The organism is Erwinia sp. S38 (genome assembly GCF_016624545.1).
GTDB classification, from domain to species: Bacteria; Pseudomonadota; Gammaproteobacteria; order Enterobacterales; family Enterobacteriaceae; genus Erwinia; species Erwinia coffeiphila.
The window spans coordinates 1-57,671 of sequence record NZ_JACVTS010000019.1; the positions used below are offsets into that span (position 1 = coordinate 1).

A 57,671-nucleotide genomic window follows, 5' to 3' on the forward strand; every position below is an offset into this window, starting at 1 on the left:
CGACCGCTCGGTTCGTAGCCGAGTACTCTATCCAGCTGAGCTATGGATGCAAAATGGCGGTGAGGCGGGGATTCGAACCCCGGATGCAGCTTTTGACCGCATACTCCCTTAGCAGGGGAGCGCCTTCAGCCTCTCGGCCACCTCACCACTAGCACTCTTTCGAGTTGTGCTTCAGAACTTTCTAACTGCTCATCGGCACTGCGTGGCGCACATATTACTTTCTGGGCGTAGTAAGTCAAACAATTTCTCCCCCTTTTTTCACCCTCTGCGTTCAATTGCACAAAAGCCATGCAATCCGGCGGTTTTAAAGGCAAAAAGAGTGAATTATCAACAGTGAAAACGGCGTTCTGCGATGAAAAGCACAATAGATAAAAACCAACAGGCCGGCAGTTTTGTTAAAAAAAGAGAGACGAAAAGAAGAATTGTGAGGACGGAGAGAATGAATGAGGGGAAATCAGGATAAACAACAGTGGCCTCGCTACAGAGAGCGAGGCGCTGAATACGTTAGTAGCTGGTTTGCTGAGTTTTTTCAGCCTGAATACGCTGATAAATCTCTTCGCGATGCACCGATACTTCTTTAGGGGCGTTCACGCCAATACGGACCTGGTTACCTTTAACACCCAGCACAGTTACAGTAACCTCATCACCGATCATGAGGGTTTCACCAACTCGACGAGTTAGAATAAGCATTCTTTGCTCCTTGAAAGATTAAAAGAGTCGGGTTAACTGTTCCCGGCATTATCCATCATACAACGTGCAATGTAGATTATGACAAATACACCAAGAGTGCATCCTCATACTAATACATTCTGCTGATACTTAGTTTAGCCGAAAACCTGCTCATCAACCTGACTTTATGATTACAGTGCGCACCGCATATGAAGAGCGCCAGGTTTTTGCTTCCTGGCGCTCATCAGCGATACATTTTTATCGGTGTTACAGTTTTGCAGCCACCCATGACTCAACGCCAGCCAGCGCAGCAGGGAGTGCCTGTGCATCTGTGCCGCCCGCCTGAGCCATGTCCGGCCGCCCGCCACCTTTCCCGCCAACCTGCTGTGCAAGCTCGCCAACCAGCTCACCCGCCTTCACACGATCGGTCAGGTCTTTAGTCACCCCGCTAATCAGGGAGACTTTTCCCTCTGCGACCGTTGCCAGAACGATAACCGCGGAGCCGAGCTGATTTTTCAGATCGTCTACCATCGTACGCAGCATTTTCGGCTCAACGTTTTTCAATTCGCTAACCAGCAGCTTTGTCCCCTTAACGGTAATCGCTTTGCTGCTCAGGAGGTTACTCTCCTGCGCGGCCTGCTGATCTTTCAGCTGCTGCAGTTCTTTTTCCAGCCCGCGTGCGTGGTCGATCAGTGCACGGACTTTATCATTCAGGTTGCTGCTATTGGCTTTCACCAACTGAGCAATATCCTGCAGCTGCTCGCTCTGGCTATAAACCTGAGACAGCGCGCCCTCGCCCGTTACGGCTTCAATACGACGCACGCCCGCAGCCGTGCCTGACTCAGACAGAATGCGGAACAGGCCGATATCGCCAGTACGGCTGGCGTGAACACCACCGCACAGCTCGGTAGAGAAATCACCCATACCAACGACGCGAACATGATCGTCATACTTCTCGCCAAACAGCGCCATGGCACCTTTGGCTCTTGCCGCTTCCAGCTCCATGATATTGGTATCAATCGCCAGGTTACGACGGATCTGTGCGTTGACGATTTCTTCAACCTGACGGATCTCCTGCGGCTTCATCGCTTCAAAATGCGAGAAGTCAAAACGCAGGTACTTATCGTTTACCAGAGAGCCTTTCTGAGCAACGTGGTCGCCCAGAACCTGGCGCAGTGCAGCATGCAGCAGGTGCGTTGCAGAGTGGTTAAGACGAATACGCGCACGGCGCGCCTCATCCACCTGTGCCGCCAGGCGGTCACCAACGCGTAATGTTCCCACTGCCAGCTTGCCGCTGTGTCCAATAGCCTGACCGTATTTTTGGGTATCGGTTACGGTGAAGCTGGTGTTCTCGCCCTTCAGTTCGCCCGTATCACCAACCTGACCGCCTGATTCGCCGTAGAATGGCGTTTCATCCAGAACGATCACCCCTTCCTGCCCGGCGGTGATTTCACTGGCCGCCTGGCCATTAACGAAGATGGCGGTAACAGTCGCATTCAGCGCCAGCTGGTCATAGCCTTTAAACGCAGAGGCTTTATCAATGCTGATCACGCTGCTGTAGTCAGCACCGAAACCGCTGGCATCACGCGCACGCTGGCGCTGTTGCTCCATTGCCCGCTCGAAGCCTTCTTCATCGATTTTCAGGTTACGTTCACGACACACATCGGCGGTCAAATCGACCGGGAAGCCAAAGGTATCATACAGACGGAAGACGGTTTCACCGTCCAGGGTATCGCCCTGAAGTTTTTCCAGCTCGTAATCCAGCAGCGCCAGACCACGTTCCAGCGTTTTTGCAAACTGCTCTTCTTCTGACTTCAGAACCTGCTCAACCTGAGCCTGCTGACGCTGTAGTTCTTCTCCCGCCGCGCCCATCACTTCAATCAGCGGCGCAACCAGTTTATAGAAGAAGGTGCCCTTCGCGCCCAGCATATTGCCGTGGCGAACCGCGCGACGAATGATTCGACGCAGAACGTAGCCACGGTTTTCATTCGAAGGAATAACACCATCGGCGATCAGGAAAGCACAGGAACGGATATGGTCCGCAATCACACGCAGTGATTTATTGCCGAGATCGCTGGCACCGGTCACTTCTGCAACAGAGGCAATCAGCTTAGCGAACAGATCGATCTCATAGTTCGAGTTCACATGCTGAAGAACCGCTGAGATACGCTCCAGGCCCATACCGGTATCCACGGACGGCTTAGGCAGCGGCAGCATCGTACCGTCAGGCTGGCGGTTGAACTGCATAAAGACGATGTTCCAGATCTCAATGTAGCGGTCGCCGTCCTCTTCCGGGCTACCCGGAGGTCCGCCCCAGATGTGATCGCCGTGATCGAAGAAAATTTCAGAACACGGACCGCAAGGACCGGTATCGCCCATCTGCCAGAAGTTATCTGAAGCGTAAGCGCCACCTTTATTGTCGCCGATGCGAATAATACGCTCGCGCGGTACGCCGATCTCATTCGCCCAGATATCAAAGGCTTCATCATCGGTTTCGTACACGGTCACCCACAGCTTCTCTTTCGGCAGTGCAAACCACTCAGGTCCGGTCAACAGTTCCCAGGCAAAGGCAATCGCCTCTTTCTTGAAATAGTCACCAAAACTGAAGTTGCCCAGCATCTCGAAGAAGGTATGGTGGCGGGCAGTGTAGCCAACGTTTTCAAGATCGTTGTGTTTACCACCGGCGCGCACGCAGCGCTGTGAGGTCGTCGCACGGGAATAGCTACGCTTATCCTGGCCAAGGAAGACATCCTTGAACTGGTTCATCCCGGCATTGGTAAACAGCAAAGTCGGATCGTTGTTGGGGACGAGGGAGCTACTGGCTACAACCTGATGTCCCTTGCTCTGGAAAAAGTCGAGAAACGCTTGACGAATCTCCGCAGTGCTCTTGCTCATATTTGTCCTGGAATCACGCTAACGAACGTTTCGTGGGTCTTGCTGCGCCGGTATTACATTTTCCTGCGGCGACACACGAACAAAAAGTGGTGAATAAGATAAATTTTCTTCGGAGGGAAGTAAAATCCCATTGGCGCTCAATCATCAAAATTTGTGAAAACCGACCGGATATCTTCCATAAAGAAGCCTTTTGTCATCAGATAACGCTGCACTTTGGCTTTTTCCTTCCATTCAGTCGGTAACGGTAAGCCAAACTTCCGCTCGGCCAGACTAAAAGCCAGACTTTGCCAGTCAGTTTCCGTGTTAAACATTGCCTCATCGATTAAGGCCTTGTCCACCCCCTTCTGCCCCAGCTCCAGTCTGATACGCTGTGGGCCATAACCTTTTCGACTACGCCCTGCCAGGTAGCGTTCAGCAAAACGGGCATCATCCAGCCAGTTGTGCTGGTAACACCACGCCACCACCCGATCGATCTCTTCTGGAGTTAACGGCTCCGGCGGGGTTTCACTGCGGGAGAACTGCGCCGCACGTTCTGTGGCGACCACCAGCTTCCGGCGGAACTCCGCCTCACTGTGATCGCGCATGGCGAGAATGCGTGTTGCTCGCTCCAGCAGGCGAGTATGTCGGGTCCGTTCTGAATGCTCTGTCATAGAGGCGGCACCATGTTTATGCAAAAAATACATCCATAAGGGTAACGTCTGACGGCAAGACTGGCGAGGAAAATACACACGGATGAAGGGAGGTTTGGCCGGATTATGATGCCCTGTACGAACATAAAGCGCCCATAAAAAAAGGAACGGGGTTACCGTTCCTTTTCTTCAGGAAAAAACATCAGATGAATCAGAAGTCTTCGTGAGTTTCCTCATCCGCTTCTTCTGCCGTTGGCACAAAATCAGCTTTCTGATCCTGGTTATTCAGCAGCAGCTCACGCAGCTTTGCATCGATTTCGTTAGCTTTTTCCGGGTTCTCTTTCAGGAAGTTAGACGCATTCGCTTTACCCTGACCGATTTTGTCACCGTTATAGCTGTACCATGCACCCGCTTTTTCAATCAGCTTGTGCTTCACGCCCAGATCCACCAGCTCACCGAAGATGTTGATGCCTTCGCCGTACATGATCTGGAATTCCGCCTGGCGGAAAGGCGCAGCGATTTTATTCTTCACCACTTTAACGCGGGTTTCGCTACCCACAACTTCGTCGCCTTCTTTGATGGCGCCGATGCGGCGGATATCCAGACGCACGGAAGCATAGAACTTCAGCGCGTTACCACCGGTAGTGGTTTCCGGGTTACCAAACATCACACCAATCTTCATACGGATCTGGTTGATAAAGATCAGCAGCGTATTGGAGTTTTTCAGGTTACCAGCCAGCTTACGCATCGCCTGGCTCATCATACGTGCCGCAAGGCCCATATGAGAGTCACCAATTTCACCCTCGATTTCCGCTTTTGGCGTCAGGGCAGCAACGGAGTCAACGATGATGACATCAACTGCGCCTGAACGCGCCAGTGCATCACAGATTTCCAGCGCCTGCTCACCGGTATCCGGCTGAGAACACAGCAGGTTATCGATATCCACGCCCAGCTTCTTGGCATAAACAGGGTCCAGCGCGTGCTCGGCGTCAATAAAGGCGCAGGTTTTACCTTTGCGCTGCGCGGCGGCAATCACCTGCAGAGTCAGCGTGGTTTTACCTGAGGATTCTGGTCCGTAGATCTCGACGATACGGCCCATCGGCAGGCCGCCCGCGCCAAGCGCGATATCAAGCGATAAAGAACCGGTAGAGATGGTTTCAACATCCATAGTACGGTCTTCACCCAGGCGCATGATGGAGCCTTTACCAAATTGTTTTTCAATCTGGCCCAGCGCTGCTGCCAGTGCTTTTTGCTTGTTTTCGTCAATAGCCATTTTTACTCCTAGTCATGCGGGTAAAGCACACGCGGACGCTGCTTTGTCTCTAAAATATGCAGTGATTATACTGTATGGTCATACAGTATCAAGTTTAATTTTTCAGAAAGCGATCGAGTAAGGTCTGTAGTGCCCGGGCTGTTGCCTGACGGCGAACGGACTCACGGTCTCCGCTGAAACAGTAGCGCTCTGCCAGCACTTCACCGCCAGCACGGGCAAAACCGAACCATACCGTACCCACGGGTTTTTCCTCGCTGCCGCCATCCGGCCCGGCAATACCACTTACCGAGATCGCAAAATCAGCAGCGGCTTCGCGCAGCGCACCCTGCGCCATCTCACGCACGACGGGCTCACTGACCGCACCATGCGCCGCCAGCGAACGCTCACTGACGCCGATCATTTGCTGCTTGGCATCATTACTGTAAGTCACAAAGCCACGATGAAACCAGGCAGAGCTGCCCGCAATATCGGTCAGTACTTTAGCTATCCATCCCCCGGTGCAGGATTCGGCGGTAGTCACTGTTTCGCCACGGGCTAACAGCTGCTGACCGACACGGATACTTAACTGCGTTAATTGCTCATCCGTCATGGTACGTACCTTTTTCAATGTTTATTGCCGCAAAGCCTAACATTTTTCCAGGGGACGGGAAGCAGAGGACGCCATTTTTGCGGCCCCTCTTCCAGCCGCGTGTTAAATTTTCTGTGCCACCATAAACAGACGGGGGAAAGCCATCAGCAGGTTACCATCGGCACGGGCAGGGTAAGCCTGTGCAATTTCCGATTGATAAGCTGCCAGAAACGCCCCCTGCTGCTGCTCATCCAGTGCGGCAAGAAACGGCCGTAACCCGGTCGCTCGCAGCCAGTCAACAATCGCCTGTGGCGAAGGCATCACGTGATAGTAGGTGGTACGCCAGATATCCACACGACAGCCGGCCGCGCACAGCAGATCGTAATACTGCTCGGTGGACAGCAACCTCTTTCTGTCGGCTGCCTGCGGATCGATGATATCCACCCACGGCGCACGCTGCGCCACTTCGCGCATCAGACGATGAGTCGGCTGTTCAAGGTTATCCGGCATTTGTACCGCCAGCACACCCGACGAGGAGAGCTGAGCGAGCAGATGGGGTAATAGAGTCTGATGGTCCGTCAGCCACTGCAACGAAGCATTGGCATAGATGACATCCTGCGGCTGATCAGCCCGCCACTGGCGAATATCTTCACGGGCAAAAGCGCAGCCGGGCAGCCGCTGTTGCGCTTTGTCGAGCATCGCCTGCGAACTGTCCAGCCCGGTAATATGCGCATCAGGCCAGGCGCGACAAAGAAGTTCGGTACTGTTGCCCGGCCCACAGCCGAGATCGGTAGCAAAGGTAACGTGGGTCAGTGGGATTCGGCTCAGCAACTCCTGTGCCGGACGGGTGCGTTCTGCTTCAAACTGCCGGTAAAGATCGGGGTTCCAGTCTTTCATTATTCCTCGCTCAGTAAGTAGTGCGACCGGACACAGTGTAGGCCCGGCCGCGCTGGCGATAAATAACGAAATCGCAACAATTTATCCTGCAGGCGCTACATCCCCTGACGCGCGCGCCCTACCGCTTCCCCCAGCTGCCATACGGCCATTGCGTAATGGTTGCTGTGGTTATAGCGGGTGATCGCATAGAAGTTCGGCAGGCCGTACCAGTATTGATAGCTGGTCCCCATATCGAACTTGAGCAGACTGACCTGCTGGTTATTATCCAGCGGGATCTGTGGCGACAGTCCGGCGGCGGCAAGAGTCGCTACCGAATAGCGCGTTTTGAATCCGCTTTCCATCCCCGGAGCCTGGCCATTAGCCTGCACGGCAACCGTACCGTTAGTCAGCCAGCCGTGAGCCTGAAAATAGTGCGCGACACTGCCGATCGCATCCACCGGGTCCCAGAGGTTAATATGCCCGTCACCGTTGAAGTCCACCGCATACTGTTTAAATGCCGATGGCATAAACTGGCCGTAGCCCATCGCACCGGCAAAAGAACCGCGCAGATTCAGCGGGTCATCACCTTCTTCACGCGCCATCAGCAGGAAGGTTTCCAGCTCGCCGCTGAAGTAGGCGGCACGGCGCGGATAGTTAAAGGACAGCGTCGCCAGCGCATCAAGGATACGCGTTTTGCCCATCACCCTGCCCCAGCGCGTCTCAACGCCGATAATCCCGACAATGATTTCCGGCGGCACGCCGTAAACCTGCTGCGCGCGCTGCAATGCATCCTGATACTGATTCCAGAAGGCAACGCCGTTCTGCACGTTGTCCGGCGTAATAAACTTGCTGCGGTAGCGTATCCAGGCGCCGTTAGGCCCGGTTGGCCCCTGAGCCGTCGTCGGTGCCTGGCGATCCATCAGGCGGATTACCCAGTCCAGATTCTTCGCCTGTCCAAGCACATCATGGAGCTGCTGACGCTCGAAACCGTGCTCGCGCACCATTTTGTCGATAAAGGCATTGGCCGCCTGGTTATCGGAAAAGTCACCGCCGAACGGAGCGGCCGAGTGATCGGGGCTTAACAGAAAACCGCCGTTTCCCTTAAACGGATTACCGTGCGGTTCAGCCGGAGCCTGCTGCGGCTGGCTGCTACAGGCGGAAAGTAATGCGACTGCGGGAAGAAGAGTTGCCAGAAAACGCATGGGGTATCCATTTTGCCGTGCATGAAATATCAGAAAGCAGATGGTAAAACAGAGTCAGGATGGAATTAAAGGGGATTTACCTGCCGGGCGATAAAACTGCGCAGCGGGTAGAAAAAACGCCCCGCCGCCGTGTTTCAATCAGTGTTTATAATAGATCTCACCCGATTCTGCCTGGAGGATTTTCCCGTCAGCATTGGCGATCATCACATAATTGCCGCCCATGTAAGTCCAGTGGCTTTCTGCAACAGGCGCAGGAAGATGGCGCACCGTCCACTGGGTCACTTCATATTTTTTCGTACGATAAAGTTCAGGCACCGTGTCGCCAATGGCAAAATGCGTAAAGTCAGCGAAGAAACTTTTTACGCTATAGGGATCGGCAGAATTAGCCAGAGCCTGTACGGCCTGATCGGATGACTGCTCAGCGGTAGCGGTTTCGGCTGGTGCTTCAGTAGCCGGACTTTCCGGGGCGGCTGTATCCGTCTCCTGAGAAACTGACTCAGGGGCCGGTTGTGCCGCACTCTGCTCGCCTTCGGCCCAGGCGGCAGAAACGCCGGTAAGAGCCAACGTTGAGAATACCGCTGAACATAATATCACTTGCAACTTACGCATAACGTCTCCACTTTTAACGACGACCAGCGACACGCCAACATGCTGTCGCCACAGGTATCAGGTTGGCTAACTCAATCAGGCTGATATTTACTGAGTTTCAGCATTAGATATCACAACCTCACAGGAGTTCCAGCCTGCCCGGTCTGCGATGATAATGCTATGCCGCCCCATGCGACCGCGAATATTTGTTAAGAAAAATGATCGCAGCACTGAAAACACTCGGCAGACAAAACCGTTGATCATCTGGCTCGGGTACAAATCACCATAGGCGTTGTTGCTGTGCCGAGGATATAAGCATCGCGACCAAGCTTACTGATTTTGGATACGCGGGTAGTGCCCACTTTATCCGATAAGTATTGCCAGTAAAGTGCCTGTGGCACAGTTTCTCGCTGGTTAATCTCAACGGCGGTGACGGTAAAATGATAGGTCTCATTACCATAGGGTTTATAGGTGAAATGAACGGTACGGGCAACGCGATATTTTTTCGTTCCGCTATCGAAGATGCCATCAACGCTGTACAGCCCTGTACCATCAGGTTTTGCATGATAACACAGCATGGCACTTTCTTTCGGCGGCGATTCTTTTTCACCCAGCAGAAAGGTAAACTGACTTACACATTCGAAATCGAGCATAGTCGTTTCAGAGGACTTCTTGTAATAAAACACACTGAAAGAAATCAGTAAAAAAACAGCCAGTGTAAAAAAAACAATAATTTTATTCATGATGATCACTTACTGAGTATATAAAATAACTCTTGCAGCTTACTATTGAATTACCTTCAGCCTCACAATTAGAAACGAGTGCCCTGCCGTTATAAATATTATTATTAAATACGCCAAATAAATCATAAATGACAATACCGCTCCCATGGCAGGGCGCAGAATATTTTTTTACCAGTGATAAAATGACTCTACGAAAATTTTCAACATCGAAACTGCTATAGCTATTTTCGGGGGGGAAGAATGAACAACCACCCTCAGTGAAAGAGTAGTGAACGCCACTTATTATACGGGGTTCAGGAGCATAAAAAGCGGTGATCCCTTCCCACAAAAACAAAACCAGTGTTCCCGCCGCGACGATGCTAGCGAGCCAAAACCAGACCCTTTTTAGCGAGTAAAAACGGCTTCCGGAGCCGGATAGCTTCTCTGTAAAATGACCTGGCTTTTCATCGACGTTGGTCACGGTATCCGGGATACTTTCCGTCCGTATCTCATCAGGATAAACCTCAACGCTCACCCGAGCGGCATCTATTCTGAAGCCAATTTTGGGTTCTGTGATGATCAACGGTATTTCCAGGCCAAGTGCAACGAGATGCTTCCTTAACCCGCTGATATAATTATTAAGATTGCTGCCAGAAGCGGTCAGACTGTGTTCATCCCAGACTTTTTGTAGAATGATATTACGTGGAATCGCGCTACCGTCGCTTTCCAGGAAAAGACAAAATAGCCGGTTACTTATATGACTAAGAACCATCCTGGAGAGATCGTCATCAATTCTTACCAAAGAGCGGTCAGCAGGATTATAGAGTAACTGATTGTCTATCCGGTATAGTTTCATAGTCTGGTATTTGAGAGCGGATGATTCAGAAAGAATAGCCCGGCTAATCAGGCTGCACAAGTTCACCGGCTTAAAGGTTAATGATGATTAAGAACAACAAGAAATTTTCATTTATCTAAATAAAAAAAATGGCACTGACGTGGAGAACTTAATCATTCGCCACATCGTGAATAGGTTTTTTAAGGTGCATTATTTCTTATTGCTGCCCATACGCACAGGTAATATCAATAACCTGCTGCGTAGCCGGTGACAGAAAGGCATCCTGCAAATAGGTAATGCCCACGCGGCGCGCCATCACCAACTGGTTGTTATCGATGCGCGTCAGCAGCGAGGCAAATTCTTTTTCAGCCAGGCTATTTTCAGAAATAAAACTCAGCAGGCCACTGCTGGCAATCAACCCCGGTACGGCAGCCAGAGAACTGATCTCAATTTTTACCTCGGGGGCGGCGCAGTGATTTTCATAGAATATGCGTTCCAGCCACTGACGCATGGAGACGGTTTTTGCCGGCAGTATCCAGCCATAGCGGCTGAGATCGCGCAGGCTCGCGGGACCGTCAGCCAAAGGATGAGATCGTGAAGCCGCGACCACGACCCGATCGGTGGTTACCGGAAGCTGCACCACCGGTTTGTTATACCCCACCAGCGGGCCGATGATGATATCCAGTTCATGCTTATCAAGCAGGCTGAAAAGTACATCATTCATCCCGATCTGGATCTCCAGCTTCACATTCGGCGCTTCCTGCTGCAGGCGCTTACAGACTTCCGGCAGCAGAAACTGGGTTGCCGAACCCGCGCTGCCAACCCGCACTACTCCCCGACGACCGTTGCTCAACTCCGCCATGGTTTTCGCTACATCATGCCATGAACTTTGCAGCATCAGTCCGCGCTGGTAGAGGATGCTGCCCGCTTCGGTCAGTACCAGCCCTCGCCCGGATCGCTTGAACAGCTTGATATTGAGATCTTTTTCCAGGCGAGCGATCGACTTAGAGAGTGCTGGCTGAGTGATATTGAGGTTTTGTGAAGCCAGTCCCAAATTCATGATGCGAGCCGCTTCCATAAAATAGCCTAACTCTCTGTTATTCATCATTCATTCCTGAAATTCATCGATTAAATAAAAAAGTATATTAGTGGAAATGAATACTGGTAACAATAATGTCCGCACGGATAACAGGCGTAAACAGATAATATTAATGCAGAGGTACTATGAATAACGAACGTAGCAGCTGGCCAGCCGGATTTTATATTGCCGAGCGCAAGAATCTTCTCTCATCGGACATTGTTGCAGAGTTTCATTCTATCCCCGTGGCGGTAGCAGGCGACTGCACTGGTCGAATAAGCGGAGCGACCGGATTACAGCGCTACCACCAGGACGTCAATATCAGCATCTGCGGTCCGGCCATCACCGTTAAAGTGCGCCCCGGGGATAATCTGATGATCCATAAGGCACTGGAACAGGCGCAGCCCGGCGATGTGATCGTTATTGACGGCGGCGGTGACCTTACCCAGGCGCTGATTGGTGGATTGATCCGTACGACTGCGCTAACGAAGAAAATTGCCGGATTTATCGTTGATGGAGCTATCAGGGACTTAGCCGAGTGGGCGGACGGCCAGGTGCCGGTATTTGCCAAAGGCCATACCCATCGTGGACCGGATAAAAGCGGACCGGGAGAAGTGAATGTGCCCATTGCCTGCTGCGGCATGGTAGTTAACCCCGGCGATCTGGTCCTGGCAGACAGCGATGGCGCACTGGCGATTTCACCTTCTGATGCAGAGAGCGTGCTGGTACGCGCTAAAGCTCATTTAAAGAAAGAAGAAGCCATCAGGGAAAATAATGCCAGCGGCAGTAGCGACCCGGAAAGATTCAACTCCATTTTGCGTAAAGCAGGTTGCCCGGTGTAAAAATATCGTCAACTCATAATAAGGATAATAATATGTACCTTGCCCTGATTGGTTATGCACTCATTGCATGCCTGATGTTTTTCCTGATTAAAGGAAAAGCCACTCCCATCTCATTATTTATTTTTCTTTCCATTATCGCCGGGTTCTGCGCAGGCTATACGCCAATGCAGATGAATGATTACATCATGAAAGGCGTGATGCAAACCGCGCCTAACGCGGTGTTGTTCACCTTCTCAATTATCTTTTTCAGCATTGTCACCGACGCCGGGGTATTCCAGCCGCTGGTTAACTGGATGACCAAAATTGCCGGCAACAGCGTAGTGGCAATTGTGGTGGTGACCGGATGTATTGCGACCATTGCTCACCTGGACGGCTCGTCTGTGCCTACGGTGTTAATCACCATTGGCGCCATGTTGCCGATTTATAAGCAGTTCGGTATCAGGCCTGTGGTGCTGCTGTGTATGCTGGCGGCTGGCATGGGAGTAACCAACTTTACGCCATGGGCCGGTCCGCTGGCGCGCGTTGCTGCCGTGTCTGGCCTTGACGTGAATGCCCTCTATCACCGCCTGATCCCAACCCAGGTGATTGGGCTGGTCTGTATGATTGTGCTGGGGCTGTATTTAGGCCTGCAGGAAAAACGGCGAATTGCGCGTGGCCTGCCGATTCCGGAAGCAGAGCTGGAGCCGGAGAAGGCGACGGGTAAAGGCCATCATGCAGTTGAAGGTAAGCAAAACCGCCTGCTGTTTGCTATCAACGTCACGCTGGTGGTCGGCGCCACACTCCTGCTGCTGATCACGCATATTCAGGCCTACATTATCTTTATGTGCGCGTTTTCCGCCGCGATGATTTTCAACTATCCCAATCTCAAGGCGCAGGAAGGCGTCATGAAAAAATATGCCTACTCCGCTTATATGATTTCCGGCACGGTGATGGCCGCCGGTGTTTTCGTCGGTATTTTAAGCGGTGGTGGCGACGCCTCAATTCTCACGGAAATGGCCGACGTGGTGCTCCACGTGATGCCCGACTCCTTAGGCTCACATCTGCATATCATCATGGGGCTGCTCGGCGGATTAATTGGTTTTGTAATTGGCCCGGATGCTTTCTTCTACGGTATTTACCCTCTGGTTGCCAAAGTCGGAACCAATTACGGTTTAAGCTGGGAAGAGATGGGGTTAACCATGGTGGTGGGGAAAAATATCACCATGATGCTCAGCCCGGTCTTTGCGACCACCTATTTAGCGATTGGCCTGGCCGGCGTTGAATTGAAAGATCATATCCGTTTTTCCTTCTTACCTGTCGTGGTGTTCTCGTTTGTCATGGTGTTCTCACTGGTTCTGACCAATACGGTTCCACTTTAAGATAACAGCCAGGTTATTTATGAAAATCATTAATTTTATCATCAACAAAACCGGTGCCAGGAGTTTCGGTATTTACCGTCATGATGACATTATTGATATCGGTCGCCATACAGGCTGCCATGATATTAATACGTTTTTAAGCCAGCATCAGCTGAGCGATCTCAGCCAGTACCAGTCCTGTTCTCCGGATCTGAAGATCAATGATATTCAGTTTCTTCCAGTGATTGACCGGCCTGGCAAAATCTTCGGTGTGGGCATGAACTATGCGCAGAAACGCAAAGAGTTTAATGAAACCGAAGAGGCCCCCACCCTGTTTATTCGTTTTGCAGACTCACAGGTTGGCCATAACGATATGATTATTAAGCCAGCCTGTTCCGATCAGTTCGATTACGAGGGAGAGCTGGCGATTATCATCGGCCAAACGGCACGGCATATTCCTGAAGAACAGGCCCTCTCCTGCGTGGCGGGCTATAGCTGCTATATGGATGGTTCCGTGCGCGACTGGCAGTACAAGTGGTACACCGCCGGTAAGAACTGGCCGGCAACAGGTGCGTTCGGCCCCTGGCTGGTCACGCCGGATGAAATTGGCGATCCACAAAATTTAACGATTAAAACCTGGCTTAACGATCGGCTGGTCCAGGATGATACGACGGCGAACATGCTTCATTCCATTCCGCAAATGATTGCCTACATCAGTACCTTTACCACGCTGTCACCCGGCGATGTGATTATTACCGGGTCGCCAGGCGGCGTTGGTAAGTCGCGCGTACCGCCGCTGTTCCTGCATGAAAATGATGTTATTGCGGTGGAAATCGAAAAGATTGGCCGACTCAGCAACCGCGTTGTCGGCACGCTTGCCCGATCGGCCTGACCTTATCCCATCAAAGATCCGGCGGAACCTGCCCGAAAGCGGCAGGTCCGCCACTTTGCAGACATCGTTCCTTCCCCTATTCACTTCTCCCGCATCCACCAATCCACCAATCCACCAATCTGACAATCTGACAATCTGACAATCTGACAATCTGACAATCTGACAAAATAGCCAACAAGCCAACAAGCCAACAAGCTGACAGCCTGGCAACCAGGCCTGATTCACCTCGATCGCAGCGATCTCCCAACCTGATGCAAAGTTTGCGGCAAGCCTTCCGTTATTACCTGTGACAGCCCGTTGGTCACTGGGCTACTATAGCGTTAGATAACGGTGCCGATCATCGGGCAGAGTTAACCGATTGATTTTACATCGCTAGTCGCTGCACGATTGCGCGTTATTTTGAGCAACACCGTGATACCAACGAAAACAACAAAATCACATTACACTTTAAATTCAATGGATTAATCAAACCATGTCCGTGACTGACAACAAGAATTTCGATTCCCATACCCCCATGATGCAGCAGTACCTGCGGCTGAAAGCAGAACATCCGGAAATTTTGATGTTCTACCGTATGGGTGACTTCTATGAGCTGTTTTACGACGATGCCAAACGTGCTTCTCAGCTGCTGGAAATTTCGCTGACTAAACGCGGTGCTTCCGCCGGAGAGCCGATCCCGATGGCGGGCGTGCCCTATCACGCCGTGGAAAACTATCTGGCGAAGCTGGTACAGCTGGGCGAATCCGTCGCGATCTGCGAGCAGGTCGGTGACCCGGCGCTGAGCAAAGGCCCGGTCGAGCGTAAAGTGGTGCGCATTGTCACCCCGGGAACGATCAGCGATGAGGCGCTGCTGCAGGAGCGCCAGGATAATCTGTTGGCGGCCATCTGGCAAAGCGCACGTGGGTTTGGTTACGCCACGCTGGATATCAGCTCTGGCCGTTTCCGTGTGGCAGAGCCGGGCGATCAGGAAACGATGGCAGCAGAACTACAGCGCTCTAACCCGGCCGAGCTGCTATACCCGGAAGACTTCCCGTCAATGGCGCTGATTGAAAACCGCCGCGGCCTGCGCCGCCGCCCGCTGTGGGAGTTTGAGCTGGATACCGCCCGTCAGCAGCTCAACCTGCAGTTCGCCACCCGCGATCTCAGCGGTTTCGGCGTGGAGCAGGCACATCAGGCGCTGCGTGCTGCTGGCTGTCTGTTGCAGTACGTGAAAGATACCCAGCGCACCTCGCTGCCGCATATCCGTTCGCTGACCATGGAACGCCAGCAGGACAGCATCATTATGGATGCGGCTACCCGTAGAAACCTTGAAATCACCCAGAATCTTTCCGGCGGCATTGAAAACACGCTGGCTTCGGTACTGGACAAAACCGTGACGCCAATGGGCAGCCGCATGCTGAAGCGCTGGCTGCACAGTCCGGTGCGCAATACCCAGGTCATTACCCAGCGTCAGCAAAGTATCGCCGCCCTGCAGGATCTCAACGATGAGCTTTCGCCGCTGCTGCGGCAGATCGGCGATCTTGAGCGAATTCTGGCACGTCTGGCGCTGCGCACCGCCCGCCCGCGCGATCTGGCCCGCATGCGCCACGCCTTCCAGCAGCTACCGCAGCTGAATGAGGTACTGGAAAATAATCAAACCGGCCATCTGCAAACACTGCGTAGCCAGATGGGTGAGTTTGCCGAACTGCGCGAGCTGCTGGAGCGCGCGATTATCGAAACCCCGCCGGTGCTGGTGCGCGACGGCGGTGTCATTGCGCCAGGCTATAACGAAGAGCTGGATGAATGGCGGGCACTGGCCGACGGCGCGACCGACTACCTTGACCGGCTGGAAATCCGCGAGCGTGAAAAGCTCGGCCTGGACACGCTGAAGGTCGGGTTCAATGCCATTCACGGTTACTACATTCAGGTCAGCCGTGGTCAGAGCCATCAGGTGCCGATCCACTATGTTCGCCGCCAGACGCTGAAAAACGCCGAGCGCTATATCATTCCCGAGCTGAAGGAATATGAAGATAAAGTTCTGACGTCCAAAGGCAAAGCGCTGACGCTGGAAAAAGCGCTGTATGAGCAGCTGTTCGATATGCTGCTGCCGCACCTGGAAGCGTTACAGGTGAGCGCCGCGGCGCTGGCCGAGCTGGACGTGCTGAGCAACCTGGCCGAACGCGCATGGACGCTGAACTACAGCTGCCCAACGCTGAGCGATAAAGCAGGGATTAAGCTGACCGGCGGGCGCCATCCGGTGGTTGAACAGGTACTGAAAGAACCGTTTATCGCCAACCCGCTGTCGCTTTCACCGCAGCGCCGCATGCTGATCGTTACCGGCCCGAATATGGGCGGTAAAAGTACCTATATGCGCCAGGCCGCGCTGATCACGCTGATGGCCTGTATCGGCAGCTTCGTTCCGGCAGAGCAGGCGGTCATTGGCCCGGTAGATCGAATCTTTACCCGCGTTGGCGCAGCGGACGATCTGGCATCTGGCCGCTCCACTTTTATGGTGGAAATGACCGAAACCGCCAATATCCTGCACAACGCCACCGAGTACAGCCTGGTGCTGATGGACGAAATCGGCCGTGGAACATCCACCTACGACGGCCTGTCGCTGGCCTGGGCCTGCGCGGAAAGCCTGGCTACCCGCATTAAGGCGATGACGCTGTTTGCCACCCACTATTTCGAGCTGACCACCTTACCGGATCAGATTGAAGGCGTGGCTAACGTTCATCTGGATGCCGTTGAGCACGGCGATACCATCGCCTTTATGCACAGCGTGCAGGATGGCGCAGCCAGCAAAAGCTACGGGCTGGCGGTCGCCGCGCTGGCGGGCGTGCCGAAGGACGTGATTAAGCGTGCTCGGCAGAAGCTGAAAGAGCTTGAAGCCCTTTCCGGCAGTGCCGCCGCCACTAAAGCCGATGGTTCACAGCTGCCGCTGCTGGTGGAAGAAACATCCCCCGCCGTTGAGGCACTGGAAGCGCTCGATCCCGACTCGCTTTCCCCTCGCCAGGCGCTGGAATGGATTTACCGCCTGAAATCACTGGTTTAATCCGGCATTAACAGGCGCTGGTTGATAACCCCTGAAAGGCCCGCTTCGCAGCGGGTTTGGGCAGAAATCAAAAGGGGCTTTAAGCGCCCGCTCACAGCGATAAGCTTGAGGGCACGGGTTGCAACGTATAAAAAAACGGGCTGGTAGATACCAGCCCGTTTTATATTTCACCGTTTATTTTCAGCGGCGGTTACGCACCAGCTGATAGCGACGGGTGAGGTACTCGACCGGCGCGCTCCAGATATGCACCAGGCGGCAGAACGGGAACAGCAGGAACAGCGTCATACCCAGCACCATATGCACGCGGTAGATAAAGGCCACGCCCTCCAGATGCTGCGATGCGCCACCGTGGAAGGTCACCACCGCCTGCGCCCAGTCCACCAGCTTCATCATTTCTAACCCATCCGCATGCTGCGCTGAGAATGGGATAGTTAACAGCCCCAGTGCAGCCTGAACCACCAGCAGCGTCAGGATCATAATGTCAGCAAAGCTACTGGTTGCACGCACGCGCACGTTAGTCAGTCGGCGCTTGAGCAGCAGACCGCCACCGATCAGCGTCATCGCCCCACAGATCCCCCCGGCAATCATCGCCAGCTGTTGCTTGGCAGCGATGGGCAGGAAGGACTGATAAACCCAGTGTGGCGTCAGCAGGCCAACGATATGACCAAAGAAGATACCGAGTATCCCGATATGGAACAGGTTAGAGGCAAACCTCATCCCCTTCTTACTCAGCATCTGACTTGAGCCCGCCCGCCAGCTGTACTGACCGTAATCGTAGCGCAGCCAGCTTCCTACCAGAAATACCGTACCGGCCAGATAGGGGTAGATATCAAAAAAGAACATATTTAAAAATTGCATAACCTACTCTCCCCTTGGCTGGCTGAGTGTCGAAACGTCGAGGTACTGCGGAGTGACGGCCCCCGCGAAACGGCGCTGATGTGTGGCCGTACAGCCTTCACCCTGTGGATTCATGCGGGCAATAAAGGACACCTGCTCTTCTTCCCACACCGCGTCAAGCGCCTGCGGCGTGTCGTCCCGCGTTTCACCCGCAACCTGCGACTGCAATGACTCAGGGCTGGCGCTGCTGCCGGACAGATCCAACAGCAGGGGGAATAGCTGAGCATAAGGACTGCCACGCTGTTCAAGACGAGCACCCAGTAGAGCAAGAATAGGTGCAACGTCCTGCAGGCCCTGACGAACGCGGGCCAGCCCACCCTGCGCCAGATATTCCAGATAAAGCGGCAGATGATCCGGCAGTTCTCGGGCATCCAGCTCCAGGCCGTCAGCACGGTACTGATCCAACAGATCGACCATCGCCTGTCCGCGATCGCGGGATTCACCGTGTACATGTTCAAACAGCAGCAGCGACGTCGCGCGGCCGCGATCGAACAGCTCACAGTAGTCGGATTGCAGATCCAGCAGCGGCCGCGCTGCACAGTGGCGGATAAACTCCGCCAGCATCGCTTTTTGTTCACCGCTGAGTTCATCCGCTTCCTGCAGGGCTGCCTGCAGCTCTTCCTGATGATCGAAGAGTTCCTGCTCCGGGTAATCCAGCAGGCGGGCGATAAGACGTATCGCAATCATGATGCATCTTCCTCCCGCGTAGTTTTGATCGACACGTCAATCGCATCGATGCGGCGGCTGTTAAACAGATTGAACTTCACGTCGCTACCGTGGCAGCCGTCGCCGAAGCTGAAACCACAGCCCTTACTTTCAGGGAAGGCTTCACGCGCCTGCTCGCGGTGGCTGGACGGGATCACAAAGCGGTCTTCGTAGTTGGCGATCGCCAGATAGCGATACATCTCCTGCGCCTGCGCCTCGGTCAGCCCTACCTGCTCCAGCGCGCTGACGTCATGAACGCCGTCAACGGTTTCTGCACGCTTGTAGTGACGCATTGCCAGCATGCGTTTCAACGCCAGCAGTACCGGTGCGGTATCGCCAGCCGTCAGCAGGTTAGCGAGGTACTGCACCGGAATACGCAGGCTTTCCACATCCGGCAGCACGCCGTTATGGCTCAGCTGTCCCGCATCTGCCACTGACTGAATTGGCGACAGCGGCGGCACGTACCATACCATCGGCAGCGTGCGATATTCCGGGTGCAGCGGCAGCGCCAGCTTCCAGTCCATCGCCATTTTGTACACCGGTGAACGCTGTGCCGCGTCGATCACACTTTGCGGTACACCATCTTTCAGTGCCTGCTCAATGACCGCCGGATCGTTCGGGTCGAGGAAAACATCCAGCTGACTCTGGTAGAGATCTTTCTCATTCTCCACTGAAGCGGCCTGCTCAATACGATCGGCGTCATACAGCAGTACACCGAGGTAGCGGATACGGCCCACGCAGGTTTCTGAACACACGGTCGGCGCGCCCGATTCGATGCGCGGATAGCAGAAAATACATTTTTCCGACTTGCCGCTTTTCCAGTTGAAGTAGATTTTCTTGTAAGGACAGCCGGTCAGGCACATGCGCCAGCCGCGGCACTTGTCCTGATCGATTAGCACAATGCCATCTTCGCCACGCTTATAGATCGCGCCGCTTGGACAGGTCGCCACGCACGCCGGATTCAGGCAGTGTTCGCACAGGCGCGGCAGATACATCATGAAGGTGTTTTCGAACTGGCCGTACATCTCCTTCTGGATATGCGCAAAGTTGGCATCTTTCGAACGCTTGCTGAACTCGCCACCGAGAATCTCTTCCCAGTTTGGACCGTTCTCAATCTTCTTCATCCGCTCGCCGGTGATCAGCGAGCGCGGACGGGCAATCGGCTGGTGCTTACCGGCCGGTGCGTTATGCAGATGCTGATAGTCGAAATCAAACGGCTCGTAGTAATCGTCCAGTTCCGGTACGTGCGGGTTGGCAAAGATTTTCGACAGCACGCCAACGCGGCTCCCCATGCGGGGCTCCAGCTTGCCGTTAATTTTTCGAATCCAGCCGCCCTTCCACTTCTCCTGATCTTCCCACGCATGGGGGAAGCCCACGCCCGGCTTGCTTTCAACGTTATTGAACCAGGCGTACTCCATCCCTTCCCGGCTGGTCCAGACGTTTTTACAGGTTACTGAGCAGGTGTGGCAGCCGATACATTTGTCGAGATTCAATACCATCCCGACCTGTGAACGAATTTTCATTTAGCGACCTCCTGCTGGCTGCCCTGGCAATCGTCGTTGCCTTCACCATCTAACCAATTAATATTATTCATCTTTCTGACTATGACGAACTCATCGCGGTTAGAACCGACGGTGCCGTAATAGTTAAAGCCGTAGGACTGATGCGCGTAGCCGCCAATCATGTGCGTCGGTTTCGGGCAGACGCGCGTTACCGAGTTATGAATACCGCCACGCTGCTTCGTCGTTTCCGCACCAGGAATATTCACGATACGTTCCTGAGCGTGGTACATCATGGTCATACCCGCAGGCACGCGCTGGCTGACCACGGCTCTGGCGGTCAGTGCACCGTTGGCGTTGAAGGCCTCGATCCAGTCGTTATCCTCAATACCTAACTGCTTAGCATCGTCCTCGCTCAGCCAGACAATCGGGCCACCGCGCGACAGCGTCAGCATCAACAGGTTTTCACTGTAGGTTGAGTGAATACCCCACTTCTGGTGCGGCGTGATGAAGTTCAGCGCCATTTCAGGATTACCGTTAGGCTTGCGGTTTATCAGCGGCTGTACGGTGCGAGTATCGATCGGCGGACGGTAGACCAGCAGGCTTTCGCCAAAATCACGCATCCACTGGTGATCCTGATACAGCTGCTGACGGCCGGTCAGCGTACGCCATGGGATCAGCTCGTGAACGTTGGTATAACCGGCGTTATAAGACACATGCTCATCTTCCAGACCGGACCAGGTCGGGCTGGAGATAATTTTGCGCGGCTGTGCCTGGATATCGCGGAAGCGGATTTTTTCATCCTCTTTATTCAGCGCCAGATGGGTATGATCGCGCCCGGTAAATTCACCCAGCGCCTGCCAGGCCTTAACCGCAACCTGACCGTTGGTTTCCGGTGCCAGCGACAGAATGACTTCAGCCGCATCAATGGCACTGTCGATATTGGGTCGGCCCGCTGCCGGACCATCGGCCTTGACGTAGTTGAGCTTTTTAAGGAAATCGACCTCGGTCTGCGTATTCCAGCTGATGCCCTTACCGCCGTTGCCCAGCTTATCGAGCAGCGGTCCCAGGGAGGTAAAACGCTCATAGGTTGATGGGTAATCTCGCTCCACCACCATCAGATGCGGTGCGGTTTTACCCGGGATCAGGTCGCATTCGCCTTTGTGCCAGTCCTGCACGCCCAGCGGCTGTGCCAGCTCAGCGGCGGAGTCGTGCTGCATCGGCAGGGTCACCACGTCGGTTTCCACGCCAAGGTGGCCGACGCACAGCTCAGAGAAACGCTTCGCGATGCCCTTGTAAATTTCCCAGTCGCTGCGGGATTCCCAGGCCGGATCGACGGCGGCAGACAGCGGATGAATAAACGGATGCATATCCGAGGTATTCATATCGTCTTTTTCATACCAGGTTGCGGTTGGCAGTACGATATCGGAGTAGAGACAGGTGCTCGACATACGGAAATCGAGGGTCACCACAAGGTCAAGCTTGCCCTTGCCAGGATTATCACGCCATTCCACTTCTTCCGGCTTCGTCGCCCCCATTTCCCCCAGGTCATCACCCAGCACGCCGCTGTCGGTGCCCAGCAGGTACTTCAGCAGATATTCATGCCCCTTACCGGAAGAACCCAGCAGGTTAGAACGCCAGACAAAGAGGTTGCGTGGGAAGTTCTGCGGGTTGTCAGGCTGCTCGGCGGCAAAACGCACGGAGCCGTCCTTCAAACCGGCAACGGTGTAATCAACCGGGGAAACACCTGCTGCTTTTGCTTTTTCCGCCAGATGCAGTGGGTTAACGTTCAGCTGTGGTGCCGACGGCAGCCAGCCCATGCGCTCAGAGCGCACGTTGAAGTCGATAAGACTGCCGGTGTAGCGTGATTTATCCGCCAGCGGTGACAGCAGCTCTTCGGTTTGCAGGCTCTCATAGCGCCACTGGCTGGAGTGATTGTAGAAGAACGAGGTGCCGTTCATATGGCGCGGTGGGCGCTGCCAGTCAAGGCCAAAGGCCAGCGGCAGCCAGCCGGTCTGCGGACGCAGTTTTTCCTGGCCAACATAGTGTGCCCAGCCGCCGCCGCTCTGTCCGACGCAGCCGCAGAACACCAGCATATTGATCAGGCCACGGTAGTTCATGTCCATGTGATACCAGTGGTTCAGACCGGCACCGACGATAATCATGGAGCGTCCACGCGTTTTTTCAGCGGTTTCGGCAAACTCACGCGCAATACGAATCGTATTCTGACGCGGTACGCCGGTGATCTGCTCAGCCCATGCTGGACTGTAGGCCTTCACCTCGTCATAGGTTGCCGCACAGTTAGCATCATTCATGCCGCGCTCAACGCCGTAGTTCGCCAGCGTCAAATCGTAGACGCTGGTCACCAGCGCGGTGCTACCGTCAGCCAGCTGCAGGCGCTTAACCGGTAGCTTGTGCAGCAGAATTTCATCCAGCGCGACGGTGTTGAAGTCCTGAACTTCGGTACCGCCAAAGTAAGGGAAGCCGACGTCAACGATGTCATCGTGCTTGTCCAGCAGGCTCAGCTGCAGCTCGACTTCCTGCTGATCCTTACCTTCGCGTTGTTCGAGGTTCCACTTGCCCTTCTCGCCCCAGCGGTAACCAATCGATCCCTGCGGTGCAACCAACTCGCCGTTGGCTTCGTTGATGGCAATGGTTTTCCACTGTGGATTATTTTCCTGGCCCAGGCCATCAACCAGATCGCTGGCACGCAGCATACGTCCGGCAGCGTAATAGCCACCGTCGCGCGGCTCCAGCATCACCAGCATCGGCATATCGGTGTAGGTGCGAACATAGTTACGGAAGTATTCCACCTGGCGCTGCTGGTGGAACTCGGTCAGCATAACGTGGCCCATCGCCATCGCCAGCGCGCTGTCGGTGCCCTGCTTAGGCGCAAGCCACTGATCGCAAAGCTTGGCGATTTCGGCATAGTCCGGCGTAATGGCGACGGTTTTGGTGCCTTTGTAGCGGACTTCGGTAAAGAAGTGCGCATCCGGCGTACGGGTCTGCGGAACGTTGCTGCCCCACGCCATGATGTAGGAAGAGTTATACCAGTCGGCGGACTCGGGAACGTCGGTCTGCTCACCCCAGGTCATTGGTGATGCCGGAGGCAGGTCGCAGTACCAGTCATAGAAGCTCAGACAGGTGCCGCCAATCAGTGACAGGTAACGCGACCCCGAGGCGTAGGAAACCATCGACATCGCCGGGATCGGGGAAAAACCAATAATACGGTCAGGTCCGAAGGTTTTCGCGGTATAGACGTTAGCCGCAGCAATCAGTTCATTAACCTCCTGCCAGCTTGAACGTACGAAACCACCGCGCCCACGCGCCGCTTTATAGCTGGTGGCCTGCTCGGCATCTTCCACAATCGACTGCCACGCCAGGACCGGATCGGTATGGCGAGCTTTCGCTTTGCGCCAGAGCGTAATCAGGCTCTTGCGCATCAAAGGGTACTTCAGGCGGTTAGCGCTGTATAAGTACCAGGAATAGCTGGCTCCGCGGGGACAGCCGCGAGGCTCATGGTTAGGTAAATCCGGGCGGGTACGCGGATAGTCGGTCTGCTGGGTTTCCCAGGTGACCAGGCCATTTTTTACATAGATTTTCCAGCTGCATGAACCGGTACAGTTAACTCCGTGCGTGGAGCGAACGATTTTGTCATGCTGCCAGCGGCTGCGATAACCATCCTCCCAGTCACGGTTGGTGTTCAGGGTTTGCCCGTGATCGCCGGAGAAGGGTTCTGCCAGCTGTTTAAAATAGCGTAAACGATCCAGAAATTTGCTCATACGACATGCTCCAAAAAGGAATTATTTTTTATCGCGCTTAGTTATTTTTTTTACGGCCGTAAACCAGCCAGGTAATCGCGATACAAATCAGGTAAAACACTAAAAACACTTTCATTGCACCGGCTGGCGATCCGCTCATGCTCAGCGAAATCCCAAAGGTTTGTGGAATAAAGAAGCCGCCCAGCGCACCAATTGCCGAGATAAAGCCTAATGCGGCGCTGGTTTCGGTCACCGCTTCACGCTGCGCGGTTTCATCGCTGCCACCGGCGGCTTTGACGCGATCGATGGTCAGCTTGCGGAAGATGACGGCGATCATCTGGAAGGTGGAGCCGCTACCCAGACCGGCGGCGAAGAACAGCACCATAAACACACCGTAGAAGGCGATAAACGAGCCAGAGCTGGTTTCAGTCGGCAGGGTCAGGAAGACCAAAGCGGTGAATATCGCCATCAGGATGAAGGTAAACAGCGAAACGCGAACGCCGCCCAGGCGATCGGAAATAATGCCGCCGGCAGAACGCGCCAGCGCGCCGATAAACGGGCCGAAGAAGGCATACTTCATGATGGCGACGTCGGGAAACTGGGTTTTGGACAGCATGGCAAAACCAGCGGAAAAACCGATGAAAGAGCCGAACGCGGCAAGATAGAGCAGTGAGAGCATCCACAAATGGCCACGTTTAAGCACCGGTAGCTGCTCGCTCAGCGAGGATTTTGCTGCAGCCAGATCGTTCATGCCGAACCAGGCAGCAATCGTGGCGATAAACAGCAGCGGCACCCAAATCCAGGCCGCATTTTCCAGCCAGATACCACTATTGCCAGTTGAGCCACCGTCGTTGAAAAAACCAAAGATAGCCATCGAAATTGCCAGCGGAGCCAGCAGCTGCATAACGCTAACACCGAGGTTACCCAATCCGCCGTTGACGCCGAGCGCGCCACCCTGCATTGATTTCGGGAAGAAGAAGCTGATATTGCCCATGCTCGAGGCAAAGTTAGCGCCGGCAAAGCCGCACAGCAGAGAAATGATCACAAAAATAGTGAACGGCGTTTCGGGGTTTTGCACCGCAAAGCCCAGCCAGATGCAGGGAAGCAGTAAAAAGCAGGTGCTGAAGGTTGTCCAACGACGGCCACCAAAGATGGGAATAACAAACGAGTAAGGCACGCGTAGAATCGCGCCGGAAACGGAGGGCAGTGCAGTCAGCAGAAAAAGCTGATCGGTGGTAAAGTTAAAACCAACCTTGTTCAGGTTTACAGCGACGGTGCTGAACAGCATCCAGACGCAGAAGGACAGCATCAGACAAAAAACGGAAATCCACAGGTTACGGCTGGCGATTCGCTTTCCCGTTGCCGCCCAGAACTGGGCATTTTCGGGCTGCCAGTTTTCGATGACTGCGCTATGTTTCTTTCCTGGTGAAGGGGATGATTGGGACATATTTTTCTCAGTGGCGTTGTTGAAGATGGCACCATCCTGAGTAGTAATGCCTCTGGTCGAATTGACGTATATCAACGAGCCTGCAGGTGCCCACCCGCCCAGGCACGGAATTACCTCTAAATAGGGGTAGGAGAAAATAAAAATAAAAACATGATAATCAATTGGTTATTGAAATATTAAGGTGGTTACCTATGGTTATCATATAATCAAGATATTAAGTATTACCTCAAAAGAGGTATGGGTATTCTCTCTTCAATGAAAGACAATAGTACCAACTACTGTATATTCAGCCGTTTTACGCAATTAACCCCCCCGGAATAATGGATGACTAAAAACCCTGCTCCCGCGACCGTTCTGCTGATTGACGATCACCCGATGATTCGTACCGGACTGAAACAATTGATCGGTATGGACGATCGTCTGAAGGTGATTGGCGAGGCAGGCAATGGTGCAGAAGGTGTACTGTTGGCGGAAAAAAATGACTACGATCTGATCCTGCTGGATCTGCATATGCCAGGAATGAATGGTCTGGAAACGCTGGAACAATTGCGCGCGATAGACGCCCGCGGACGCATCGTGGTATTTAGCGTTTCAGATTATGAAGATGATGTCGTACGCGCACTCAAGCGGGGGGCCGATGGCTATCTGCTGAAGGATATGGAACCCGAAGCGTTGTTGAACTCGCTACACCGCGCCGCTGCCGGGGAAATGGTACTGAGCGAAACATTACCACCGCTGTTGGCTGCCAGCCTCCGCCAGCAGCGACCAAAAGAAGTGCCGGATATTGAACAGCTTACCGCCCGCGAACGCGATATCCTTAAACTGATTGCAATGGGAATGAGTAATAAACTGATAGCGCGTCGCCTGTGCATCAGTGAAAGCACAGTGAAGGTACACGTTAAGCATTTGCTGAAGAAACTACAGATGAAATCGCGGGTTGAGGCGGCAGTCTGGTCGTTGCAAAACGGCTATAGCTAAAAAGAAGGCAATAAAAAAGCGACGATCGGAGATCGTCGCTTTTCGCATTAACTCAGTCAGCAGTTTCGCGATTATTCGCGGAACAGCGCTTCAATATTCAGTCCCTGTGCCTGCAGAATTTCGCGCAGACGACGAAGACCTTCAACCTGAATCTGGCGAACACGCTCGCGGGTCAGACCAATTTCGCGACCCACATCTTCCAGCGTGGCCGCTTCATAGCCTAACAGGCCGAAACGACGTGCCAGCACTTCACGCTGCTTGGCGTTCAGTTCGAACAGCCATTTGACGATGCTTTGCTTCATGTCATCGTCCTGGGTGGTATCTTCCGGACCGTTATCTTTCTCGTCGGCCAGAATATCCAGCAGCGCTTTCTCAGAATCTCCGCCCAGCGGCGTATCAACCGAGGTAATGCGTTCGTTGAGGCGCAGCATCCGGCTTACGTCATCAACAGGTTTATCTAACTGCTCGGCAATCTCTTCCGCACTTGGCTCATGATCGAGCTTATGGGAAAGTTCACGCGCGGTGCGCAGATAAACGTTCAGCTCTTTCACGATGTGAATCGGCAGGCGGATGGTACGGGTTTGATTCATGATCGCCCGTTCAATCGTCTGACGAATCCACCAGGTGGCGTACGTGGAGAAACGGAACCCTCTTTCCGGGTCAAACTTCTCTACGGCACGGATCAAACCGAGGTTACCTTCTTCAATCAGATCCAGCAGCGCCAGACCACGATTGCTGTAACGACGGGCGATTTTTACCACCAGACGCAGGTTGCTTTCAATCATTCGGCGACGTGAAGGAATGTCGCCACGAAGCGCCCGGCGGGCAAAGAAGACTTCTTCTTCCGCCGTTAACAGTGGGGAATAACCAATCTCCCCAAGATAGAGCTGTGTCGCATCGAGCACACGCTGTGTGGCCCCCTGCGACAGCAGTTCTTCTTCTGCTAAATCGTTATCACCAGGTTCATTTCCGACAAGAGCCTTCTCATCAAAAACCTCAGCTCCGTTTTCGTCGAATTCCGCATCTTCATTTAACTCATTAACTTTCAGCGTATTCTGGCTCATAAGCGGCTCCTACCCGTGATTCCAGGGCAGAACACCAAGGTTCTGCCGGTTATCGCTGCGGTAAATAACGCAACGGGTTTACGGATTTCCCCTTGTAACGAATTTCAAAGTGCAATCTAACCGAACTTGTGCCGGTACTGCCCATGGTGGCTATTTTCTGACCCGCTTTAACCTCTTGTTGTTCACGGACCAGCATAGTGTCGTTATGGGCATAAGCACTCAGGTAGTCATCATTATGTTTGATGATTATCAGATTACCGTAACCGCGCAGCGCATTCCCGGCATATACCACCCTGCCTGAAGCGGTGGATACAACGGACTGACCACGTGAACCCGCGATATCGATACCTTTATTGCCTCCTTCGGAAGCAGAGAAGTTATCAATAATCTTACCGTCTGTCGGCCAACGCCAGCTTCCCACTGGGGTTGCGCTGTCCGTTGTACTGCTGACGGTCGGGGCGGTAACCGGCGCTGTTGTCGTTGCAACAGTTGTGCCGGATGAAGGCAGCATTTTGCCTCCACTTCCTCCACTTGGAGTACCTGAATCCTCAGAATACGTAATAACCGGTTGCCGTGCAACAGGTGTTGGCTTCATTTGTGTACTGGAAGGAGGAGTCGTTACGCCACCCGCAGTCGCATCGGCAACCGTGATTGCATTACCACCGGTAATCGGCGTACCGCCGCCGTTGCCAACCTGAATCTGCTGGCCAACGTTGAGCCCGTAAGGGGCAGGGATATTATTGCGCTGCGCCAAATCGCGGAAATCATTGCCGGTAATCCACGCAATGTAGAACAGAGTGTCGCCACGCTTAACGGTATAGCTGTCACCGCTGTAGCTACCTTTCGGAATGTTCCCATAACTGCGGTTGTAAACAATGCGCCCGTTTTCCGTCACCACGTTTGGTGAAGAAGAAGAGGAGGAAAGCATTCCACCATTTGAAGACGACGGCGGGCGGGCGGGAATAAATCCACCGCCGCCCCCGCCACCTGAATTACTCAGCATGCCTGAATCATTACCGCCAACTGAACTGATGGGAGCCTGCGTATTATCGCTGGAACAACCTGCCAGCCAAAAACCTATCAATGAAACGGCCGCAATACGGCGCAACTTAAAAACCGGGCTTCCAGTGCTCATTCTTCCCCCATTACGGCAATGCTTATTAAAGACAGAACTGCGGCCGGGCTGATGGTTTACAGCATCTTCTGTCAGCCCGCGCGAATTATTCAGATACTAGCAATATCAACCACAACGTGCCATGCCAGTTGTATTAATCTTTATTAGCGACTCACTTCAGGCCAGATCACCCTGCACCAAAGGAACAAAGCGAACCGGCTCGATGGTTTCAACCACAAACTCACCTCCCCGGCGGCGAATGCGCTGTAAAACCTGCTGCTCTTCCCCCACCGGCAACACCATAATGCCCCCTTCATCCAGCTGTGCCAGTAAAGCATCCGGTATTTCCGGCGGGGCCGCCGTCACAATAATCGCGTCGAAGGGCCCGCGAGAACGCCAGCCGAGCCAGCCGTCGCCGTGGCGGGTTGAAACATTATGCAGATCGAGCTGCTTCAGTCGGCGCTTGGCCTGCCACTGCAACCCTTTTATGCGCTCGACGGAACAAACATGCTCCACCAGATGCGCCAGAATCGCTGTCTGATAGCCGGAACCGGTACCGATTTCCAACACGCGCGACTGCGGGGTGAGCTCCAGCAGCTCGGTCATTCTGGCCACCATATAGGGCTGAGAAATCGTCTGTCCGGAACCAATAGGCAGCGCCATATTGTCCCAGGCTTTATGCTCAAAAGCCTCATCAACGAAGCGTTCGCGCGGCACATCTTCTATTGCCTGCAGCAATCGTTCATCGTTAATGCCCTGCTTTCTCAGCAGTGTAAGCAGCGTATCGATCCGGCCGCCGCTTACCATTGTTGGTCAACCTCAACGCGTGACAGCCAGGAAGATACAACCTCCTGCGCCGCATGGGCGGTCAAGTCGACATGAAGAGCGGTAACCGACACATAACCCTCATCAACCGCAGCAAAATCGGTACCCGGGCCTGCATCCAGCTTGTCGCCCGGAGGCCCAATCCAGTACATCGTATTGCCTCTCGGGTCCTGTTGCTGAATCGCCCTGTCGCTGGGATGGCGGCTGCCGCAGCGCGTCACCCGGATACCTTTAATCTGCTCCAGCGGCAAATCGGGAACATTAATATTAAGAATGCGGCCCGTGCGCAGCGGTTCACGCTCCAGCGCACGCAGAATTGAGCAGGTCACCGCCGCTGCGGTTTCATAATGCTGGTGCCCGTCCAGCGACACCGCCAAAGCAGGAAGCCCCAGATGACGCCCTTCCATCGCTGCCGCAACGGTCCCGGAGTAGATCACATCATCACCGAGGTTCGGCCCGGCGTTGATTCCGGAGACCACAATATCCGGCTTGGGGCGCATCAGGGTATTGACCCCGAGGTAAACACAGTCGGTAGGCGTTCCCATCTGCACGGCAATATCACCGTTGGGATAATCAAACGTGCGCAGTGGTGTTTCCAGCGTCAGCGAGTTTGACGCCCCGCTGCGGTTACGATCGGGAGCAACAACCTGGACCTCAGCAAACTGGCGCAGCGCCTTTGCCAGCGCCTGAATACCTGGCGCATGGATACCATCGTCGTTACTCAGCAAAATTCGCATTTAACACCTAACCTGTTGATAATTTTTGTTCGCCCGATTCCGACAGCAGGGATAACTGACCGCTGTGCGTATGAAAAATACGCGGAATAAAAGGCGTGGCTGGAAGCCATTTTAGCTGGATGATTCGGGTTGTGGTAGGTGTAAGTTTCTGGTTTCAATCGACTAGAAGCTGCCGCCGAAGCGGCAGTAAAAAACAGGTCCGCGCGCTATTCATCAACCTCGTCGGCACTGCCCTGCGGCAGAAGCAATTCACGCACCACGCTGGTGGCGAAGCTTCCCGCCGGCAGCCAGAAGTTCATCGCCAGCGTGGCATCATCCAGCCAGACCCAGCGCAGATCGCGGGGGATCACCAGCATCGCGCGGCGTGCGGCTTCCACCTTTTCACGCGTCATCAGTTCGATTAAGGCCGTTTCCGATACCAGAGAAGCCTGCTCCAGCGCCAGCGCCTCATCGCGGGTGCCCCATTCACCGCTGCCCGGCAACGGAGCGGTAACACGCAGTTCGTTTTCGTAAACGCGCTGTTGCAGGGTATCCAGCTCTTCTGCTGTGGCAACAAACCAACTGCCGCGCCCGGTCAGCTGCAGCGCATCGCCGTTCAATACCTTCGTCAGCGTACCCTGCTGTGCCAGACGATCGCTGACAACCTGATTAAACATCGCGCTTCGCGCCGCCGAGAGCAGGAAACTGCGTTTGTTACGCTCGCGCACGCGGATTTCATCTGCCGCCCAGCGCTGCGCCATCAGCAGGTTGTTACCATTATGGCCAAAACGCTGGCTGCCAAAATAGTTGGGGACACCACCCAGAGCAATCTGCTGCAGGCGCTGCTCTACGGCATCACGATCGGTCACCTGCCGCAGGACCAGCCGGAAATCATTGCCCTGCAGGGCCCCGGTACGCAGCTTGCGGCGGTGCCGGGCACTTTCCAGCACCTCAACCCCTTCCAGCGCGAATTTGCGCATATCCGGCGTCTCTTTACCCGGCAGTCGCAGGCAGAACCACTGTTCGGTAACGGCGTGGCGGTCCTTCATACCGGCAAAGCTGGCGTCACGCGGATGAATACCAACGAATTTTGCCAGCGCTTCAGCCACGAAGCGGGTGTTACAGCCGGTTTTACGAATACGCACCAGAAGCTGTTCACCGTCGCCGTCCGGTGCGTAGCCCAGATCCTCAACCACAACGAAATCTTCCGCCGTGGCCTTCAGCACGCCTTCGGCGGTCGGTTTACCGTACAGCCAGTTCTGCTTTGCTAAATCCATCTTCAGGCCTTAATCAGCAGCGCAACGGCTTCACAGGCAATGCCTTCACCACGGCCGGTAAAGCCCAGCTTTTCGGTGGTGGTGGCCTTCACGTTGACTTCATCCATGTGGATACCCAGGTCTTCGGCAATATTGATGCGCATCTGCGGCGTGTGCGGCAGCATTTTCGGTGCCTGTGCGATGATCGTGACGTCAACGTTGCCCACGCGGTAGCCTTTTTTCTCAATCTGGCGCCACGCTTCGCGCAGCAGCTCACGGCTGTCCGCACCTTTATAGGCGGCGTCGGTGTCCGGGAAGAGTTTACCGATATCGCCCAGTGCAGCCGCGCCCAGCAGTGCATCGGTCAGCGCATGCAGCGCCACGTCACCGTCGGAATGGGCCAGTAATCCTTTCTCATAAGGGATACGCACGCCGCCAATAATCAGCGGGCCTTCGCCGCCAAAAGCGTGTACATCAAAACCATGACCAATACGCATTATGCGTTCTCCTTATTATAAATTTGGGTCAGATAGAACTCGGCCAGCGCCAGATCTTCCGGCCGGGTTACTTTAAGATTATCACTGCGTCCGCTGACTAATTCCGGGTGATAGCCGCAGTACTCGAGGGCAGAAGCCTCATCGGTAATGCTGGCACCTTCACGCAGGGCACGCTCCAGACAATTTCGCAGCAGCGCCAGCGGGAACAGCTGCGGCGTCAGCGCGTGCCACAGAGCTTCACGCTCCACCGTATGGGCAATCGTTTCGGCACCGCCGGTTGCCCGCTTCATGGTATCGCGTACCGGTGCGGCAAGAATACCGCCGACCTCACTGCGCTGGGTCAGCTCCAGCAGCCGGGTCAGATCGTTGAGATGCAGACAGGGGCGAGCGGCGTCATGTACCAGCGCCCACTGCGCATTTTCAGCCGCTTTTAATCCGGCCAGCACCGAGTCGGCACGCTGGTTACCGCCCACCACCTGAATAATACGCGGGTCGTTCGCCACCGGCAGTCGTGAAAAATAGACATCATCCGGGCTGAGAGCCACAATCGCCTTAGTCACCGCCGGGTGCGCCAACAGCGCATCCAGGCTGTGTTCAAGAATCGTTTTGTTGCCGATGGAAAGATACTGTTTGGGGCACTCGGACAGCATGCGGCTGCCAATCCCCGCTGCGGGCACAACGGCGATCACGTGCGGACAGGAGTCTGCGATGTTCATGGTTATCGTTACTGATTGGCTGGTTGGCTTTGCTGCGCGTTTCGTTTGCTTTGATCCGGCACAAGGCGATAGAAGATCTCACCGGGTTTGATCATTCCCAGCTCGTTACGTGCGCGTTCCTCGATCGCTTCCGAACCGCCGTTAAGATCGTCGATTTCGGCAAAAAGCTGATCGTTGCGCGCTTTAAGCTTGGCGTTATTGGTCTGCTGCACCGCAACATCCTCATTAACGCGCGTATAGTCATGTATGCCATTCTTGCCCAGCCAGAGCGAATATTGCAGCCAGCCCAGCAGAACAAGTAACAGCAGCGTAAGTTTTCCCATCCCCGCCCCCTGAAAAACGGCTCAATCATCCCATAACTTTTACTACGACTCCACTCTGCCAGTGAAATAGAGCTGTTTTCTCGGACTAAGCCGCGCAAACGCGGCAAAAAACACCAAATGAGAAGTAATTTCTGGCGCAGGTTAACGAAAAATTTTGTAACGCAGCGATGCGTTTACACATCAGGCGTGAAGGTCACCAACCGGTTAACTGGCTAAACAGCAGCCAGAACAGGCAAATAACTACCATCACCGTTGCAATCGTAGTCCAGATCAGATGCCCGCGCAGCAGCACGCTGATCGCAATACCGACCAGCACGGAAACCGGCAGCAGAGCAAGGAAGAACGGCCAGGTGTAAAGGAAGAAAAACAGGGTGTTAGAACCGTACAGTATAAACGTTGTAGCGAGGGCTACCCACCATGAAGCGAAGCCCACCACGCCGCCAGGAAATGGCCAGGAAGCCTCATCTTGATCGCTTTTGTCTTTTCTTGCCAGCAGTGGGGTGACGTTTTGCATAGATATCCCATTAACGCTTGAGCGGAGCACCGAAACGATGCCCGCCTGAGTAACGCCCGCGAGGGCGTTAACAGTCGCTGTATCAGGGTTTGATAATATCGCGCTGGCGCAACAGGTCTAATATCTGGGCGGTTAAATGTGTTACCAATTGTTCACCGTCCAGGTGGAGGTCAGCCCGTTCCGGGGCCTCGTAAACCGAGTCGATACCGGTGAAATTACGCAGCTCCCCTGCCCTGGCTTTTTTGTACAATCCTTTCGGATCGCGCGCTTCACAAATGGCCAGCGGCGTATCGACAAACACCTCAATAAAACGCCCTTCTCCCAGCATCTCGCGCACCATATCGCGCTCGGCACGGTGCGGCGAAATAAAGGCAGTGAGTACCAGCAGACCCGCATCCACCATCAGCTTCGCCACTTCTCCCACCCGGCGGATATTCTCCCGGCGGTCGTCATCGCTGAAGCCGAGATCGCGGCACAGGCCGTGGCGCACGTTATCGCCATCCAGCAGATAGGTACTGGCACCCAGACGGTGCAGTACCTGCTCCAGCGCACCGGCGACGGTGGATTTACCGGAGCCGGAAAGCCCGGTAAACCACAGTACCGCGCCCTGATGACCGTGCTGCCCTTCACGATCTTCCCGGCTGACCGGGTGATCGTGCCAGACGACATTCTCGTCATGCAGGGCCATATCAGTTACCGCCCAGCAGGTCGCGCGCGTTCCAGTGCGGGAAGTGACGACGCACCAGCGCGTTCAGCTCCAGCTCAAAGGCGCTGTAGTGACCTGCCGCCTGCTGCGTTTCCGCCAGCGCTTCAAGGATCATACCGGCCCCAACGGTGACGTTGCTCAAACGATCGATAAAGATCATCCCGCCGGTTACCGGGTTTTGCTGATACGGATCAAGCACCATTGGCTCATCGAATGTCAGATCCACCAGGCCAATCCCGTTCAGCGGCAGCTCCTGCGCTTCATGACGAGTCAGATTATTGATCTCAACCTGATACTGAATTTTCTCCAGGCGCGCGCGGGTCTTCTTACCGGCAATTTTCACGTCAAAGCTCTGGCCCGGCACCAGCGGCTGCTCGGCCATCCACACCACATTGACCGACGCGCCCTGTACCGGTTTGAGATCGGCATCAACGGCCACCAGCAGGTCGCCGCGGCTGATGTCGATTTCATCTTTCAGCACCAGGGTAATCGCTTCGCCCGCGCTGGCCTGCTGCAAATCACCATCAAAGGTGACGATGCGGGCAATGGCCGACTCCACGCCGGACGGCAGCACTTTTACCCGCTGACCGACCTGTACCACACCAGACGCCAGCGTACCGGCGTAACCGCGGAAGTCGAGGTTCGGGCGGTTAACGTACTGCACCGGGAAACGCATCGGCTGCTGCTCTACCACGCGCTGCACCTCAACGGTTTCCAGCACGTCGAGCAGCGTCGGGCCGCTGTACCAGTTCATTGCGACGCTCGGCGACGCCACGTTCTCGCCTTCCAGCGCGGAGAGCGGCACAAAGCGGATATCCAGATCGCCCGGCAGCTGTTCGGCAAAGTCGAGGTAGTTCTGTTTGATCTCTTCAAAGGTCTGCTGGCTGTAGTCCACCAGATCCATTTTATTGACCGCCACCACCAGGTGTTTAATGCCCAGCAGCGTAGAGATAAAGCTGTGGCGACGGGTTTGATCGAGCACGCCTTTACGGGCATCGATCAGCAAAATCGCCAGATCGCAAGTTGAAGCACCGGTCGCCATGTTGCGGGTGTACTGCTCGTGCCCCGGGGTATCGGCGATAATGAATTTACGCTTCTCGGTAGAGAAATAGCGGTAGGCGACATCGATAGTGATGCCCTGTTCGCGCTCGGCCTGCAGGCCATCCACCAGCAGCGCCAGGTCCAGCTTCTCACCCTGCGTACCGTGGCGCTTGCTGTCGTTGTGCAGCGTGGAGAGCTGGTCTTCATAAATCTGTCGGGTGTCGTGCAGCAGGCGGCCAATCAGCGTACTTTTGCCGTCGTCAACGCTGCCGCAGGTCAGAAAACGCAGCAGGCTTTTATGCTGCTGAGCGTGCAGCCAGGCTTCCACCCCGCCCTGATCGGCGATCTGTTGTGCAATAATGGTATTCATGGCGGCTCCTTAGAAATAACCCTGGCGTTTCTTCAGCTCCATCGAGCCAGACTGATCGCGGTCAATCACCCGCCCCTGACGCTCGCTGGTGGTGGAAACCAGCATCTCTTCAATAATCTCCGGCAGCGTTTGCGCTTCAGACTCTACTGCGCCGGTTAGCGGCCAGCAGCCGAGGGTGCGGAAACGTACCATGCGCTGTTCGATTTTCTCGCCGGGCTGCAGGTTAATGCGCTCGTCGTCGATCATCATCAGCATGCCGTCACGCTCCAGAACCGGGCGCTCAGCGGCCAGATATAGCGGAACGATTTCGATATTTTCCAGGAAGATATACTGCCAGATATCCAGCTCGGTCCAGTTAGAGAGCGGGAACACGCGAATGCTTTCGCCTTTGTTAATCTGGCCGTTGTAGTTGTGCCACAGCTCCGGGCGCTGATTTTTTGGGTCCCAGCGGTGGAAGCGGTCGCGGAAGGAGTAGATACGCTCTTTCGCGCGGGATTTCTCCTCGTCACGACGTGCGCCGCCAAAGGCCGCATCAAAACCGTATTTGTTCAGCGCCTGCTTCAGCCCTTCGGTTTTCATGATATCGGTATGCTTGGCGCTGCCGTGGACAAACGGGCTGATGCCCATTGCCACGCCTTCCGGGTTGCGGTGAACCAGCAGCTCGGCGCCAATGTTTTTTACCGTACGATCGCGGAATTCGTACATTTCACGGAATTTCCAGCCGGTATCAACATGCAGCAGCGGGAACGGCAGCGTTCCCGGGTAGAAGGCCTTACGCGCCAGGTGCAGCATCACCGATGAGTCTTTACCGATGGAGTACATCATCACCGGATTGGCGAACTCTGCCGCCACTTCGCGGATAATATGGATACTCTCCGCCTCCAGTTGACGCAGATGAGTCAGACGTTTTTGATCCATAACTTTTCCTCAAGCCAAATTCACAACGGCGGACTCGCGTCCGTCCTGCTGCGCAGAATGTTGATACCACGCCAGCTGCTGATGCAGATTGACCACTTCGCCAATCACTAACAGCGCCGGGGTTGGGGCGTTGCGTGCCAGCTCGTCCAGCTGATCCAGTGTGCCGGTCAGCACCTTTTGATCCTGTCGGGTGCCACGGCCAATCACCGCCGTCGGAGTTTTAGGGTCGCGCCCGTGGGCGATAAGCTGGCTGGCGATGTCGCCTGCGTTTGCCGATCCCATATAAATTGCCAGCGTCTGTCGCGCACGCGCCAGCGACGGCCAGTCAGTGCCGCTGCTGTCGGCCCGGCACTGGCCGGTGACAAACAGCACGCTCTGGGCGTGATCGCGGTGGGTCAGCGGTATCCCGGCATAGGCGGTTGCGCCTGCCGCTGCAGTCACACCCGGCACCACCTGGAAGGGAATACCCGCCTCCACTGCCGCCTGAAGCTCTTCGCCCCCGCGACCAAAGATAAACGGATCGCCACCCTTCAGACGCACCACGCGCTTACCCTGTTTGGCCAGCTCAACCAGCAGGCGATTGGTTTCTTCCTGCGGCACGCTGTGGGCGTTAGCACGTTTACCGACGCAGATACGGTCGGCATCGCGGCGGACTAAATCCAGAATTTCATCACTGACCAGATAGTCATACAGCACCACATCGGCCAGCTGCATGACCTGCAACCCGCGCAGCGTCAGCAGACCGCTGTCGCCCGGTCCCGCTCCCACAAGGATAATCTCTCCCTGTGCGGCTTCCGGTTCATCCAGCTGCTTATCCAGCGTGAGGCGAGCGCCGTCAACGTTGCCCGACCCCACCTGGCTGGCAAACAGCCCGTTAAAGGCTTTCTCCCAGAAGCGGCGTCGATCGGACATTTTACTGAAGCGGGCTTTGACCTTGCCGCGCCACTGACCGGCAATCTCGGCCATCTGGCCCAGCGTGGCGGGCAGCAGGGTTTCAATTTTTTCACGCAGCAGGCGCGCCAGCACCGGCGCAGTACCGCCGGAAGAGATAGCCACCACCAGCGGCGAGCGATCGACGATGGAAGGGAAAATAAAGGAACATTTCGGCTGGTCATCCACCACGTTCGCCAGCAGGAAACGATCGGTGGCGTCCTGAAACACCTGGCCGTTGAGATCGCCATCATCGGTGGCAGCGATCACAAAAAATACGCGGTCAAGCTGGCTGGCATCATAGGCCTTCGCCAGCCATTCGATTTCGCCCTGGGTTTCCAGTTCGGCCAGTTCGTCGCAGAGTTCGCGTGATACCACCAGTACCCGCGCACCGGCGCGTCGAAGCAGTTCGATTTTGCGCGCGGCCACATCGCCGCCGCCCACTACCAGCACCGGTTTGTGTCTGATATCAGCAAATAGAGGAAGGTAATCCACGTAAACCCTGTCGCTTATCACATAAAGTTAACAGGACTATACGTCCCCGCATTAAGGCTTATGAAATTACTAATTGGAATGAGTAGTTACCTAATGGAATAACGTACTGGTAAAGCAGCGAACAAAATGTGCTTAACGGATGATATTTCGGGTATTTCAGAGCGAATGAAATTGTGCAACCCGCGTCACAATTTCATACTAGCGGGGCAAAATTTTTCGCCCGATTTAACACGGGATAACGACTAAGGAATTTCGAATGTTCACCTTACTGCGTCTGGGGGCGCTGGCAGCGTTGATCGGCTGCGGAATAAGTCTGCCGGCAGGCGCAACAACGGAAAAAGTGGGCAGCATTGCCGAACAGCAGCTGCGACATATTGCCACCTATTTTCCCGGACGCATGGCAGGCAGCCCGGCAGAGATGCTTACAGCCGACTACCTGCAGCAGCAGTTCAGCGCACTGGGCTATAAAAGCGATACGCGCCGTTTTAATACCCGCTATCCCTGGCACCATCAGGACGGCGAGGACACGTGGCGTAATATTAATGCCACCTCGGTGATTGCTGCCCGCGAAGGCGAAGTCCCACAGCAGATCCTGATTATTGCCCACACCGACAGCACCTCCCCGCAGAGCGATGCCGACGTACAGAAAAACCTCGGCGGGCTGAGTGCTCAGGCGGCGGACAATAACGCCTCCGGCCTGGGGGTAATGCTGGAGCTGGCGGAGCGTTTGAGCAAGGAGCACCTGCACTACAGCCTGCGATTTGTCGCGCTCAGCGGAGAAGAGATCGGCCAGCGCGGTAGCGAAGATTACCTGGCGCGAATGAAGCCGGAAGAGAAACAAAATACTCTACTTGTGATTAACCTCAACAGCCTGATCGTCGGCAATCATCTCACCTTCAGCAGCGGGAATAACACGCCGCTGGCCGTGATGCGCCAGACGCGTGACCGGGCGCTGACGCTGGCCAGACGCAGCGGAATTTATGCCGTCGGTAAAAAAGAAAAAAATGCCAGCGGCAGCCCCTTCGACCGCGCTGGTTTTCCGTTAATGACGGTCAGCACCAGCGACGGCCCGTCCGGCAAAATGCCCGCAGTACTGAAACAGCATTTCCCCGTCGGGCTACGCAATCAGGCACAACGTGATAATCTGGCCTATATCGACCACTGGCTTCCGGGCCGCATCACCAGCCGAACCCACAGTACCGTGGCCGTGCTGCTGCCGCTGATCCGCGAGCTGGCCAATCCCTGATCCTGTTGGAGCCATCATGTATATTGTCTTTCTCAGCTATACCCGCCCGATGCAAGAAGTTGAAGCCGTACTGGAGTCGCACGTAGCGTGGATTAACCGTTACTTTGCCGAAGGCGTGTTTATCAGCGCCGGGCGCAAAGATCCGCGTACGGGGGGGATGATCATGGTGAAGGATATCGATCGGGCGCGGCTGGATGCGATTTTGGCGGAAGACCCGTTCCAGGCCGTCGCCAGCTATGACGTGACCAAAGTGAATATTACCCGTTCGGCGGAGGAATTTGCCGGCCTGACCGGGATCTGAACCGGGCTTACGGTTCAGCATGGGCACGTTTACGCGACTGCTCGTCATAAACAAATGCGCGACAACAGAAGCTTAACGCCAACGATAAGCTTCTGCTCTTGAGCCCGCGTATTTGCCCTGCTAAGCCAGCGGCAGCCCGGCACCTTGCACAGGGCTGCTACCCACTCAGCTTATCACTCGTGCAGGCCGCACTCGCGCTTCAGGCCAAAGAAGCGCGTCTCTTCCTCAGCCATACCCGGTTCCCATTTGCGGGTCGTGTGGGTGTCGCCAACGGAGAGGTAGCCCTGCTCCCGCAGCGGGTGATAATCCAGACCGTTCTGCTGCAGGTACTGATACACCTGACGGTTATCCCAGTCGATAATTGGCAGCAGCTTGAATACGCCTTTCTTGATCGCCAGCACCGGCAGATGCGCCCGGCTGCCGGACTGATCGCGGCGCAGACCGGCGAACCACGTTTGCGCATTCAGGCTTTCCAGCGCGCGGTTCATCGGCTCAACCTTATTGATTTGGTTATAGCGTTCAATGCCTTCAACGCCCTGCTCCCACAGCTTGCCGTAGCGTGCTTCCTGCCAGGCCGCGCTGTGTTCGGCGCGGAACACCTTCAGGTTCAGATCCAGCTGCTCGGTCAGCTTATCAATAAACTGATAGGTTTCCGGGAACAGATAGCCGGTATCGGTGAGGATCACCGGGATATCCGGCTTCTGGCGGGTGACCAGATGCAGGCTCACCGCCGCCTGAATGCCGAAGCTGGAGGTCAGCACCGCTTCGCCCGGCAGATTCTCCAATCCCCAGATCACCCGATCTTCGGCTGAAAGCTTATCCAGCCGGTTATTGATCTCGGCGAGCGCCATCACGCGCTCCACCTTGGGTAGTGCATTCAGTTCAGAGAGATCGAGTACCGCCATCTTACACCTCCATCATTCCCAGAAATCACGGGCCGGATCGAGCACCGGTCTGACGATGCCGGTGCGGATCGTAAAGTCACCGAAGCCTTCATCCGCTTCGCGCTCTTTCGACCAGCGGCCGATCAGCTCATCAAGCGTAGCCAGGATTTCCGTTTCATTAATGTTTTCGCGATACATGCGCGGAATACGGGTTCCCATGCGGTTACCGCCCAGGTGCAGGTTATAGCGCCCCGGCGCCTTGCCCACCAGGCCGATCTCGGCCAGCAGCGCACGGCCGCAGCCGTTCGGGCAGCCGGTGACACGCAGCACGATATGCTCATCGCCCACCCCGTGCGCGGTCATGATCCCCTCCACGCGGGTCACAAATTCCGGCAGGAAGCGTTCGGCTTCCGCCATTGCCAGTGGACAGGTCGGGAACGCCACGCAGGCCATTGAGTTTTCGCGCTGGTGGCTGACGTTTTCCATCAGGCCGTGCTGCTTCGCAATCTGCTCAATTTTCTCTTTTTCCGATTCCGGCACACCGGCCACAATCAGATTCTGGTTAGCGGTTAAGCGGAAGTCGCCCTGGTGAATCTTAGCGATCTCCACCAGACCGGTCTTCAGCGGGCGGCCCGGGTAGTCGAGCAGGCGGCCGTTTTCCACAAACAGCGTCAGGTGCCATTTGTTATCGATGCCTTTTACCCAGCCAAAACGATCGCCACGGGTGGTAAATTCATACGGACGGATCGGCTCGAAGGTGACGCCAGCGCGGCGCTCAACTTCAGCTTTGAAGACGTCCGGCCCCACGCGCTCCAGCGTATATTTGGTTTTAGCGTTCTTACGATCGGTGCGGTTACCCCAGTCGCGCTGGGTAGTCACCACGGCAGCCGCTACATCCAGGATTTTTTCCACCGGGAAATAGCCAAACTCGCTGGCGGTACGCGCATAGGTGGCTTTGTTACCGTGGTCGATGGACAGACCGCCGCCCACCAGCAGGTTAAAGCCGATCAGCTTGCCGTTTTCGGCAATCGCAATAAAGTTCAGGTCGTTGGCGTGCAGATCCACGTCGTTATGCGGCGGCACCACCACGGTAGTTTTAAACTTACGTGGCAGATAGGTTTCACCCAGAATCGGCTCAACGTCGGTGGTGGCAACCTTCTCCTGATCCAGCCAGATTTCCGCATAGGCGCGGGTCTGCGGCAGCAGGTGTTCGGACAGCTTCTTCGCCCATTCGTACGCTTCCTGATGCAGTTCAGACTCGATCGGGTTCGAGCTGCACAGCACGTTACGGTTTACGTCATTGGCGGTGGCAAGCGCGTCCAGCCCGACTTCATGCAGCATCTGGTGGGCAGGTTTAACGTTGCCCTTCAGAATACCGTGGAACTGGAAAGTCTGGCGGTTAGTCAGACGGATGCTGCCATAGATGGTGTTATTCGTGGCGAATTTATCAATCGCCAGCCACTGCTGCGGCGTCATGATGCCGCCCGGCAGGCGGCAGCGCAGCATCATCGCATGGCGCGCGTCCAGCTTCTGCTCGGCACGCTCGGCACGAATATCGCGGTCATCCTGCTGATACATACCGTGGAAACGGATCATCAGGAAGTTGTCGCCGTTAAAACCGCCGGTCAGGCCGTCGTGCAGGTCTGCAGCAATACTTCCACGCAGGAAGTTGCTCTGTTTTTTCATCCGCTCGGCGTCGACCAGCTTACCTTCGACAACCAGAGGACCAGGGTATCTTTCATTGCTCATTAGTACACATCTCGCTGATAACGGCGCTCAATGCGCAGATCGCTTAAGAATTCATCTGCCGTTTCGATGTCCATGCCACCGTATTCGGCTACCACTTCCAGTAATGCTTGCTCAACGTCTTTAGCCATGCGATTGGCATCGCCGCAGACATAAATGTGTGCGCCTTCCTGAATCCAGCTCCACACTTCCGCCCCTTTCGCGCGGATTTTATCTTGTACGTATATTTTATGTTTCTGGTCGCGTGACCAGGCTAAATCAATATTGGTCAGCAGGCCGTCTTTGACGTAGCGCTGCCATTCAACCTGATAGAGGAAGTCTTCGGTAAAGTGCGGATTGCCGAAGAACAGCCAGTTTTTGCCGCCGGCACCTTCGCTATCGCGCTGCTGCATAAAGGCGCGGAACGGCGCAATACCGGTACCCGGGCCAATCATAATCACCGGGGTTTCCGGGTTGGCAGGCAGGCGGAAGTTATCGTTGTGCTCAATGAACACGCGGATTTCATCGTCCTCCACCAGACGGTCGCCCAGATAGCTGGAGGCACCGCCCGCACGGGCACGGCCTTCAATTTCATAGCGCACCACGCCAACGGTGATATGCACTTCCGTTTCGTTCTCAGCCTGGGAAGAGGCGATCGAATAGAGGCGCGGCGTCAGAGGGCGCAACAGCCCGGTCAGCTGTTCGGCGTTCAGTTCGGTCGGTGCAAAGCGTGCCATATCAACGATCGGCGTGTTCTGCGCATACTGCTGCAGGCTGGCCTTATCGGTGATCTGCGCCAGCAGCGCTTCATTATGGGAAAGTTTGGCATACTGCTCGACGATCTGCGGGGTATTAACCGTCAGCTCGTAGTGTTTTTGCAGCGCTTCCGCCAGCGGCAGCGTTTCACCGTGCACGCTGACCGGCTCGTCACCCTTCAGCCACAGCAGCTCCAGCAGCTCTTTCACCAGTGCGGGATCGTTCTCAAACCACACGCCCAGCGCATCGCCCGGCTTGTAGCGCAGTCCTGATTCACCCAGATCGATTTCGATATGGCGCACGTCTTTATCGGAATCGCGGCCGGTGATTTTCTGATTTACCGCAAAGCTGGCGGTCAGCGGCGCTTCTTTAGTGTAAGGGCTGCTGTGGATCTCATTGACGCTACCTGCAGCCGTGGCTGCCGCCGCCGCAGGGGCTTCTTTCGGCACGCGCGCCTGTAAAATTTCTACCAGCTGTTTACGCCAGGCTTCGGCCGCCGCAGCGTACTCAACGTCGGCATCCACGCGGTCCAGCAGGCGTGTTGCGCCCAGCTCGGCCAGCCGGTTGTCGAAATCTTTACCCGCCTGACTGAAGAATTCATAAGAGGTATCGCCCAGGCCGAACACCGCAAAGGCGCTGGCGTCCATTTTTGGCGCTTTCTTCGACATCAGGAACTTATGCAGCGCCATGCCCTCTTCTGGCGGTTCACCCTCGCCCTGGGTGGAGGTGACCACCACCAGCAGTTTTTCCTGGGCAATCTGCTTGAACTTATAGTCACCGGCATTCACCAGGTTGACGTTTAGTTTCGCCGCAAGCAGGTCATCACGCAGCTGCTCTGACAGGCGGCGAGCATTGCCGGTCTGCGAGGCAGAAAGGATGGTGATGGTTGGTACCTCGACCGGAGCAGGTGCTGCTGCAACCACCGCCCCCGGAGCCTGATTGACCATGCCCCAGAAGTAACCGGACAGCCACGCCAGCTGGGTTGGGGTGTAATCCCCGGTCGCTGCCTGTAAGCGGGCAAGCTGATCGGGATTCAGCGGAAGCATATTTAGAGGTGCCTGAGTCGTCATTGCGTCGATAATTCCAGTGTCGGAGATCTGATTACTGACAGGGTAAGGGCAAGCAGAATAACCCTTAAATAAGGGTTGGCAATAATTAATAACCAAAATGACTAAATGGTTTTTCAGGTAAGGCTTATTGGCAAAACAGGTTGATAATGTTTTTATTTATCAGCCAGTTAAAACAGAAGGCATTTGGTTTACACTTTGACAGGGCGCCGTTACCGGGAAACGGGTGCGAAAAAAGCTGTTTTCCGGTATCCTGCGGCGGTTTTCACCATCAAGACTGAGACTGTAACCATGGCGACCACGCTGTTTAAAGATTTTCAATTCGAAGCCGCACACCATCTGCCGAATGTGCCTGCCGGGCATAAATGCGGCCGACTGCACGGGCACTCTTTTATGGTGCGTCTGGAGATTACCGGCGAGGTGGATGCGCATACCGGTTGGGTAATCGACTTTTCCGAGATTAAAGCGGCATTTAAGCCGGTTTACGATCGTCTCGACCACTATTATCTGAACGATATTCCTGGCCTCGAAAATCCGACCAGTGAAGTACTGGCGGCCTGGATCTGGCAGCAGATGAAGCCGGTACTGCCGCTGCTGAGCGCGGTGATGGTGAAAGAGACCTGCACCGCTGGCTGCGTTTATCGCGGCTAATCGGCCCCGTTGCCGGTCACCGCTGGCAACGTAGAGCGATCCTCATTCCGTTGCCTGATAGTCGGTGTCCGGGATGAGGTCAGTCCGAGCACACCGGAACGGCAAAAGACGCTCCCTGCGAGCCTCGGCACACGGCATCCCTGCCGTGTGACGTCCGGTTTACCTCAGACTGGCCTCATCCCAATAAGTACCGCTTTCGCTGCTTTCCCGCTAATACGTCTGGCTAAACCTAAAATAAGCCTTAAAAATCAACCTCTCTTTCTTATGCAAAATCCGGCATAGCTTTGCTCATATTTATATATTCTTATCGAATATATAATAGCAAATCACGATATATGGTCGTTTTTTTAGTTCGTGATAGTCTCTCGCCATAAGTTCAGATCAATAATAATAACTTATTAAGAGAAGGTGTCACGTGCCCGCATGGCTTAATTTAGCAATCGATTCATTCTGGCCCATGCTTTATGCCGGACTGACATTTACCATCCCATTAACCTTAATTTCATTTATTCTTGGCTTATCCCTTGGCTTTATTGCTGCACTGGCCCGTTTATATGGACCAGAGCCGTTAAAAAAAATTGTTCGCTTTTACGTCTGGCTTATTCGCGGCACGCCTCTGCTGGTGCAGCTGTTCCTGATTTTCTATGCTCTGCCCAGCGCCGGTATTACGCTGGACGCGTTTCCCGCAGCGATAATCGGCTTTACGCTGAACATTGGTGCCTATACGTCAGAGGTCATTCGCGCCACCCTGCTTTCCGTGCCGAAAGGCCAGTGGGAGGCGGCGCACTCTATCGGTATGAACTGGGCACAGGCACTGCGCCGGGTGATTATTCCTCAAGCTGCACGCATTGCCGTGCCGCCGCTGTCGAATACCTTTATATCACTGGTAAAGGATACGTCTCTGGCTTCGGTCATTACCGTGCCTGAGTTGTTCCTTGCCGCACAGCGAATTGCGGCAGTGACCTATCAGCCATTAATATTATATACCGAAGCAGCGATCGTTTATTTAATTATCAGTTCAGTGCTCTCTTCTCTACAGACCCGTCTGGAGAAAAAGCTGGAAAATACAGGCGCAGTGAAGGAGAAAGAGAATGATAACGCTGTCCGGAATTGAAAAAAGATTCGACGACAACCCCGTATTAAAAAATATTAACCTGAAGATTAAAGAAGGCAGCGTGACGGCGTTAATTGGTCCGTCGGGCAGCGGGAAAAGCACCCTGCTGCGCTGCGTTAATCTGCTGGAAGTTCCTCAGGCCGGGGAATTAACCCTCGGAAAAGAAAAACTTGTGTTTAACGGCAGCGGACGCGCCAGCAGAAAAGATGTTTATCGCATCTGCCAGCAGACCGGCATGGTATTTCAAAGCTTCCAGCTGTTCCCCCATCTGCGGGTGATTGAAAACATTACCGAAGGCCTGATTACCGTGCATAAGCAGTCGGTGAAACAGGCTAAGGAGCGCGCTGAAGAACTGCTGGCCAAAGTGGGGCTGCTGCACAAGCGCGATGCCTGGCCGGCCAATCTTTCCGGTGGTCAGCAGCAGCGCGTGGCCATTGCCCGCGCGCTGGCCCCCTCACCGAAGGTGCTGCTGTGCGACGAGCCGACTTCCGCGCTGGACCCGGAACTCTCGCTTGAAGTGGTGGCGGTATTACGACAGCTGGCCAAAGAAGGAATGACCATGCTGATGGCCACTCATGACCTGCGGCTGGCGGCCAATATTGCCCAGCAGGTGGTATTCCTGGAAGCCGGTGAAATTGTTGAAACCGGCACCTCACAGGACATTTTTACCCAGGCGCAAAAAGCCCGGACCAAAGCCTTTATCTCGACCCTGACCGAAACCCTGCCCGATTCATGGGAAATTTGAAGTTAAGACGGCATCACCCAACCCATTCAGGAGTTATGACTATGAAAACTATCGCAACGCTGCTGCTGGCAGGCATGGTACAAATCGGTTTTTCTGGCGCAGCGCTGGCGGAAACCGATCTGGCAAAAATCCAGTCGGCTGGCGTCTTTAAAATCGGTACCGAAGGGACTTATCCTCCATTTACCTTCCACGATGCTTCCGGCGCGTTAACCGGTTTTGACGTCGATATTGGCCGCGAAGTGGCGAAACGCCTGAAGGTGAAAGCTGAATTCGTTGAGGGGAAATGGGATGGCCTGATCGCCGGTCTGGACGCCAAACGTTATGAGGCGGTGATCAATCAGGTATCGATCACCCCGGAGCGCCAGGCGAAATATGATTTCTCTACCCCGTATCTTTCTTCGAAAGCGGCGCTGATTGTGCGCGATGATAATAAGACGATCAAAACGTTCGAGGATCTGAAAGGTAAAAAATCTGCGCACACCCTGACCAGTAACTATGCCCAGCTGGCGCGCGGCTACGGTGCGGAAATCGTCGCTACCGACGGTTTTAACCAGTCGGTTGATCTGGTGGCCCAGGGCCGTGCAGATGCCACCATTAACGACAACCTGTCGTTCCTCGACTTCAAAAAACATAAGCCGGATGCGCCGGTGAAAATCGTCGCCAGCCGTTCCGATGCCGAACAGGTCGGTATTCTGATTGAAAAAGGCAATCCGCAGCTGAAAGAAGCGATTGATAAAGCGCTGGCCGATATCAAGAGCGACGGCACCTGGCAGCGTATTTCAGTGAAATACTTCGGCACCGACGTGTCCAAATAAATCTTCAGCGGGCTTCTCGTAAGCCCGTTTTGCATCCGCGATTGCTCCTCTTACCCACGCCCGTTCTCGGGCGTGTTTTGAAACATTTTGTCATATTCCTGTCACGCCCGCTCTCTAGTCTGTCGCTCTCCAACAAAGATCGAGAGAATCTCAATGAAGCTTTTCAGCAAACTTTCCGTTATCGCTCTGGTTTTTTCCGCCTGCGCCCAGGCCAGCACCATTAACATCCTCGACTTCCCTCAGCCGGATAACAACCCGGAAGAGTTCTACGCACTGACCGAGATCCCGGCGGGCGGCATCATCAAGTATGAAACCGACGCCAAAACCGGCTTTATCGTTGCCGACCGCTTCCAGTCTATGCCGGTAGCCTATCCGGCCAACTACGGCTCGCTGACCCAGTCGCTGGGCGGTGACGGCGATCCGCTGGATGTGATCTTCTACACCCGCGCACCGATGGCACCGGGTACGCGGATCAAACTGCGCCCGATTGGCGTGCTGAAGATGATCGACGGCGGCGAATCCGACGACAAGATCGTGGCGGTTCCGGCCAGCAAGATCGATCCAACCTATGATGACATTAAATCGATGAGCGACCTGCCTAAGATCGAGCAGGAACGACTGGAAGCGTTTTTCCGCGTCTACAAACAGCTGCCGGACGGACGTAAAAAAGTTGAGCTGAACGGTTTCGGTGATACCGCGGCGGCGAAGACGGAAATTAAGTCGGCGTATGACGCCTGGAAAGCAAAATCAGGTAAGTAAGCGATAAGGGGGACGCTGACCATTGCGGCCGTCCCCCCTTTCGTCAGGCGATGTTCAGGTATTTATGCGTCTGCATCGACAGCCGCCAGTTGCGGGCAATACAGGTATCAATGCACAGCTGGGTGGCATCCGCTTTCTGGCTAATCGGCTGTAGAGCAATAATCCGCGCTTTATCGTCATCCAGTGTGGCCAGCAGCGCATCCAGCGCATCAACATCGCGCTGACGCGCCACAGGATGCTTCACCTCATCCGCACGCACCAGCGCCTGATTCAGCACGTCGTAACCTCCGCGCATATTGACCTTCGGCGATACCGTCACCCAGGTCTGCGGCGTACAGCGCACCGTATGCGTGCCGCTGGTTTCAATCTGGCAGCTGAAGCCCTGCTGTTGCAGGCTTGCGGTCAGCGGAGTCAAATCGTGAATGCACGGCTCGCCGCCGGTGATCACAATATGGTTTGCCGTCCAGCCGTTGCCACGGATCACGCCAATCAGCGCCTCGGCATCCGCCGCGCCCCAGGCATCGGTTTCCACCGTCTTCAGCAGAATATCCCCCAGCGAGGTTTCCCGATCGGCCAGCTTATCCCAGGTGTGTTTGGTATCACACCAGCTGCAGCCCACCGGGCAGCCCTGTAAGCGGATAAAAATTGCCGGTACGCCGGTATAAATACCTTCGCCCTGCAACGTCTGGAACATTTCATTTATCGGGTACTGCATCGACTTCTCGGCTGATGGTTAAATTACGGGCGCAGATTATGGCAGATTGTCGCCCCGGGACCAACCAAAGCCTGCGCTGCAATGGGTAAGAAAATTCTGCGGGTACTTATAGCAGCCCCTGCAAACGCCTGGCGGCCTCTTCTCCGGCAAACCATTCCACCAGGAAATCGAGCAGTGCGCGCAGCTGGCGGGACTGATGCTGGCGCGAAGTATAGATGGCAAAAATCCCCAGGCTGTCGAGCTGGAACTCCGGTAGCAGCGCAACCAGCCTGCCGCTCTCCAGCAGTGCCCCCACGCTGTGCAGCGGCTGCATAGAAATGCCCGCCCCGGCCAGCGTGGCGCTGAGCAGTATCAGCGAGTCATTGGCGCTGATACTGCCGCTGACCGCGACCGTGTCGTGCTCCTCCCCCCGACTGAAATTCCACAGGCTTTTGCCAAAGTGAGAATAGGTCAGGCAGTTGTGGTGCACCAGCTGCTCAGGGTGCTGCGGTGTGCCTTCCCGCGCCAGATACGCAGGCGTGGCGCAAATCACCGACTCGCAGGCGCTAAGCGGGCGGGCAATCAGGTTAGGCTCCAGCTGGCCGGTAATGCGCAGCGCCAGATCGATACGCTCTTCCACCAGATTCACCAGCTGGTTGCTGGAGTGAAGATCGATGCGAATGCGCGGATAACGCTGCTGAAAGGCGGTTATCGCCGCGGCCAGCACGCTGTTGCCCAGCGATAGCGAACAGGAAATCCGCAGCAGCCCCGCGAGCGCTTCCCCTTCAGGCTGGTTGCTCTGTTCTATTTCACCTGCCAGCTGCAGCAGCTGCCGACATCGTACCAGCGCGTGCTCCCCGGCCGGGGTCAGGCTCAGCCGGCGCGTGCTGCGGTGCAGCAGCCGCGCGCCGGACCACGTTTCCATTTCACTCAGATAACGAGTGATCATCGCCCGCGACATGCCGAGTACGTCCGCCGCTGCCGTCAGGCTGCCCCGCTGAACAATGGTGATAAAAACATTTGCCGCCGTGAGTCTGTCCATCATATGTCCGTTTTACGCAACAATCTGTTGCCTGATAGTCGGTTTATTCCGCGGGATATGCAACCTACACTGGTTATTTTCCGGTTAAGGTCATTCCAAATGAAAACTCGTTTCGCCCTGCTGCTGGCTTTTGCCGCCAGCCCGTCACTGTATGCTGCCCAATCGCTCAACCTTGATGTCTACAATCCGGGAGAAAACAGCATTTTTGCTGTTTCATCGGAGATCATCACCGGCCCGACCGAAGCCGTATTGATCGATGCTCAGTTCCAGCGCAACGATGCCCAAGAGCTGGTGAAACGCATCAAAGCCAGCGGTAAGCGCCTGACCACCATCTTCATCAGCCAGTCGGACCCGGACTATTATTTCGGTCTGGACACTCTGCACCGCGCCTTCCCCGACGCGAAAATCGTCGCCACCGCACCGACCGTTGAGCTGATCAAGCAGACTAAAGACGGCAAGCTGGCCTTCTGGGGTCCGAAGATGGCCGACAACGCGCCGCAGTCGCTGATTGTGCCCGAGGTGATTCAGGGCGACAGCTTTAAGGTTGATGGCGAGACGGTAGAGATTAAAGGCCTCAAGGGGCCGCAGCCGCACGACAGCTATCTGTGGGTTCCGGCGCTGAAAACGGTGCTGGGTGGCGTAGTCGTGTCCGGCAATAATATTCACGTCTGGCTGGCGGATGCGCAGAGCAAAGCAGAACGCTCGGCCTGGCAGCAGAAGCTGGAAGATATCAAGGCGCTGAGACCGGTCCGCGTGGTACCGGGGCACTTCCTGCCGGGCGCCGATGAGAGTGTTGCCTCGGTGAACTTCACCCTGCGCTATCTGCAAACGGCTGAAGCGGAGCTGGCAAAAACCAAAGACTCGCAGGCATTTATCAAAGCGATGAAGCAGCACTATCCGCAGTTGAAGGATGAGTCTTCACTGGAGCTGAGTGCGAAGGTGCTGAAAGGCGAAATGAAATGGCCGCAGTAGTCGGCTAAGTGCACAAATTATCGCCTGGCCATCGCGCCAGCCGGACGTAAAAAAGCCCCGTCATGACGGGGCTTTTTTCAATCTGTCCGCAGCCGCGCAGGCCGCTGCGAACCGTCAGTCATTACTGACCTTTAACTTCTTTCAGACCGTTGAATGGAGCACGGTTGCCCAGCGCTTCTTCAATACGCAGCAGCTGGTTGTACTTAGCAACACGGTCAGAACGGCTCATAGAACCGGTTTTGATCTGGCCCGCTGCAGTACCTACCGCCAGGTCAGCGATGGTTGCATCTTCGGTTTCGCCTGAACGGTGAGAGATAACCGCGGTGTAGCCAGCATCTTTCGCCATTTTGATCGCAGCCAGAGTTTCGGTCAGAGAACCGATCTGGTTGAATTTGATCAGGATGGAGTTAGCGATGCCTTTCTCGATGCCTTCTTTCAGGATCTTGGTGTTGGTTACGAACAGATCGTCACCAACCAGCTGGATTTTGTCGCCCAGCACTTTGGTCTGGTATGCGAAACCAGCCCAGTCAGATTCGTCCAGACCGTCTTCGATAGAAACGATTGGGTACTGTTTGGTCAGATCTTCCAGGAAGTGAGTGAACTCTTCAGAAGTGAAGGCTTTGTTGCCTTCGCCAGCCAGTACGTATTTACCGTCTTTGTAGAACTCAGACGCTGCACAGTCCATCGCCAGGGTAACATCTTTACCCAGCTCGTAACCTGCTGCTTTAACCGCTTCAGCGATAACAGCCAGTGCTTCTGCGTTAGAACCCAGGTTAGGCGCGTAGCCACCTTCATCACCCACAGCGGTGTTCAGGCCTTTCGCTTTCAGTACTTTAGCCAGGTTGTGGAAAACTTCAGAACCGATACGGATCGCTTCTTTGATAGTTTTCGCGCCAACAGGCTGAATCATGAATTCCTGGATGTCGACGTTGTTGTCGGCGTGCTCACCACCGTTGATGATGTTCATCATTGGCAGTGGCATAGAGAATTTGCCCGGGGTGCCGTTCAGTTCAGCAATGTGCTCGTACAGTGGCTGACCTTTAGAGGCAGCTGCAGCTTTAGCAGCAGCCAGAGAAACAGCCAGGATGGCGTTAGCACCAAACTTGGATTTGTTCTCGGTACCGTCCAGATCGATCATAATCTTGTCGATGTTTGCCTGGTCTTTTGCATCTTTACCGGTTACCGCTTCAGCGATAGGACCGTTAACGGCTGCAACAGCTTTAGTTACGCCTTTACCCAGGAAACGAGATTTGTCACCGTCACGCAATTCCAGGGCTTCACGGGAACCGGTAGAAGCGCCTGATGGAGCTGCTGCCAGACCAACGAAACCGCCTTCCAGATGCACTTCGGCTTCAACGGTCGGGTTTCCACGGGAGTCGATGATTTCGCGACCGATGACTTTAACGATTTTGGACATTAGTTTTTCCTCAGTACAAGTTAGCTTAAACTTAGACACACCACCTGAAACCCTGCGGCATCAGGTGGTTATGAAAATACTTATTTTGCCAAACGCTTTTGGTACTCGCTGGCGGCTTTTACAAAGCCACTGAACAGCGGGTGTCCGTCACGAGGTGTTGAGGTGAATTCCGGATGGAACTGACACGCAACAAACCATGGGTGGTTAGGGATTTCAATAATCTCAACCAGCTGGTCATCCCCGGAGCGGCCTGCAACACGTAATCCCGCTGCTTCAATCTGCTTCAATAGCATATTGTTGACTTCATAACGATGACGGTGACGCTCAACGATGGTGTCGCTGCCGTACAGCTTGCGCACCAGGCTGTCGTCGGTCAGCTGACACTGCTGGCTGCCCAGGCGCATGGTGCCGCCCAGATCGCTCTGCTCGGTACGCTGCTCAACGTTGCCTTCTTCATCACGCCATTCGGTGATCAGCGCAACAACCGGATACTTACAGTCAGGTACGAACTCGGTAGAGTTAGCGCCTTCCATATGGGCTACGTTACGAGCGAACTCCATCAGCGCAACCTGCATACCCAGGCAGATACCCAGGTAAGGGATGTTGTTTTCGCGAGCGTACTGCGCGGTCATCAGTTTGCCTTCCACACCGCGATAGCCGAAGCCACCAGGGATAAGAATAGCATCCAGACCTTTCAGCACTTCCACACCGCGTGTTTCAACATCTTGCGAATCGATCAGTTTGATGTTGACGGTGACTCGGTTTTTCAGGCCGCCGTGCTTCAGCGCTTCGATTACGGATTTGTAAGCGTCAGGCAGTTCGACATATTTGCCGACCATACCGATGTTCACTTCGCCACCCGGATTGGCTTCTTCGTAAATCACCTGCTCCCACTCGGCCAGATTGGCTTCCGGTGCGTTCAGGTTGAAGCGTTTGCAGATGTAATCATCCAGGCCCTGAGACTTCAGCATGCCTGGGATTTTGTAGATTGAATCAACATCTTTCAGTGAGATAACCGCTTTTTCCGGAACATTACAGAACAGGGCGATTTTCGCACGTTCGTTAGCCGGTACGGCGCGATCTGAACGGCAGATCAGCACATCAGGCTGAATACCGATAGACAGCAGTTCTTTCACTGAATGCTGAGTAGGTTTGGTTTTCACCTCACCCGCTGCCGCCATATACGGCACCAGAGTCAGGTGCATATACATGGTGTGTTCACGGCCGACGTCTACCGCCATCTGGCGGATCGCTTCGAGGAACGGCAGGGATTCGATGTCGCCCACAGTACCGCCAATTTCCACCAGCACGACATCGTGGCCTTCGCCACCTTCAATGATGCGTTCTTTAATGGCATTGGTGATATGCGGGATAACCTGAATGGTCGCACCCAGATAGTCGCCGCGACGCTCTTTGCGCAGGACTTCAGAGTAAATACGGCCAGTCGTGAAGTTGTTACGACGGCTCATCTTGGTACGGATGAAGCGCTCGTAGTGACCGAGATCCAGATCGGTTTCCGCGCCGTCATCAGTGACGAACACTTCGCCGTGCTGAGTTGGGCTCATGGTACCTGGGTCCACGTTGATGTACGGGTCCAGCTTCATGATGGTCACGTTAAGACCACGCGCTTCGAGGATGGCGGCCAGGGAGGCTGCGGCAATGCCTTTACCCAGAGAGGAAACGACCCCGCCGGTCACAAAAATATAGTTCGTTGTCATGCTGAACCTGAGAATGTAGGTTTAAAGACGATGGAATGAATAACCAGGACGGGAAAATAGTATACCCGAAACCCCTGTTGCCGACAATTAATCGTTTCCATGTTGTGACTATTCCACCGCTTTTATCACTCTGAGACTACCTGATTTCTTAATTCAGGATGTTGATGTGCGTCACACTTTTGTTGAATCGTGTCAGCCAATTATTCCTTGAATTTGACCTGTTGCCACGCGGCTTCCATCTGTTCCAGCGTCGCCTGCTGCATTTCCAGGCCCTGTTCGGCGATAATTTGCTCAACCTGACGGAATCGACGCTCAAACTTGACATTGGCCTTTTGCAGCGCGGTTTCCGCCTTTTTGCCCAGATGACGCGACAAATTCACCGTTGCAAACAGCAGGTCGCCGATCTCCTCTTCCAGCTTGTCCTGGTCGACAACCGCCTGTTGAGCCTCGTGCATCACTTCATCAATCTCTTCGTACACTTTACCCAGCACCGGTCCCAACGTGTCCCAGTCAAAGCCAACGCTGTTGCAGCGTTTCTGAATTTTATGCGCGCGCATCAGCGCGGGCAGCGCATGTGGGATATCGTCCAGCACCGAGTGCTGTGCTTTTTCCGCGCGCTCATCACTTTTGATTTTTTCCCAGTTCACCAGCACTTCGGCGCTGTCGGCCACTGTCGCACCGGCAAAGATATGCGGATGCCGGCGTTCCAGCTTGTCGCTGATGGCGTTGCAGATATCGTCGAAGTTGAAACGCCCTTCTTCCTGCGCCATCTGGGCGTAAAACACCACCTGGAACAGCAGGTCGCCAAGTTCACCGCGCAGGTCGTCGAAGTCGGCGCGATCGATGGCGTCGATAACTTCATAGGTTTCTTCCAGGGTATAGGGGGCGATGGTGGCATAGGTTTGCTGGCGATCCCACGGGCAGCCGTGTTCCGGATCGCGCAGGGTTTTCATGATGCCCAGCAGGCGATCGAGAGCGTTCATAGTGGTGAGTCCTTGTTGTAGGAATAATCAATGGAATGAGGATAATCGTTATTGAGCTTTAAAGGCGCTTCTGATTTCGTAACAAAGCGTCCGTTATAGCTTTTAAAAGCGCTTCAGGTTCTGCGCACGGGCGATCGTTATGGGGCTTTCCTGGCGCTTCCGGTTTCGTGCTCGGGCGACCGTTATGGGGCAGAACGTTCACCTTCATATCATCGTGTTGCGGCGAGAAAAAACGACCGATTGATGCGTTGCCGGTTAATCATTGAGGGATTGTAGCAAAAAAGTGGGAAGACATTGATGTCATGTCTTTTGCGTGTAACCGACTCATCTGGCACGTACGCTTACCTCGCATAAAATCATACTGCGACAATCAACGAAGTACTTTCGGTTAGGGAGCAGCGGGTTCTGGAAAAAGTGAGACAGCAATAGCGCTCAAGCAGCTAACTAGCAATAGGTTCACTGCAACGAAATGCCTGAAACAAGCATAAAGCTAACCAAGAGAATTCGGTTCAACTCACAGCACCACAAAAGCCATTAAGCAATCGGTGCAGGCGGGCTTCGCGGACCGTCGGGCGCATGGACGCGCCCGTCGAGCCTATAGGGACATATTCACGGCGAGTCCGCGAAGCCTGCCTGCACCGATAAGCCAGCCGCCGATCGTACCGCGACGATCAAACACCCAGCCAAACCCCATCCACATCCAGAAATACATCACAGGTTATCAGCCAACCCCGCCTGCACCGATAAGCCAGCCGCCGATCGCGCCGCGACGATCAACATCTCAACACGACGCAACCAGCAGCCATCACCAACTATCAGTGCAAACGCTTCGCATCAATAATATCCGGCACCTGATTCAACCGCGCCAGCACCCGACTCAGCACCTGCTGATTGTAAATCTCAATATCCATATCAATCGTTGCCAGCTGCTTACGAGTATCGCTGTGGCTGGACACGCCCAGCACGTTAACCTTCTCGTTGGCCAGAATCGTGGTGATATCACGCAGCAAACCGCTGCGATCGTTGGCCGTCACCCGCACCACCAGCGAATAACCACTGGAATAAGTTTCACCCCACACCGCATCCACAATACGCTCCGGCGCATGCGACATCAGATCGGCCAACTGATCGCAGTCGGCGCGGTGAATGGAAATACCGCGGCCCTGAGTAATAAATCCGGTAATGTCATCGCCCGGAATCGGCTGGCAGCAGCGGGCAATATGGTGCATCAGATTGCCAACCCCCTCGACAACCACCCTGCCGCTCTCTTTACTGCGCGGCACGCTGTTCGAGGTTTTCTGCGTCAGCTGGCGCAGCGCTTCGCGATCTTCTTCTTCCGCACTCGGCTTATTCAGCTTCGACTGCAGATAGTTGCTCATCTGATTGAGGCGAACATCGCCACCGCCAATAGCCGCCAGCAGTTCATCGAGCGTGTTGAAGTTGTAGCGCGGCAGCAGCAGTTTCTCTGCATCCTTCAGATTGATATCCAGGTGATCCAGTTCGTTATCCAGGATCTGCCGACCGGCAATAATATTCTTGTCACGATCCTGCTTGCGGAACCAGGCATGGATCTTCGAACGCCCGCGGCTGGTCGTCACGTAGCCCAGATTTGGGTTCAACCAGTCGCGGCTCGGATTCGGCTGCTTCTGGGTGATGATATCGATCTGATCGCCCATCTGCAGCTGATAGGTGAACGGCACAATGCGGCCGCCGATTTTGGCACCGATGCAGCGGTGGCCGATATCGCTGTGAATATGGTAAGCGAAGTCCAGCGGCGTGGAACCGGCGGGCAGATCCACCACGTCGCCTTTCGGGGTAAATACATATACCCGATCGTCGAACACCTGGCTGCGCACTTCGTCGAGCATTTCGCCAGAATCGGCCATCTCTTCCTGCCAGGTAATCAGCTTACGCAGCCAGGCAATACGCTCTTCATGGCCGGACGCACCCCGCACGCTGCCGCCCGTTCCGCCCTCTTTATACTTCCAGTGCGCCGCTACGCCCAGCTCGGCATCTTCATGCATCTGACGGGTACGAATTTGAATTTCAACGGTTTTGCCTTTCGGCCCCAGCACCACGGTATGGATCGACTGATAGCCGTTCGGTTTTGGGTTAGCGACATAGTCATCAAATTCGCTGGGAAGATGGCGATACAAGGTATGTACAATCCCCAGCGCGCCGTAGCAGTCCTGCAGGCGTTCGGCTACGATGCGCACCGCACGTACGTCGAACAGCTCATCGAAGGCCAGCGATTTTTTCTGCATCTTGCGCCAGATGCTGTAGATGTGTTTCGGGCGACCATACACCTCGGCCTTAACGCCCTCTTTGACAATTTCATCACGCAGCGACTGTACGAACGTATCAATATAATCTTCGCGATCGATACGGCGTTCATGCAGCAGTTTAGCGATACGTTTGTATTCATCAGGGTGCAGATAGCGGAAACAGAAATCTTCCAGTTCCCACTTCAGCTGGCCAATCCCCAGCCGGTTAGCCAGCGGAGCATAGATATTAGTACACTCTTTCGCCGCCAGTACGCGCTCATCTTCCGGCGCGTCCTTAACCTCACG

Annotated in this window: 51 protein-coding genes and 1 tRNA gene (1 of these 52 running past the window's edge); 13 read left to right on the forward strand and 39 right to left on the reverse strand. The window is 54.8% G+C overall.

Annotated features, from left to right (window positions below):
- Window positions 1-54: 54 nt before the first annotated feature.
- From IBT46_RS19440 to IBT46_RS19495, 12 genes are all read right to left on the reverse strand, one after another.
- Window positions 55-147 (reverse strand) — tRNA-Ser (locus IBT46_RS19440).
- Between the two features lie 357 nt (window positions 148-504).
- The gene (gene csrA, locus IBT46_RS19445) at window positions 505-690 is read right to left on the reverse strand and encodes a carbon storage regulator CsrA (protein WP_004155916.1); all 186 of its coding nucleotides are present in this window, start codon (window positions 688-690) and stop codon (window positions 505-507) included.
- A 246-nt stretch (window positions 691-936) separates the two neighbouring features.
- A complete protein-coding gene (alaS, locus tag IBT46_RS19450) occupies window positions 937-3,564 on the reverse strand; it encodes an alanine--tRNA ligase (protein ID WP_200547007.1) in 2,628 nt (875 codons plus the stop codon).
- Window positions 3,565-3,701: 137 nt separating this feature from the next.
- Entirely contained in the window at window positions 3,702-4,214 is a 513-nt protein-coding gene (locus IBT46_RS19455; RefSeq protein ID WP_200547008.1) for a regulatory protein RecX, read from the reverse strand.
- 190 nt (window positions 4,215-4,404) lie between these two features.
- Window positions 4,405-5,466, reverse strand: coding sequence for a recombinase RecA (gene recA / locus IBT46_RS19460; protein ID WP_105593974.1), 1,062 nt, complete (start codon window positions 5,464-5,466; stop codon window positions 4,405-4,407).
- Window positions 5,467-5,560: 94 nt separating this feature from the next.
- Entirely contained in the window at window positions 5,561-6,055 is a 495-nt protein-coding gene (gene pncC, locus IBT46_RS19465) for a nicotinamide-nucleotide amidase (protein ID WP_200547009.1), read from the reverse strand.
- A 102-nt stretch (window positions 6,056-6,157) separates the two neighbouring features.
- Window positions 6,158-6,931 carry a trans-aconitate 2-methyltransferase gene (tam, locus tag IBT46_RS19470; protein WP_200547010.1) on the reverse strand — a complete coding sequence of 258 codons (774 nt, stop codon included), beginning with the start codon at window positions 6,929-6,931 and terminating at the stop codon, window positions 6,158-6,160.
- Between the two features lie 95 nt (window positions 6,932-7,026).
- Window positions 7,027-8,112, reverse strand: a complete 1,086-nt coding sequence (mltB, locus tag IBT46_RS19475) for a lytic murein transglycosylase B (protein WP_200547011.1) — start codon at window positions 8,110-8,112, stop codon at window positions 7,027-7,029.
- Between the two features lie 138 nt (window positions 8,113-8,250).
- The gene (locus IBT46_RS27655; RefSeq protein ID WP_200547012.1) at window positions 8,251-8,721 is read right to left on the reverse strand and encodes an RcnB family protein; all 471 of its coding nucleotides are present in this window, start codon (window positions 8,719-8,721) and stop codon (window positions 8,251-8,253) included.
- Between the two features lie 239 nt (window positions 8,722-8,960).
- Entirely contained in the window at window positions 8,961-9,443 is a 483-nt protein-coding gene (locus IBT46_RS19485; RefSeq protein ID WP_200547013.1) for a hypothetical protein, read from the reverse strand.
- Window positions 9,436-10,278, reverse strand: a complete 843-nt coding sequence (locus IBT46_RS19490; RefSeq protein ID WP_200547014.1) for a winged helix-turn-helix domain-containing protein — start codon at window positions 10,276-10,278, stop codon at window positions 9,436-9,438. The genes IBT46_RS19485 and IBT46_RS19490 overlap by 8 nt, the downstream gene beginning before the upstream one ends.
- Window positions 10,279-10,474: 196 nt before the next feature.
- Complete coding sequence (locus tag IBT46_RS19495) at window positions 10,475-11,365, reverse strand: LysR family transcriptional regulator (RefSeq protein ID WP_200547015.1); 891 nt, start codon at window positions 11,363-11,365, stop codon at window positions 10,475-10,477.
- 116 nt (window positions 11,366-11,481) lie between these two features.
- Here IBT46_RS19495 and IBT46_RS19500 point away from each other — a divergent pair, with 116 nt between their 5' ends.
- The 4 genes from IBT46_RS19500 (at window position 11,482) to mutS (ending at window position 17,440) form a co-directional block, all read left to right on the forward strand.
- Window positions 11,482-12,177: an RraA family protein gene (locus IBT46_RS19500; protein WP_200547016.1), complete on the forward strand. Its 696-nt coding sequence runs from the start codon at window positions 11,482-11,484 to the stop codon at window positions 12,175-12,177.
- A 32-nt stretch (window positions 12,178-12,209) separates the two neighbouring features.
- Window positions 12,210-13,535: a CitMHS family transporter gene (locus tag IBT46_RS19505; protein WP_200547017.1), complete on the forward strand. Its 1,326-nt coding sequence runs from the start codon at window positions 12,210-12,212 to the stop codon at window positions 13,533-13,535.
- A gap of 19 nt (window positions 13,536-13,554) precedes the next feature.
- Window positions 13,555-14,406, forward strand: coding sequence for a fumarylacetoacetate hydrolase family protein (locus tag IBT46_RS19510; protein ID WP_200547018.1), 852 nt, complete (start codon window positions 13,555-13,557; stop codon window positions 14,404-14,406).
- A 472-nt stretch (window positions 14,407-14,878) separates the two neighbouring features.
- A complete protein-coding gene (gene mutS / locus IBT46_RS19515; RefSeq protein WP_200547019.1) occupies window positions 14,879-17,440 on the forward strand; it encodes a DNA mismatch repair protein MutS in 2,562 nt (853 codons plus the stop codon).
- Between the two features lie 180 nt (window positions 17,441-17,620).
- Here the strand turns inward: mutS and narI are convergent, their stop codons facing one another.
- From narI to IBT46_RS19540, 5 genes are read right to left on the reverse strand one after another with little or no spacing between them, the layout of a single operon-like run.
- Window positions 17,621-18,298 carry a respiratory nitrate reductase subunit gamma gene (gene narI, locus IBT46_RS19520; protein ID WP_200547020.1) on the reverse strand — a complete coding sequence of 226 codons (678 nt, stop codon included), beginning with the start codon at window positions 18,296-18,298 and terminating at the stop codon, window positions 17,621-17,623.
- Window positions 18,299-18,301: 3 nt separating this feature from the next.
- Complete coding sequence (narJ, locus tag IBT46_RS19525) at window positions 18,302-19,024, reverse strand: nitrate reductase molybdenum cofactor assembly chaperone (RefSeq protein ID WP_200547021.1); 723 nt, start codon at window positions 19,022-19,024, stop codon at window positions 18,302-18,304.
- Window positions 19,021-20,565, reverse strand: a complete 1,545-nt coding sequence (narH, locus tag IBT46_RS19530) for a nitrate reductase subunit beta (RefSeq protein WP_105593960.1) — start codon at window positions 20,563-20,565, stop codon at window positions 19,021-19,023. The genes narJ and narH overlap by 4 nt, the downstream gene beginning before the upstream one ends.
- Entirely contained in the window at window positions 20,562-24,323 is a 3,762-nt protein-coding gene (locus IBT46_RS19535) for a nitrate reductase subunit alpha (protein WP_200547022.1), read from the reverse strand. The genes narH and IBT46_RS19535 overlap by 4 nt, the downstream gene beginning before the upstream one ends.
- Before the next feature lie 37 nt (window positions 24,324-24,360).
- A complete protein-coding gene (locus tag IBT46_RS19540) occupies window positions 24,361-25,749 on the reverse strand; it encodes a NarK family nitrate/nitrite MFS transporter (RefSeq protein ID WP_200547023.1) in 1,389 nt (462 codons plus the stop codon).
- Window positions 25,750-26,073: 324 nt separating this feature from the next.
- On the opposite strand from IBT46_RS19540, the gene narL reads away from it, so the two are divergent.
- Entirely contained in the window at window positions 26,074-26,727 is a 654-nt protein-coding gene (narL, locus tag IBT46_RS19545; RefSeq protein ID WP_105593957.1) for a two-component system response regulator NarL, read from the forward strand.
- 71 nt (window positions 26,728-26,798) lie between these two features.
- On the opposite strand, the gene rpoS is transcribed toward narL, so the two are convergent.
- From rpoS to cysG, 13 genes are all read right to left on the reverse strand, one after another.
- Window positions 26,799-27,791, reverse strand: a complete 993-nt coding sequence (gene rpoS / locus IBT46_RS19550; RefSeq protein WP_105593956.1) for an RNA polymerase sigma factor RpoS — start codon at window positions 27,789-27,791, stop codon at window positions 26,799-26,801.
- A 49-nt stretch (window positions 27,792-27,840) separates the two neighbouring features.
- Entirely contained in the window at window positions 27,841-28,926 is a 1,086-nt protein-coding gene (nlpD, locus tag IBT46_RS19555; protein ID WP_200547024.1) for a murein hydrolase activator NlpD, read from the reverse strand.
- Between the two features lie 156 nt (window positions 28,927-29,082).
- The gene (locus IBT46_RS19560) at window positions 29,083-29,712 is read right to left on the reverse strand and encodes a protein-L-isoaspartate(D-aspartate) O-methyltransferase (protein WP_200547025.1); all 630 of its coding nucleotides are present in this window, start codon (window positions 29,710-29,712) and stop codon (window positions 29,083-29,085) included.
- Window positions 29,706-30,467 (reverse strand): 5'/3'-nucleotidase SurE, encoded by a 762-nt coding sequence (gene surE / locus IBT46_RS19565; RefSeq protein ID WP_200547026.1) that lies wholly within the window; start codon window positions 30,465-30,467, stop codon window positions 29,706-29,708. The genes IBT46_RS19560 and surE overlap by 7 nt, the downstream gene beginning before the upstream one ends.
- A 206-nt stretch (window positions 30,468-30,673) precedes the next feature.
- A complete protein-coding gene (truD, locus tag IBT46_RS19570; RefSeq protein ID WP_200547027.1) occupies window positions 30,674-31,723 on the reverse strand; it encodes a tRNA pseudouridine(13) synthase TruD in 1,050 nt (349 codons plus the stop codon).
- Between the two features lie 2 nt (window positions 31,724-31,725).
- Window positions 31,726-32,199: a 2-C-methyl-D-erythritol 2,4-cyclodiphosphate synthase gene (gene ispF, locus IBT46_RS19575; protein WP_105593951.1), complete on the reverse strand. Its 474-nt coding sequence runs from the start codon at window positions 32,197-32,199 to the stop codon at window positions 31,726-31,728.
- A complete protein-coding gene (gene ispD, locus IBT46_RS19580; protein ID WP_200547028.1) occupies window positions 32,199-32,915 on the reverse strand; it encodes a 2-C-methyl-D-erythritol 4-phosphate cytidylyltransferase in 717 nt (238 codons plus the stop codon). The genes ispF and ispD overlap by 1 nt, the downstream gene beginning before the upstream one ends.
- An 8-nt stretch (window positions 32,916-32,923) precedes the next feature.
- Window positions 32,924-33,238 carry a cell division protein FtsB gene (ftsB, locus tag IBT46_RS19585; RefSeq protein ID WP_105593949.1) on the reverse strand — a complete coding sequence of 105 codons (315 nt, stop codon included), beginning with the start codon at window positions 33,236-33,238 and terminating at the stop codon, window positions 32,924-32,926.
- Window positions 33,239-33,431: 193 nt separating this feature from the next.
- On the reverse strand, window positions 33,432-33,752 hold the full coding sequence (locus IBT46_RS19590) for a DUF3561 family protein (protein ID WP_105593948.1): 321 nt from the start codon (window positions 33,750-33,752) through the stop codon (window positions 33,432-33,434).
- Between the two features lie 82 nt (window positions 33,753-33,834).
- The gene (cysC, locus tag IBT46_RS19595; RefSeq protein ID WP_105593947.1) at window positions 33,835-34,440 is read right to left on the reverse strand and encodes an adenylyl-sulfate kinase; all 606 of its coding nucleotides are present in this window, start codon (window positions 34,438-34,440) and stop codon (window positions 33,835-33,837) included.
- Between the two features lies 1 nt (window position 34,441).
- Window positions 34,442-35,869, reverse strand: coding sequence for a sulfate adenylyltransferase subunit CysN (cysN, locus tag IBT46_RS19600; RefSeq protein WP_200547029.1), 1,428 nt, complete (start codon window positions 35,867-35,869; stop codon window positions 34,442-34,444).
- A 9-nt stretch (window positions 35,870-35,878) separates the two neighbouring features.
- Window positions 35,879-36,787, reverse strand: coding sequence for a sulfate adenylyltransferase subunit CysD (gene cysD, locus IBT46_RS19605; protein WP_105593945.1), 909 nt, complete (start codon window positions 36,785-36,787; stop codon window positions 35,879-35,881).
- A gap of 9 nt (window positions 36,788-36,796) precedes the next feature.
- Window positions 36,797-38,212 carry a siroheme synthase CysG gene (cysG, locus tag IBT46_RS19610; RefSeq protein WP_200547030.1) on the reverse strand — a complete coding sequence of 472 codons (1,416 nt, stop codon included), beginning with the start codon at window positions 38,210-38,212 and terminating at the stop codon, window positions 36,797-36,799.
- A gap of 256 nt (window positions 38,213-38,468) precedes the next feature.
- On the opposite strand from cysG, the gene IBT46_RS19615 reads away from it, so the two are divergent.
- Both IBT46_RS19615 and IBT46_RS19620 read left to right on the forward strand, forming a co-directional pair.
- Window positions 38,469-39,458 (forward strand): aminopeptidase, encoded by a 990-nt coding sequence (locus IBT46_RS19615; protein ID WP_200547031.1) that lies wholly within the window; start codon window positions 38,469-38,471, stop codon window positions 39,456-39,458.
- Between the two features lie 16 nt (window positions 39,459-39,474).
- Entirely contained in the window at window positions 39,475-39,759 is a 285-nt protein-coding gene (locus IBT46_RS19620) for a YciI family protein (protein WP_200547032.1), read from the forward strand.
- Between the two features lie 173 nt (window positions 39,760-39,932).
- Here IBT46_RS19620 and IBT46_RS19625 read toward each other — a convergent pair whose 3' ends face one another.
- Genes IBT46_RS19625 through cysJ form a run of 3 tightly spaced genes read right to left on the reverse strand, consistent with a single transcriptional unit; the run spans window position 39,933 to window position 44,194 of the window.
- Window positions 39,933-40,664, reverse strand: coding sequence for a phosphoadenylyl-sulfate reductase (locus tag IBT46_RS19625; RefSeq protein WP_200547033.1), 732 nt, complete (start codon window positions 40,662-40,664; stop codon window positions 39,933-39,935).
- Window positions 40,665-40,676: 12 nt separating this feature from the next.
- A complete protein-coding gene (gene cysI / locus IBT46_RS19630) occupies window positions 40,677-42,392 on the reverse strand; it encodes an assimilatory sulfite reductase (NADPH) hemoprotein subunit (protein ID WP_105593940.1) in 1,716 nt (571 codons plus the stop codon).
- A complete protein-coding gene (gene cysJ / locus IBT46_RS19635) occupies window positions 42,392-44,194 on the reverse strand; it encodes an NADPH-dependent assimilatory sulfite reductase flavoprotein subunit (protein WP_200547034.1) in 1,803 nt (600 codons plus the stop codon). The genes cysI and cysJ overlap by 1 nt, the downstream gene beginning before the upstream one ends.
- 288 nt (window positions 44,195-44,482) lie before the next feature.
- Between cysJ and queD the strand changes: the two genes are divergently transcribed.
- From queD to IBT46_RS19660, 5 genes are all read left to right on the forward strand, one after another.
- Window positions 44,483-44,842 (forward strand): 6-carboxytetrahydropterin synthase QueD, encoded by a 360-nt coding sequence (gene queD, locus IBT46_RS19640; RefSeq protein WP_105593938.1) that lies wholly within the window; start codon window positions 44,483-44,485, stop codon window positions 44,840-44,842.
- A gap of 415 nt (window positions 44,843-45,257) precedes the next feature.
- A complete protein-coding gene (locus IBT46_RS19645) occupies window positions 45,258-45,956 on the forward strand; it encodes an amino acid ABC transporter permease (RefSeq protein ID WP_172606629.1) in 699 nt (232 codons plus the stop codon).
- Entirely contained in the window at window positions 45,934-46,701 is a 768-nt protein-coding gene (locus IBT46_RS19650) for an amino acid ABC transporter ATP-binding protein (protein WP_200547035.1), read from the forward strand. Before IBT46_RS19645 ends, IBT46_RS19650 begins: the two co-directional genes overlap by 23 nt.
- A 41-nt stretch (window positions 46,702-46,742) precedes the next feature.
- A complete protein-coding gene (locus tag IBT46_RS19655) occupies window positions 46,743-47,516 on the forward strand; it encodes an amino acid ABC transporter substrate-binding protein (RefSeq protein WP_105593935.1) in 774 nt (257 codons plus the stop codon).
- Window positions 47,517-47,669: 153 nt separating this feature from the next.
- Window positions 47,670-48,275, forward strand: a complete 606-nt coding sequence (locus IBT46_RS19660; protein ID WP_200547036.1) for an inorganic diphosphatase — start codon at window positions 47,670-47,672, stop codon at window positions 48,273-48,275.
- Between the two features lie 43 nt (window positions 48,276-48,318).
- Here IBT46_RS19660 and queE read toward each other — a convergent pair whose 3' ends face one another.
- Complete coding sequence (queE, locus tag IBT46_RS19665) at window positions 48,319-48,990, reverse strand: 7-carboxy-7-deazaguanine synthase QueE (protein ID WP_200547037.1); 672 nt, start codon at window positions 48,988-48,990, stop codon at window positions 48,319-48,321.
- Between the two features lie 106 nt (window positions 48,991-49,096).
- A complete protein-coding gene (locus IBT46_RS19670; RefSeq protein WP_105594000.1) occupies window positions 49,097-50,011 on the reverse strand; it encodes a LysR family transcriptional regulator in 915 nt (304 codons plus the stop codon).
- A gap of 99 nt (window positions 50,012-50,110) precedes the next feature.
- Here IBT46_RS19670 and IBT46_RS19675 point away from each other — a divergent pair, with 99 nt between their 5' ends.
- Complete coding sequence (locus IBT46_RS19675; RefSeq protein ID WP_200547038.1) at window positions 50,111-50,983, forward strand: MBL fold metallo-hydrolase; 873 nt, start codon at window positions 50,111-50,113, stop codon at window positions 50,981-50,983.
- Between the two features lie 121 nt (window positions 50,984-51,104).
- Here IBT46_RS19675 and eno read toward each other — a convergent pair whose 3' ends face one another.
- The 4 genes from eno to relA form a co-directional block, all read right to left on the reverse strand.
- On the reverse strand, window positions 51,105-52,400 hold the full coding sequence (gene eno / locus IBT46_RS19680; RefSeq protein ID WP_105593931.1) for a phosphopyruvate hydratase: 1,296 nt from the start codon (window positions 52,398-52,400) through the stop codon (window positions 51,105-51,107).
- Between the two features lie 80 nt (window positions 52,401-52,480).
- Entirely contained in the window at window positions 52,481-54,118 is a 1,638-nt protein-coding gene (gene pyrG, locus IBT46_RS19685; protein WP_105593930.1) for a glutamine hydrolyzing CTP synthase, read from the reverse strand.
- Window positions 54,119-54,318: 200 nt separating this feature from the next.
- A complete protein-coding gene (gene mazG, locus IBT46_RS19690; RefSeq protein WP_200547039.1) occupies window positions 54,319-55,101 on the reverse strand; it encodes a nucleoside triphosphate pyrophosphohydrolase in 783 nt (260 codons plus the stop codon).
- An 815-nt stretch (window positions 55,102-55,916) separates the two neighbouring features.
- Window positions 55,917-57,671 carry the 3' portion of a GTP diphosphokinase gene (relA, locus tag IBT46_RS19695; protein ID WP_200547040.1) on the reverse strand. It continues 480 nt past the right edge of the window, so only the last 1,755 of its 2,235 coding nucleotides appear in the window; its start codon lies off the right edge, out of view; the stop codon is at window positions 55,917-55,919.

Bases quoted from the DNA above. Each gene is read 5' to 3' on its own strand.
- cysN (WP_200547029.1), bottom strand. From the start codon at position 35,869: ATGAATACCATTATTGCACAACAGATCGCCGATCAGGGCGGGGTGGAA.
- cysC (WP_105593947.1), bottom strand. From the start codon at position 34,440: ATGGCCCTGCATGACGAGAATGTCGTCTGGCACGATCACCCGGTCAGC.
- cysD (WP_105593945.1), bottom strand. From the start codon at position 36,787: ATGGATCAAAAACGTCTGACTCATCTGCGTCAACTGGAGGCGGAGAGT.
- pncC (WP_200547009.1), bottom strand. From the start codon at position 6,055: ATGACGGATGAGCAATTAACGCAGTTAAGTATCCGTGTCGGTCAGCAG.
- IBT46_RS19615 (WP_200547031.1), top strand. From the start codon at position 38,469: ATGTTCACCTTACTGCGTCTGGGGGCGCTGGCAGCGTTGATCGGCTGC.
- IBT46_RS19455 (WP_200547008.1), bottom strand. From the start codon at position 4,214: ATGACAGAGCATTCAGAACGGACCCGACATACTCGCCTGCTGGAGCGA.
- IBT46_RS19485 (WP_200547013.1), bottom strand. From the start codon at position 9,443: ATGAATAAAATTATTGTTTTTTTTACACTGGCTGTTTTTTTACTGATT.
- IBT46_RS19540 (WP_200547023.1), bottom strand. From the start codon at position 25,749: ATGTCCCAATCATCCCCTTCACCAGGAAAGAAACATAGCGCAGTCATC.
- rpoS (WP_105593956.1), bottom strand. From the start codon at position 27,791: ATGAGCCAGAATACGCTGAAAGTTAATGAGTTAAATGAAGATGCGGAA.
- eno (WP_105593931.1), bottom strand. From the start codon at position 52,400: ATGTCCAAAATCGTTAAAGTCATCGGTCGCGAAATCATCGACTCCCGT.
- mazG (WP_200547039.1), bottom strand. From the start codon at position 55,101: ATGAACGCTCTCGATCGCCTGCTGGGCATCATGAAAACCCTGCGCGAT.
- IBT46_RS19655 (WP_105593935.1), top strand. From the start codon at position 46,743: ATGAAAACTATCGCAACGCTGCTGCTGGCAGGCATGGTACAAATCGGT.
- IBT46_RS19590 (WP_105593948.1), bottom strand. From the start codon at position 33,752: ATGCAAAACGTCACCCCACTGCTGGCAAGAAAAGACAAAAGCGATCAA.
- tam (WP_200547010.1), bottom strand. From the start codon at position 6,931: ATGAAAGACTGGAACCCCGATCTTTACCGGCAGTTTGAAGCAGAACGC.
- alaS (WP_200547007.1), bottom strand. From the start codon at position 3,564: ATGAGCAAGAGCACTGCGGAGATTCGTCAAGCGTTTCTCGACTTTTTC.
- ispD (WP_200547028.1), bottom strand. From the start codon at position 32,915: ATGAACATCGCAGACTCCTGTCCGCACGTGATCGCCGTTGTGCCCGCA.
- narJ (WP_200547021.1), bottom strand. From the start codon at position 19,024: ATGATTGCGATACGTCTTATCGCCCGCCTGCTGGATTACCCGGAGCAG.
- IBT46_RS19625 (WP_200547033.1), bottom strand. From the start codon at position 40,664: ATGGCGGTACTCGATCTCTCTGAACTGAATGCACTACCCAAGGTGGAG.
- cysI (WP_105593940.1), bottom strand. From the start codon at position 42,392: ATGAGCAATGAAAGATACCCTGGTCCTCTGGTTGTCGAAGGTAAGCTG.
- IBT46_RS19660 (WP_200547036.1), top strand. From the start codon at position 47,670: ATGAAGCTTTTCAGCAAACTTTCCGTTATCGCTCTGGTTTTTTCCGCC.
- IBT46_RS19495 (WP_200547015.1), bottom strand. From the start codon at position 11,365: ATGATGAATAACAGAGAGTTAGGCTATTTTATGGAAGCGGCTCGCATC.
- recA (WP_105593974.1), bottom strand. From the start codon at position 5,466: ATGGCTATTGACGAAAACAAGCAAAAAGCACTGGCAGCAGCGCTGGGC.
- IBT46_RS19560 (WP_200547025.1), bottom strand. From the start codon at position 29,712: ATGGTAAGCGGCGGCCGGATCGATACGCTGCTTACACTGCTGAGAAAG.
- nlpD (WP_200547024.1), bottom strand. From the start codon at position 28,926: ATGAGCACTGGAAGCCCGGTTTTTAAGTTGCGCCGTATTGCGGCCGTT.
- IBT46_RS19500 (WP_200547016.1), top strand. From the start codon at position 11,482: ATGAATAACGAACGTAGCAGCTGGCCAGCCGGATTTTATATTGCCGAG.
- IBT46_RS19670 (WP_105594000.1), bottom strand. From the start codon at position 50,011: ATGGACAGACTCACGGCGGCAAATGTTTTTATCACCATTGTTCAGCGG.
- mltB (WP_200547011.1), bottom strand. From the start codon at position 8,112: ATGCGTTTTCTGGCAACTCTTCTTCCCGCAGTCGCATTACTTTCCGCC.
- truD (WP_200547027.1), bottom strand. From the start codon at position 31,723: ATGGATTTAGCAAAGCAGAACTGGCTGTACGGTAAACCGACCGCCGAA.
- cysJ (WP_200547034.1), bottom strand. From the start codon at position 44,194: ATGACGACTCAGGCACCTCTAAATATGCTTCCGCTGAATCCCGATCAG.
- surE (WP_200547026.1), bottom strand. From the start codon at position 30,467: ATGCGAATTTTGCTGAGTAACGACGATGGTATCCATGCGCCAGGTATT.
- IBT46_RS27655 (WP_200547012.1), bottom strand. From the start codon at position 8,721: ATGCGTAAGTTGCAAGTGATATTATGTTCAGCGGTATTCTCAACGTTG.
- csrA (WP_004155916.1), bottom strand. From the start codon at position 690: ATGCTTATTCTAACTCGTCGAGTTGGTGAAACCCTCATGATCGGTGAT.
- IBT46_RS19490 (WP_200547014.1), bottom strand. From the start codon at position 10,278: ATGAAACTATACCGGATAGACAATCAGTTACTCTATAATCCTGCTGAC.
- narL (WP_105593957.1), top strand. From the start codon at position 26,074: ATGACTAAAAACCCTGCTCCCGCGACCGTTCTGCTGATTGACGATCAC.
- queE (WP_200547037.1), bottom strand. From the start codon at position 48,990: ATGCAGTACCCGATAAATGAAATGTTCCAGACGTTGCAGGGCGAAGGT.
- IBT46_RS19650 (WP_200547035.1), top strand. From the start codon at position 45,934: ATGATAACGCTGTCCGGAATTGAAAAAAGATTCGACGACAACCCCGTA.
- narH (WP_105593960.1), bottom strand. From the start codon at position 20,565: ATGAAAATTCGTTCACAGGTCGGGATGGTATTGAATCTCGACAAATGT.
- pyrG (WP_105593930.1), bottom strand. From the start codon at position 54,118: ATGACAACGAACTATATTTTTGTGACCGGCGGGGTCGTTTCCTCTCTG.
- narI (WP_200547020.1), bottom strand. From the start codon at position 18,298: ATGCAATTTTTAAATATGTTCTTTTTTGATATCTACCCCTATCTGGCC.
- IBT46_RS19505 (WP_200547017.1), top strand. From the start codon at position 12,210: ATGTACCTTGCCCTGATTGGTTATGCACTCATTGCATGCCTGATGTTT.
- queD (WP_105593938.1), top strand. From the start codon at position 44,483: ATGGCGACCACGCTGTTTAAAGATTTTCAATTCGAAGCCGCACACCAT.
- IBT46_RS19620 (WP_200547032.1), top strand. From the start codon at position 39,475: ATGTATATTGTCTTTCTCAGCTATACCCGCCCGATGCAAGAAGTTGAA.
- mutS (WP_200547019.1), top strand. From the start codon at position 14,879: ATGTCCGTGACTGACAACAAGAATTTCGATTCCCATACCCCCATGATG.
- IBT46_RS19675 (WP_200547038.1), top strand. From the start codon at position 50,111: ATGAAAACTCGTTTCGCCCTGCTGCTGGCTTTTGCCGCCAGCCCGTCA.
- ispF (WP_105593951.1), bottom strand. From the start codon at position 32,199: ATGCGTATTGGTCATGGTTTTGATGTACACGCTTTTGGCGGCGAAGGC.
- ftsB (WP_105593949.1), bottom strand. From the start codon at position 33,238: ATGGGAAAACTTACGCTGCTGTTACTTGTTCTGCTGGGCTGGCTGCAA.
- IBT46_RS19510 (WP_200547018.1), top strand. From the start codon at position 13,555: ATGAAAATCATTAATTTTATCATCAACAAAACCGGTGCCAGGAGTTTC.
- IBT46_RS19535 (WP_200547022.1), bottom strand. From the start codon at position 24,323: ATGAGCAAATTTCTGGATCGTTTACGCTATTTTAAACAGCTGGCAGAA.